The organism is Levilactobacillus senmaizukei DSM 21775 = NBRC 103853 (genome assembly GCF_001592085.1).
Classification (GTDB): Bacteria; Bacillota; Bacilli; order Lactobacillales; family Lactobacillaceae; genus Levilactobacillus; species Levilactobacillus senmaizukei.
In genome coordinates, this window is record NZ_BCWD01000002.1 from 1 (window position 1) to 57671 (window position 57671).

Genomic DNA, 57671 nt, shown 5'->3' on the forward strand with positions numbered 1-57671 from the left:
GATTGGCCACCTTTTTAATTTGGCCTAACTCGATTTCAAAGGAGCAAAATCCGTTTTGACAAAGAAATTTTCGTTTTTTTCTAGAAACATTATTTGTGTCATGGTAGCCACTTTCTGCTATCAATTTAGCATTCAAGCCGTTAACCCCTTAATGAATGGCTACGCCCGTAATTTAGGGATCAATAGTACCTTTGCCGGTATTATTGTGGGTGTGATGAGTATCACCTCAATGGTATTGAGACCCTTTGCCGGAAATCTAACCGATCGGATTTCTAAATATCGCTTAGCCCTAATCGGTGGGAGCCTCTGCGCAATTAGTGATTTTGGTTACCTGGTCGCTTACAATCCCACTTGGCTGTTCGTCTTTAGAGTCGTCAACGGGTTAGGATTTGTTCTATGTACCGTGTGCCTGGCGACTTGGATGGCCTATTTAGCTCCCCGACAACACCTGGGCGCGGCGATGGGGTATTACGGCTTATTAAATGCGCTGGCCATGGCCATTGCTCCCGCCCTAGCCGTCAGCCTCTATCAGCACCTAGGTTATCAGTTCATTATTGTTCTGGCGGGCTTGAGTGCTGTAGCCATGGTTATCGTCATCCAGTTCATCAATAATCGGGCCCAGCCTGCCGTGAGGCCAGCTGACCAGCACTTTAAGATTATCCAGCGCGATGCACTACCCGTAGCCATCATCTTTTCGTTGCTGTCGATTCCCTACTTTGTTACCCAGGCGGACATTGTCATGTACGTTGCGGAGCGCCATCTGCCGATTACCGTCAGCTGGTTCTTCTTGTGTTACTCGCTCACTTTGATTGTGATTCGGATCCTATTGAAAAACTATTTTGATACGATTTCATTTGGCGTTTGGTTCTTCATCTGCATCATTGCCACCATTGGTTATATTCTCCTACTAACAATCATGCAAAATAACTTTGAGATGATCCTGGCCGCTGGATTAATGGCCGTCGGGTTTGGCGTGATGGTTTCCGTTTCCCAGTCAACGGCTCTCTTATTAGCACCCATGGAAGAGCAGGGACTCGCTAACGCCACCTATTATCTGGGCAGCGATATTGGGATGTCACTTGGCCCCATCATTGGGGGTATTCTACCCACGATATTCCCACTCAAATTCTTTTACCCCATGATGTTACTGATCGTTCCACTGACCGCAATTCTATATTTAAGCAATCGGCGTAAGTTGAACGCGGCCGTGCAGAACAATTAAAGTCGCATTATTTAAAATTGAATATATTCAAAATCTTTTGAAATAATCGGTGTTGCCGGATATTCGTCAACATCATTTTTTATAATAAAAAAGAGGTAGCGTCAACTACCCCCAACCTATTCCCCAAAAATAATGGCAAGCAGGATCATCCCAGCTCCTCCCAGTACAAACATAAACAAACCATACGCAACCAGGAGACACCCGATAATGCCGACTCGATGTTGGGCCAACTTGGACGAGATATAGTCTCCCCAAGCCAGTAACGACGCGCCGTACAAGCCAAAGCCCAAATCATGTAATTTAGTCAAGCTCAAAAAAATAATCCCAGCTGTAAATAGCACGAGACCTGTGATCGGCATCACCCGATTAACCGCGGTCGGCGTGTACGTCCGGCTATATCGTTCCGAAAGTTTTCGATACCATGACATATGACCACCTTGTTTTATAGATAATTCCAGCTTTACAAGCGCGGAATATTGATGACCCGTGCTCTTTGACCCCATTGTATCCACTCGGCTGGGAATGCAATAATTGTCGAGGAAAAATTCAGGACTATCCTTGCTGAACTAATTATTTTAGACATCTGTTTCCCCCAACAATCAATCCTTATCATCTCAAGCCTGCTGATAAATAGCTTGATCCTCTAGCTAATAACCTTAGCCAAATGGAAATCCACGCTGCTCCATCCGATAGGTGCCAACGACGATCACTTTAAACTTCTTAGATATGTAAAGCACCCTGCGAGACTATTTACTGGTTAGTAACCATTAGATAATCTCGCAGGGTGCCTTTTGTTAAGGGCTTTCAGCCCCGATGTCCATTTAAATAATTGACCACATCGCGTCCCAGCCGGTTCATCCCCCGGTACTGTTGGGCTTGCTTCCCCTGCTGAGCCATCACCACGACGATGTAGACGCCGTGCTTCGTCCGAAACAGACTGGCATCGTTCTGGACTCCCTTGGCCGGATACTCTCCGGTCTTGTTGAAGACCGTGGCGTGCTTAACCAACTTCGGTAGCTTGGAATGATTGCGACAGTGCCGCAACAACGTCAACATGCGATTATCGTACGTCTTCCCCAGTAATTGGTGACGATAGGTCTTACTGAGAAATTTGGTCAGATCGGCCACGGACGTATAGTTGTCGTGCCCCTTCGCCAGGGCCCGCGTGTCCATCATGTAGCGCCGAAGATGCGAGTGCTTAAATCCATAATGTTTCATCGTCTGATTAACCCGTTTGAACCCACCTAGCTTGTGAATGAGACGGTTAGTCGCCGCGTTATCCGAATTGTGAATCATCCGTTTCAAATCGGTCTTGGTGGCCGTGGTCAGCTTCAGCTTATGCTGCTGCGCCCGTTTAAAAATCGTGAGCATCACGAACACCTTGATGGTGCTGGCCGACCGTTGACCACGAACTCGTTGGTTGCCCGCGGTAACCGCCAGTGGTTGCCGGCCTAACCGGGTAACCTTGACCGACCACCGACCGTGCGCGGCCTTCATATCCCGTTTAGCAATTCTCTGAATAGCCGCCGGTTGAGCGGCCTTCGCCTTGGCTTGAACCCCGATTGCCGGCCACAACAGACCAGCTAGTAACATCACTATTAAACCTAACCTTAACCGTCTCATTTGTTTACTCCTAACGTAGATACTGGCGCACGAAGCCCTTGGTCACCAACCATTCGGTTCTCATGCCATCACCTAAATCCTTGGTATCCTCAGCCAACTTTCTGCAGTATTTGTTGCCAATAAGCTATGCATAATGGCTTAAGTATAGGTGAAAAATTAATGAACCGCAATGTCATTTCGATAGCGATCTATTCACAGGAAGACAGACCTGATCGTCCCTCTGTTTAAGCTAGTCCGACTCCACGAAAAAGGCCGCCCCGATGTGCGAGGCGGCCGTGAATTCATTGAAATAATCTGTGTACCTACAATAGGTTCTGCGGAACACCTAAGCACCGGTGATTTTTGCGCGGCTAGCTTCGCCCAGCTAAATGGAATTTTTCAAAATGGGCCTTTAGGTAATCCAACGTTAGACTCTTAGTGGTCTTGATCAGTTGTTGCGGCTCGCCGCTAGCCATCAACCGGCCACCAGCTTGCCCACCCTTAGGGCCGAGATCAATCAGATAATCGGCGTTAGCCATCAGATCGAGGTCATGCGTGATGATAATAATCGTGGCCCCCTTGGCCTTCAGACTGTTAATCACACCCAGTAACGTTTGCACATCTTGGGGATGTAAGCCGACGGAGGGTTCGTCAAAGATAAACAGGGTCTTACCTTGGCGCTTGTTCAAGTGGCTCATGAGCTTTAACCGCTGGGCTTCCCCACCGGACAGGCTCGGCGTACTTTCGCCTAAATGCAGGTAACCCAGCCCCATTTCATCCAGCAATTGGAGCTGCTTCTCAATCTTCGGTACCGTTTCAAAGACGGGTAACGCCTCACGGACCGATAAGTTCAACAGGTCGACAATATTGTAGCCGTGCCAGCGAATCTGTGGAATCTCGTCCTTATACCGCGCGCCATGGCAGTAAGGGCAGACCTCTTCCATGTCCGGCAAATATTGAATATCCAGGGTAATGGTGCCCAGTCCGCCACACTGCTCACACGCACCCTGCTTATTATTATACGAGAAGTGAGCGATTCCAAATTTCTTGGCCTTAGCTTCTGGTAAATCTGCAAACAGTCGGCGCAAATTATCCATAATGGTCGTGTAGGTGGCAATCGTCGAGCGGGCATTCTTCCCAATTGGCTTGGCATCCACCGACACCACGTCTTTCAAATGGGTCTTCAGAGTCGTCACCTGCTTGGGTAGGGCGGCCTTAGCATTCGCCGCCTGAATCGCCGGCACCAGGCTGTCCAAGATCAAACTCGTCTTACCAGCACCAGAGAACCCGGTAACCGCAGTGATTTCATTGCCCGGAATGGTCACAGCCACGTCATGTAGATTAAAGTAGTCCTGAACCTCAAAATGCGTGGTGAGGTCGCTAGCTTTCTGACTAGCGGGTACCTTGTCATGCATGATCTTAGCCTGACCCGAAATGTAGGGCCCAATCAGTGACTGGGGATTGCCCACGAGATCGTTGGGCGTTCCTTCGGCAATGATTTGACCACCGGCATCCCCCGACCCAGGGCCAATCTCAATCACCCAGTCGGCCGCTGAAATGATGTCGACTTCATGGTCGACCACCACCAAGGAATTTCCTTGGGCAATCAACTCCCGAAAAATTCGGATGAGTCCTTCAACGTTATCGGGATGCAACCCAATGGAGGGTTCGTCCAGCACGTACAGAACGCCCGTGGTCTCCGTCCGAATGGTCTTGGCTAGTTGAAGCCGTTGGAGTTCACCGGTCGACAGCGTGTTGCCGTTCCGCGATAGGGTCAAATAGTCCAGCCCCAATTCCAGCAAGGGCCGCAACGTATCCGTCAGATTCTTGAAGAGCACGTCAGCCATGGCTTTCATCTCGGCTGGCAACTCAGCTTGAGCCGCCGCTTGCCACTCGGACAATGACCCCAAGGTCAGGTCAGATACCTCCGCAATATTTTTACCCCCAACTAGTTGGGTCAAGAGTTCCGGATTCAGCCGCGTCCCGTGACAGGTCGGGCACACCGCGAAGTGGAAAAATTCGTTAACCTTCTTGATGGCCCGATCGCTCTTCACCGTCTTCAGGGAATCGTAGACGGCCTCGTGGGCATTCTCATACAGCGTCTTGTCGGTATGAAACACCCGTCCGGTCGAGGTTCGAAAGTCCACGGGATACTGCTTCTTGTCACCGTTGAGGACGATGTCCTTCTCCCGGTCGGTGAGATCCTTGTAGGGCACGTCGATACGGACCCCCAGCGTTTCTGCCACCGTCGGCATAAAGTTGCGGCCGGGCAGATGCCAGGAGGCCACGACCCCTTCCGATAGACTGAGGCTCGGATCGCCGATCAGTTTATCCTCGTCTAAGGTCTGAACCGTCCCCGTCCCATGACATTCGGGGCAGGCACCGCCGGAATTAAAGGCAAAGTCTTCGGCCGATCTCGCCATAAACTCGACGCCACACTCCGGACAGGTCACGTAACCCATCTTACTGTCCGCGCCACCCGGTAGATCCATGGCCTGGGCCACTTTCAGGCTGGGGGCAATCCGGTGACCATTGGGACAAACCATCGACCCAAGGCGTGAGAAGATGAGGCGGACGACGTTAAACAATTCACTCATCGACCCCACCGTCGAGCGCTCGGAGGGGACTCCCGGCCGCTGCCGCAGGGCGATAGCGGATGGAATGTGCCGAACCTCTTGGACCTGCGACCGCTTGCTTTGGCCGATCCGCCGCCTGGTATAGGTGGATAGCGCCTCTAAGTACCGCCGCGACCCCTCCGCATACAAGATGCCCATGGCCAAGGAACTCTTCCCGGAGCCCGAGGGACCCGAGATAGCCACAAACTGATTCAACGGAATGTCCACGTCAATATTCTTTAAGTTATGGACGTTCCCACCACGTACACTAATATGTTCACGTTGTTTATCACTCGTTGTCATACTTGCCCACCTTTACCTTTAGTTCCGTTCATGATACTTATCATTTTAAACCATCCGGTAACGTTACAGTCAAGCTTAGGAGTAAAAACTGGCCATTCTTCTTGTTGGTGTCTCAGCTCCCGCTATAGTTACCCCGATTATCAAGGGCCTCACGCGAGAATTGATCACCAATCACAGGTACCTCCAGTATCTCTTAAGGCAACAATCAAAATAACTTCAAAAACTTATTGATTGTCACCTCGCTTAAAAAATATGTAAAACTGGTTACGGAAAATCGTCAAGTTTCCATAACCAGTTTCTAATTTGGTAAATATCTAATTGCGAGCAAAGACCTTTCAGGCCTGTTCGTTTTGCTATAGCGGATATGCTCTTTAATTTACTGCAGGCACACTGGTTTAACTAGCGTCTGCATCTTCCTGTACAAACGTATGCTTGTCATCCAACACATACTGGAACTCAACGGTGTTCAACATCAAGCTAGCCTTGAACAACGCCTTGATACCCTGTTCGTTACTCATGACCACAAAGAATTCCCGATCGGTGCCACTAACTCGTTGGAAAGTCTCGTACTCGCCAGTGAAACCTTCTTTGCGAAATAGACCAATAATCTTCATCATTTCAACCTGGGTAACTGCTTTTTCTGCCAAATTCAATCTCTTTTCTCTCTTAAAGTAAGTTGCTAATTATCTATACTGCTAGCCAGTTTCAGGCCACGAAAAAGCCGCCCCACAACTGAGGCGGCTCTGAGTCCGTTGGAATTACTTACCCAACTTCGTCTTGTTAGTCATGTTTAACTTGTCATCAAAGTCGTAGACAACTGGTTCACCGGTTGCCATTTCGAGGTTCATGATGTCATCGTCGGAGATCCGTTCGATGTACTTGCTCAAAGCACGGAGTGAGTTACCGTGGGCAGCGATGATGACGTTCTTGCCATCGAGTAACTTAGGTGCGATTTGGTCTTCCCAGAATGGCATAACCCGTTCCAAGGTAACCTTCAAGTTTTCACCACCGGGTACGATGTTAGGGTCCAAGTTAGCGTAACGGGGGTCCTTAACCGCAGAACCTTCGGCGTCAGCATCCAAAAGTGGAGGTAAAACATCGTATGAACGACGCCAGATGTGGACTTGGTCGTCACCGTACTTTTCAGCGGTTTCAGCCTTGTTCAAGCCTTGTAAGGCCCCATAATGACGTTCGTTCAAGCGCCAAGTCTTCGTTTCCGGAATCCAAAGTTGGTCGGATTCTTCCAAAACGTAGTGTAACGTCTTGATTGCTCGCTTAAGAACTGACGTGTAGGCGTAGTCAAACTTCAGGCCAGATTCCTTGATCTTGTTACCTGCAGCCTTGGCTTCTTCAACACCCTTTTCACTTAAATCAACGTCAACCCAGCCAGTAAACTTGTTGGATAAGTTCCATTCACTTTGACCGTGGCGAATCAGTACTAATTTTGCCATCCCTTAAAACCTCTTTCTTCTTTAGAATACTTTGCCATTTTACACTATCTAGCCCAAAATTTCAGCCTTATTCGTCTTTTCCATCATCCCGATTTCTCGATGGTAAACGATAGTCCTTTAATTTCTGGACATCCACGTGCGGCGGCTGGTGTAACCCATGAACCGGCTTAACCCCCAAAATATCCAGGAAGAACGTGAAGATTGGCACCCCAACGATCAGGCCCCAGACGCCAAAGAGCTGTTCCCCCGCCAATAGGACGACGAAAGTGTAGAAAATTGGCAGTTCGGTTCGACTGGACATAAACTTGGGATTCAAAACGTAGGCTTCTAACGCGTGGACCACAACTACCATGACTAAGATATAAATCACGTAACGGAAGCCACCAACGGAATACCCTAAGATGGTCAATGGAATAATCGATACGATAACTCCGGCCACCGGAATCAGGCTCAGAATAAAAATCATAATAGCCAACGTTGGTAGCTGCGGCATCTTCATAAAAGCCAGCACGATGGTGGTAATCACCGTATTGCAAAGCGCGATGAAGAATTGGGCTTCCAGGACTACCCCGAAAGTATTAACAAACTTTGAGGCGAAAAAGTTAATATCCTGGAAAACCCAGCCATAGGTACTGGTTAAGAAGCGCTTGGAGAAGGCCGCCATCTGCTTATTCTCAATGGTAAAGAAGTAACTCAAAATCATCGACATAAACAGGGTGACCCCAAACGACCCAATCGTCGAGATGTAAGTTAAGACCACCTTGGCCCCACTTTGAACTTGACTCATGATATTCGAGTTATTGATATATTCCGTGGCATAACGAATAATCTCGTTTTGGTCGTTCCCGGGTTGCTGGTAGAACTTATACAGGTTCTCCACCCCGTGGACCGACGACGTTAAGAGTTGCGGAAGATACGTGGTGATTGCCCCATACAGGCCCCCCAGAATCAACAAGTACGCGACCGTAACGATGATCCCCGCCGGAATCTTCACGAACCGGTGAACAAACTTCACCAGTTGTAGAACTAAGAAGGTGAAAATGAAGGTTAATAGAATCATATTCATTTCCGACCGGATTAGCCACAGAATAAAGATTAAGACGACCAACACCGTAAACCGGCGCAATCTGACATTATCAACAAACCGTTGCCATAAACTCACTTCTGAACCGCCCCTATCTACTTTTTTCGGTAGTTTCATTCTACGCTATTTGCCGTTAATTCCCTAGACATTTAACCAAGGACAACAAAAAAGTCTGAACCCAATTGGATTCAGACTTTCAGTCACTCGGCCATCGTTCGGCACCGCTCACTGGCGGCATGCCCAACCGACTCGACAACCAAATTTGCTTACGATTCAACTCCCTCTAACACAGCCGACCGTTGATTCCCAAAGGTTAGTTGCAGGTCATCCAATCCCAATGCCTTATGAATAATGGCGGATGCGCCACCCAGTAATGAGGCCTCTTTAGCATTTTTAGTTAAGAGTAATGGGGCTTTCCGTAAGATGGCCATTTGGCCCACGTAGTCCCGCACTTTGTCCATCAATTCTGGTAGTAATTCCAGGATTGGGGCGTTAACGATAATCGCATCCGGCGCGAAGGTGTTGGAAATATTTCCCAGGACCTTCGCCAGGTAGTAGGCAAATTCATCGAGGATCGACAGTAGTTCTGGCCGATGACCCAGGTAATCTCGCCGAATGCGGTTAACATCTACCCGGTCAATCTTTTGATAAGCCATGATCCGTTGTAGAACTGGTCCTTCGGCAACGTAATGGTTGACCGTTTCCATATTTTCTTCATGGTAGCGGTCGGCCAACGGACAGGTTCCGATGTTCCCAGCTTCTCCATTGTGTCCTCGGTAGAGCCGGTCGTCGGTCACAATCCCTGCGGCTACTTGGTCACGGATGGTCACTGAAATCAGGTTGTGATAGAGGCCTTCCCCGGCGAAGTCCCGTTCATAAATTGCGGATTCACTAGCCAGGTTTTCCAGCACAACGGGAACTTGGAACTTGTCGCTGAAGTACTTCGCGAGGTCAAAGTTCTTGAACCCCTTCAACGAAGCCGCCAGGATTTGGTTATCGTAAATAACTCCATCCAGGCCAAACGCAATCCCTAACAAGCGGTTTTCGTTGGCACTCATCGTGGCCGAGATCCGGTCATCAATCATGTCCAGCACCGTTGTTAAATCAACGTCACGCGTGGATACACTTTCATAATTCTCAGATTTCCCGTCCAACCGGCAGGTAATCATTGAGAAGCGTGACCGCAAAATATTAATACTGATGACATAACCATACCCCACGTTTAGTAATGCCATAACTGGTTTACGCCCACCATTCCGGGTACTTACTCCGTGACCAACCTCACGGATTAACCCTTCATGTAGCAGTTGACTATAAATATCAGAAACCGTCACTTTGTTTAAACTCAGATTCCGTGAAATCTGACTACGAGAAATTGGTCCAGAGTTTACAATTTGTTGTAGAACTTGCTTTTCATTAGTCGTACGCATGATGTGTTTGTTGATAATCATAATTTTCTTGGCAACGTAGCTCCCCCAAATAGCAACGGTGATTCGGGAATCAAATCAGTTTAGGTTGCCCCATCCCCCAAGGTTGGTGCTCACCTGCTATTCTGGGGGCCACATTGCCTAACCCCCCTTGTAGATTCTGATTCTATTATTATAGTAAATCACCCTTACCAATTAAGAAAAGAAAGTGACTTGTGAAATTTAAGCGGTTTCAAAAGCCGAATGTACGGGAAATCGTTGTCCCCATAGGCTTATAACGCCAAAATTCCATGATCGACCAATTAATTTGCTTATTCGGTTTATAAATGCATTTGTTTAGTGACTTACCTTTCATGTCAAGTTTTATAACCAAAAGTTTAAGAATGGTTAGTTCAGCGACCAAATTGATCGGTTTTGACTTTTGCGGCCACGTTCTGTGTTATTTTTTCTGACATTTTTAGATTGTTCGCGTTATATTTATTTTGGCTTTCACTGCCCGCCTACCGGTTGGCCCCGCAGGGGGCTGGAACATGGTGGACACGCTTGGAAGCCAGCAAGCCCAGCTGTCTTCAAACTCGGTCTTTACCTAACCCGGAAGCCCACCGACTAAGGCAAACGACACCACTGAGTCCACGCTTATGGTTACTTTAGCTTAGATTGCCCGCCTACCGGTTGGTCCTGCAGGGGGGCTGGAACATGGTGGACACGCTTGGAAGCCAGCAAGCCCAGCTGTCTTCAAACTCGGTCTTTACCTAACCCGGAAGCCCACCGACTAAGGCAAACGACACCACTGAGCCCCCTGCGAGACCGCCCTCACGGCTAAGATTGACTAGTTATTAGCAACTATCTTAGAGCAAGGTGCTAGGTCAACCAGAAATAGCTACTCGTCTAAAATCGTAGTATTATCGTCATACCCACTCTCAATCAGATAGATTCAAAACACCCTATTCATATCGAGTAAAACACCCTTCACTTCATCTGGACACCATCGCCGACCTCAACGACCAATAGGCAGCCAATGGCCGGCCCGGGGCTCAGCCGTGGGACTGCCTTAGCGGAGTGAACTGCTCCGGTTAGGCAGAACTGACTTTTGAGACCGCCCTTTGGCTCAAAATCATGTTCACCGCGTTCCAGCCCGTTAAGGGCCGGCCATTGGCGAGCCAGCATCAGCAATTTCATAATCAGTATTGTCTGAGGCCAAAATAAAAACCGGCATGGACAAATGTCCCTACCGGTTCGAAACAGTATTTATTTGAGATATTGTTGCGTGTACTTGGTCAACGACAACTTCTTCTTGCTGGCAGTTTGCATTGCCACCCGCACGTCTTGATCGCTCATGGCATCGGATTGGCCACCCGCAGCGTTAATCGTTTGCCGGGCACTGGCAATCTGCGCATCCGTAATCGTCTTACCATTTAACTCCTTTTGGCTTTGCGTCACGGTGTACTCGTTACTCCCCTTGTAGTTCTTAGCAGCCGATTGTTCGGCCGGCGTCAATGAAGCGCTTGAACTACTGGTATCGGAACTGGAAGAAGTAGAGCTAGCCGCCGCAGTCACAGAACTCGTTTGTCCCGCATTGTTCGCTTTCCGTAAGGCCAAGGCTTGGTCATACAAGTCCTTGTAATACGTCTGACGGAACTTGTCGTTGTTGAACAGTTCATCCAAAGTGGTATTGGATTGACCATAGTTCAGCGCCTTGTTTTCCCCTTGCGCCTTACTCAAGATCGTCTTGAATTGCTTAACGTTCGCAACCACACCCTTAACCAACTTGTATTGGCTAGTGGCCCGCGATACCAAAACCTTGGACCCCTTCTTGGTGTCCTTGACCGTCTGGTAGTGTTCCTCCGCACTGGTGAACTTCCGTGCTTCCATAGAATTCTCAGCCGAGACGAACCGTTGTGTTTGCGTTAAATAAGTCTGTGCTGTCGGATCATTTAATTTACGCTTTAAGGCATTCTGAAAGTAGCTTTCAGCCTGCGTGTAGTGCTTACCTTTGATGGCAGTACGCCCGTTAGCCATTGCCGCTTGGTACTCCTTAGCTGTTGCGTGATGATTCGAATACGCGTAACCGCCAATCAGCAGTGCCACCACGATTGTTGCCACGACCCATACCCATTTTTTCAAAATGAAGACCTCCGCCGGTTAATTATAGTTATATTATACCATGCATCAGTATAGAAACGACCCTTTTTACTTGAGCTAATTTTTGTGAATAAAAGTTAATGCGCTTACATTAAGACCCCCTCTTACGCTTTACCGGATGAAAGGCGTATACTAAGAAAGTATATTTTTGTTTTACTGCACGCCATGCAGCGAAACCAGAAAGGACTCCTGACATGCTTGAAAAAACTTTCTACAAAACATTTTTAAGTCACACTTTCAACATTCCCGTTCGAGTCAACTACTGGGACGGCAGCAGCGATGTCTATGGGACCGGCACTCCTGATATCACTATCACCATTCATGAGGCCATTCCGATTAAGGAAATTTCTCGAAACGCTTCGATTGCGCTCGGGGAAGCGATCATGGACGGTAAAATTGAAATTGACGGGAGTATCGAAGACCTCTTAACGGCGGCCTACGAAAACACCGACAGTTTCTTCCACAATAAGAAATTTATTCATTTCTTACCCAAGCAAAAACATACGGAAAAGGAAAGCAAGACTGATGTCCAAAACCATTATGATATTGGAAATAACTTCTACAATCTTTGGTTAGACGACACCATGACTTACTCTTGTGCTTACTTTGAAACACCTGACGATGATTTATACACCGCCCAGATGAATAAAGTTCACCACATCATCCGTAAACTCAACCCACAACCTGGCAAAACCTTGCTGGACATTGGTTGTGGCTGGGGCACGTTGATGCTGACCGCCGCCAAGGAATACGGGTTGCACGTGACTGGGATTACTTTGAGCCAGGAACAATACAACTATGTTAATCAACAAATCGAAGCGGCCGGTCTGCAAGACGTCGCCGAGGTTCGCTTGGAAGACTACCGTGAACTTGGCAACGAGAAGTGGGACTACATCACCTCAGTCGGCATGTTTGAACACGTTGGTCAAGAAAACTTGGGCGAATACTTCAAGTGTGTTCAAGAATACTTGATGAACGATGGGGTTGCCTTGATTCACGGAATTACCCGTCAACAAGGTGGCGCCAACAATGGTTGGTTAAACAAGTGGATCTTCCCCGGTGGTTACGTGCCTGGCTTAATTGAAAACACCACGCACATCATTGAAAACGGCCTCCAGATTGACGACATGGAACCTCTTCGTCGCCATTACCAAAAGACGGTAGAAATCTGGGACCAAAACTTCAATGAACACCGTGACGAGGTCGCCAAGATGTTTGATGACCGTTTCGTACGCATGTGGGACCTGTACCTGCAGGCCTGTGCCGCATCCTTCAAGTCTGGAAACATTGACGTTATCCAGTACCTGATTTCCAAGGGACCATCCGCCCGGATGTTACCAATGACGCGGGACTACATGTACGACGAAACACATAAGAAAGTCGCAGCTAAATAAAAACCAGTTAAGCGACCGCGGATCGCCTGACGATAAAGGCCCTCTAACTACCGGATTGATCACCGATAGTTGGCGGGCCTTTTTGATTCTGTATCCGATTAACGGCCGCCATTACACTATTTATAAGGGGCCTTGCTTGTTCACGGTTGGCTAGCGTGTTATAGTTTTGAGCACTGGTAATGGTGTTAATAATTTAGGACATAAAAAGGGATTAAATAAATTATGCAGACTAAGCAAATGCTATTGTTAGCCACCGCGTTCGCTGCCATGCCGACCAAAGGCAAACCGACAGCCAAGCAGTTGAAGCCACTGATGAAGTTTCGCCACCTCCATGTGTCGAAGCACAAGGTCACTGGCAAGACGGTCAAACACGCCCAGGTCCACATCTATGACTTAAAACACCACGCCCTGTTAAGTGCCCAGGCTGACCGTCACGGCCACTTTAGTATCCGCTCCAAGCAAAGTAACCTGGATAAGCTAAAGTTCCACTTAATCGCCACCAAGCCCGGCTATCAAGCTCGCGTCCTGACACACCAACTAAGGAAAAACAAGACTGCTGGTTCGGCCAAATCAACAGATTTAATCGAGGGCAAACCCGCCCTGCCGGTCAAAGTCACCGCACGGCCGGCCCGTCAACAACCTAAGCAACAGGTCCAAGACTTATTAACCCAGCTACGGTCCGTGGCCAACGCCGAAAAACGGGAAATTCTGGCCCAACGCCCCTCAAGAAAAACCATTCAAGACCATCAGGAAATTCTGCGACGGTTACAGAATACCCTGGCCCAGACACAGCTGGATCTCACGGCCGCCGAAAAATCCGGTAACCAGTCGCTCCAACGGTCGCTGAAGGACGACGTTCTGGCCGCCCGGACCGAACTGTCTAATCAAATCGATGTATTCAAGGTGGATACCGATACGCTCCACAACCTCAACGTGGCCTTGAACTATTTTAAAACCCAACGCACGGTCCTCAAGGAACGATTGGCCTCACTGGATACCAATGAGACTGGCAAGGTGACCGTTGCCCAGGCCTAATCATTCCCCATTGGTTATCACAACTCTAGCAAGTTTAAGGCCACTAAAAAAGGCGGAGCCCAGCTCCACCTTTGATTAACCTATTTAGATTAAGCGATGACCATCGATAACAGGAAAACGCTGATTAAACCAACAACCACCGAGATTACCATTGACCGAGTCCGGTACGCGACCACAATCACAATAACGGCCGCTAGCATTTCAGAATATTTGGAAATGATAAACTGGTAGCTTTCGCTATCAATGAAAATATCCTTCACGACTAACGCCGTAAATAATGACACGGGAATAAACTTCATCCATTCATTGAACCATTCCGGGATCTGCCGCTTGGTGAATAACATCAGGGGAAAGAACCGTGGGATAAATGCGACGAAAAAGCCGAGGATGATTAGCCAAAAGTGTTGCGTACTATTCCAATTCATATAGCGTCTCCTGTATCCTAATTATCTTCTGTGTTCTCAACAACCGATTTCTTAGCCCCGGGACTGCGGAGTTTCCACAACCAGTGACTGTCTGGCAAATGCTTCTTTAAAGTGGTCTCTAGTAAGAAACCCAGCAATGAAGCAATAAGGGTCGAGATGACTAACCCCAGGGTACTCTTGGTTAGCATCATGCACAGGGCCGCAAACACCCCGGAAAACAAGCAAATCAGAATGGTCAGCCGGTTTTTAATCTGCATGACAATCATATACAAGAATAGTGCCGTCAGTGCGAAGTTAACGACCCCGAGGTCAATCTTCAACGCACTCCCGACCAAACTGCCGATAACGTTGCTGACCGCCCAAAAGAGTAAAGAATAGTGCTCCACCATCAAAGCCTCTTTACCCGTCCACTTCTTATCAGTGGCGAATTTTAAATAGTTAATGGCGTAATTTTCATCGTTTAACGAGACCGCAAAGATAAACAAAAAGCGGTTTGATTGGCCTTTTAAGTATGGCGATAAGCTCGAACTCAATAAGGCATAACGTAATTCCAAGAAGAACAGCATCAAAACAATTGAAAGTAATGGGGAATTAATCGTCAACATCGTGGCAATCAGAAATTGTGCCCCACCGGAAAAAATTAGTAATGAAACTAATCCGGTCAGTAAGGTATTGAATCCTGCCGCGTGTAGCAAAATCCCACAAGCCAGCCCAATGGGAACGTAACTTAAGTTCAGGGGCATGGCTACCCGCAAGGTCGACCGCCATAAGGGTTCATCGGGGTCTGGCACTTGCTTGGGGTTTGGCCGTCGTTTATTCAATAATGTTTGCCTCCGTCGAAATACCTGAGATATGAAGCAAGTTAATGGATTTACCCGTTATCCACAAAACACAATGATATTTTAACATGTTTCATCCTATTTTCATATAACAACCGTGATATTTAGCAAAGGTAATCGGGCATTCCGGCGGGTTTCATTAAAACTTTGTGAAATTGCAAAGCTCATTTTCATCATTTTCACGCCAATTAAAGGACCCGTAATCTTTCAATCTTCGGATAGACGGCCTCGCCTATCCCACCCCACAAAAAAATGTCGCAAGGCTCGTAGCCCTGCGACATTTTTATAATTTTATGAATGTGAATTAGTGTTTGGATCCTCAACGGCGCCCAACTTTTGGTTGTCGTCCAGTTGAGAAACGCCCATCAGATGCTTCTTCTTTAACCAAATCATCGTTGGCCACAACAGGGCTAACGCGATAATCATGAAGAGCAGTAGCATCCAGAAGGCCTTACCAACCATCCCTGGCATCCCTGACGTAATCGCATCCCGGAAGCCGAGAATCGAGTAAGTCATTGGCAAGAATGGGTGAACCACGTTGTAAAACGAGTTCGTAACTTCCATTGGGAACGTCCCACCAGAACCACCAAGTTGCAGCATCAGGAGAACCATGGCCAAGAACCGACCAGGGTTGTCCAACAGCATCGACAGGAACATGACGATGAACATCGACGCCTCCGAGAACATGATGGAAACCAGAATCATTTGCATTGGGTGAGTAACACTCAGTCCACCCAGCATCATCAGTGATGGTTCGATAACGGCCATAGCCAGCGCTACGACAGCGCCAATGGAAACCTTACTGAAGAACCAGCCGGTCGCACTACCATCTGCCTTGGAAACCTTACGGATTGGGAAGGCAAAGTTGAAGACCAAGGCCCCAACGTAGAGCGCCACGGACAGCACGTACGGTGCTAAGGCATGACCGTAGTTTGGTACGTAGCTGTAGCTCTCATGCTTCAGGTGAGTTGGCGTCGCGAACATGTCCGCCGTCTTGTCAGACAGTGGTTGGTCGTTGATCTGCTTAGCCCCACTCTTCAAGGACGTGGCTAATTTGCCTTGACCCTTGTTAAGCTTGTCGGCTCCGCTGATAATCTGACCGTTCTTGTCAACTAATTGTTGTGACCCATCGGCAGCTTGGTTAACTCCACTGACCAGAGCCGGTACTTTGCCGTTCAAGGTGGTCAAGCCACCATTAAGGGTACTTGCACCTTGGTTAAGCCGATTGCCCGCAGACGTCAATTTAGGCGTGTTAGCTTGCAGCTTATTAACACCGGCAGCCGCCTGGTTAATCCCACTTGCTAACGTGCCCATACCACCATCAAGCGTTTGGGCACCTGTCTTTAAGGATGGACCGTTCTTGGCAAGTTTAGCTGAACCAGCGGCAATCTTAGCCATACCATTAGACAGAGCTGGAACCTTTTTATTCAGAGTAGCAGCACCCGTACTAAGTTGTTGAGAACCACCAAATGCGGTCGAAACCCCATCGGTGTACTGTTTAGTACCATTTTGTAGTGCCGTAATACCGGCAGTTAAACCAGCAGTTGGCGAGTTAACCTGTCCATCCAATTGTGACAGGCCAGCTGCAAGATCTGACAAGCTGGCAATTTGGTCATTAAAGTCTTTAGAATTTACAACCCCGTCCAAGCCCGTCAGGCCAGTCGAAATCGTGCCCAAAGCACCCACTAACTGAGTCGTAAGAGTAGCTAGTTGAACATCATCCGAAGCCGCCTTTGTTTGAATCGTGTTGCTCGAGGCCTTAATTTCTTGAGTGGCAGCATTGGCAGCCGTTGTCTCACTAGCCAACTTTTTGGCCAACGAGCTAACCTCATCTTGGTTATCGGACTTTGCTGCAGCTGCCTGAACATCGGCCGCTGTAGCAGCAGCCGCTTTGCTCAGTGACTGAGCCTTTTCAACGCTTGCCGCATTCGAGTCCGAGCTCGTTGTAGAAGCAGTACTACCTGATTGGCCCTTCACAATGTTATCGATTTCCTTCGACAGTGCTTCGGCTTGGGTGGCACCCGTAGACAATTGCGTCACGCTGGACTGCAGTTTAGAAACTTGTCCCGACATTGCCCCAATTTGTCCGGTGCCATCACTCATCGTCTTAATCGCAGCAGACATTTTTGATGCGCTAGCTGCCAATTGGGCAAGTCCATTGTTCAGGTCACTGGACTTACCATTCAGAGTAGACAACCCTGTGTTCAGGTCCTTACTCCCGGAAGCCAATTGTGATACACCCTTAGACAGTGGTCCAACCCCAGCGTTCAGTTGCTTGGCCCCATCGTTCAGCGTGTAAACCCCGTTGACGTACTTGTAGACACCGGTATTCAATTGGCTAGCACCAGTCGCAAGTTTATTTGCACCCGCCTGCATCGTTGGCATCTTAGCACTCAGTTGGCTAACCCCACCGGTAAACTGGTTAACCCCAGACGTGTATTGGCCGAGTCCGGAAGCCAGGGTGGCGGAACCATCCGTCAACTTTTGAATCCCACTCGAAAGTGGTTGAACCTTGGTCTGCATGGTTAACAGGCCATTATTCAGCTTGGATACACCAGTGGTGTAGGCGTTCAGGCCATCCGTCAGGGTAACGGTCCCGTCCTTTAACTTAGCGGAACCCTTGGCGGCCTTGTCCATCCCCTGACCCACAGCGTAGATTTGCTTAAACGTTGCTTGGGCGTACGCTTTGGTAACCTTGGCCTTGATTTGGCTATCCAACTTGTCGGATCCAACTTCACTCATGACCTGAGCGATATAGTTGGCCGACCCGTTCGTCTTGTAGCTAAAGGTCATCTTCTTTGGCGTCTTGTTCAACGCCGTTGCGGCGTTAGCCGAGAAATTCTTGGGAATCGTGATGACGGTGTAATACTTGTGATGCTTCAAGCCATCCGCTGCCTGGCTTGCGGAAACGAACCGCCAGCCCAGCTGATGGTTCTTCTTCAGGTTTGACACCGTCTGATCCCCAACGTTTAACTTCTGCCCCTTGAAACTTACCGCTTGGTCATTGTTGACCACGGCCACGGGCAGTTTACCGGTTTCCCCATAGGGGTCCCAAACCGATTTTAGAAAGAAAATACTATAGAGGAATGGAATAAACATAATGGCAACAACCGAGATTAAAATCAATCGGTTGTGCCGGATGTAGTTCCATTCGCCTTTAATCATGTCCACTTGTTTCAGCTCCCTTTATCCTCAAAATAACCTTAAATAATTGCAGTCTCTTTTATAATAGAAGTATCTTCGCACATTATTACTTGACTTGTCAAAACAATAACATGCCATCGACTATTAATAGAAATCGTCACCAACCGCACCCCATCAACGTTTCGGCGTGTTCTACATTCATTTTTAAAATTTTTCGGTTGCTTAAATAAATCCCTCAGGTTACGGAATAGCTTATCAAACCGGCCTGTAATCCACCTTGATCCGAATCAATCGTGCCCATGTCCGATCCGTTCAAGCCAAATCGCAAAAAAAATCCGCCACCTTTTTATTTTGGTAGCGGATTACTACTATATTTATCTAACCGACTAGAACAAGGCGACGATCGATCGCCATGCCCGCACCAAAAAGTTGGCTTTCTCAACGGGTTCGGTCACCTTGAGTGGGACCTTAGTCGTCTTGGTATCACCCAAGAACCCTAACTGGTCGCCCTTCAGGGAAATGTTGGCCGTCCCGATCTGATCGTTCTTAGCAACTGGGGCTTGTAGCTCCCGATCCTTGGCTAACTTGGCGGTTAACTGTGGCGTGGCCTGAACGTTGCTAGCCACTTGGTCGTCACGAATCCACAATTGAACATCACTAGCTAAGACCGTCTTAGCCGTTGGTTGCTTGGCATCATGCGTCTTAACTGACTTGGCGCCAGCAATTTGGGAGCCAGCCTTGAAGGAAACCGTCTTGAAGTTATTGTAAACGTACGACATCATCTTCTGGGTCTGTTGGAACCGCGCAGGGTCAGTCTCGGACTCGTGGGCGGCGTGCAAGACGACCGTCACAATCCGCTTACCACCATTGTTGGCGGTCCCGGTAAAGTTTGCACCGGCAGCATCGGACGTCCCCGTCTTTAACCCGTCAATATGCAGCTTGGTGTAAGCAGCCGTCAGCCCCTTCAACATCCAGTTCCAGTTTTCCATCTTAGTCGCATCCTTCGTGCCCTTCTCAAACCACATCTTGGAAATCTTGGTGGTGTCGAGTACTTCCGGATACTTGTTTAACAAGGCCACGGCCAATGTTGCTTGGTCGGCGGCCGACCATTCGTTTTCAGCCTTGGCAGAGACACGACGGTCCCCCAGCTTACCGACTTGCTGGTTGGTCAACCCACAGGCGTTGTAAATCTTGACATCGGTCATGCCTAAATCCTTGGCCTTGGTCTTCATCTTGGCCACGAAGGCTTGGGGTGAACCAGCAACCGCCGTTCCCAAGGCTTCGATGGCCCCGTTAGCGGAGTAGATCAGGGAAGCCTGATACAAGGACTTCACCGTGTAGCTGTAGCCCGCCCGCAATGGGACGTTCGACAACTTGGTGTTTTGGGCAACCTTAGCCGTTGCGGCATCAATCTTAACCTTCTGGTCCCACTTCAGCTTGCCACTGTGAACCGCCTCTAACACCAGGTAAATCGACAACAATTTACTCATCGAAGCCACCGGCAAGGTCTTGTCGGCATCCTTACTGTACAAAATCTGGCCGGTCTTGGCGTCAACCGCGATGCCCGCCTTGGCCTTCAAATTAACCGTAGAACTGGCGGTATGCTTGGTCGCCGCCTGCGCCGTTACCGTTACGGGGGCCACGCTCAGCCCACTGGCAGCACCAGTGAACAAGGTCATCGCCGTGACGAGACCCATCACAACTTGCTTTAATCGTTTCATTTAACTTAAAACTCCTCTATATGTAGGTCGCCGAGTCGGCCGACACTTTATTTCGTTGATCCCGCAGTTTTCAATTCATTGGGGATCTCTAAGGGGTGATCTTGTTTGACTGGTAAATGAATGACGAAGCTGGTTAAATCATCATCCGATTCAACAAAAATATAGCCACCATGTAAGGCCACAATACTTTGGGCAATCGCTAAGCCCAGCCCCGTTCCGCCGGTTTCCTTGGACCGTGATTCTTCAACCCGGTAAAACCGTTCGAAGATTAACGCCAGGGACTCCTTGGGAATCTTAGGCCCATCGTTGGTCACGCGGACCTCTAGTTCCTGATCGTTGACCCGTTTGGCAATCAAATTGATCTCGGTCCCGCCATCCCCGTATTTCAAGGCATTGGCGACCAAATTGTTAAAGACCCGGACCAATTTCTCCGGATCGGCCTCCATCATCAGACTAGCCGGCGTACTCGAAGCCCCGATCGTCATGCCTTTCTTCTGGGCTTCCAACTCAAAGCTGGCCCCCAGTTGGGCTAACATCGCCGCCAAATCAATCTTTGTCAGGCTGAGTGGCGTATCCGTTTGCCGAACCTTGGTGTATTCAAACAAATCATCCACCAGGGACTTCATCTGTTTGGACTTCAGAAAGGCGGTATGAGTGTACTTCAACAGATCGTCTTCGGAGTGATACTGCTGGTCTTCGATTAAGCCCAGGTAGCCAATGATCGAGGTCAATGGCGTCCGAATATCATGACTGACATTCGTAATCAGTTCATCCTTTGACTTCTCAATTGCCCGCTCTTCATCCATTGAATGAATGACCGAGTCCACCAAGGCATTGACGGAATCCACCACGCGTTGTACGTCGCCACTGACCCGAAACGGAATCCGGTGGTCGAAGTGACCATTGGCAATGTAGTGAAGTTCTTCAATAATATGGTGAAGCTGCATCTGCCGGTAACGCCGAATCAGGCGCCACCAAACGACGACGGCATCGGCGATTAGCATCAAGCCAATGAACAGATTCTCCCAGCTCCATAGCTGAAACTTATTGGGTCCCAACATGATGGAGCGCTTGATAATAAAGATCCCGTCCCGCAGACCGGGATTACTTTCGATGGCCTGAATGATCAGAACCAGTAACGCCAGATTCAACATGAACAACAGGATCACCGTGACAACGCCCTCTAACCAGAGGGTACTCTTCTCTCGCGTGGTCAGCTTCATACTCTGACCTCCCAAGTGCCAATCAACCGGGAGTCGCTAAATTTTTCCATTGAACATCCCATCTTTCTTGACTGCCACCTTAAACCTTTAATGTGATTCAATCTTGTAGCCCACACCCCAAACGGTTTGAATAACTTTTTCACCGTTCGTGGCTTCTTCAATCTTATCGCGCAAGTGACTCACGTGGACCATGACGGTCTTGGCCGACACGATACTTTCCTGACGCCAGACCCGCTCGAAGATTTCGTCCGCGGAGAACACCCGGTTGGGGTGACTGGCCAACAGATAGAGAATCCCGAATTCCAAGGCGGTCAGCGAGATCGTCTTGCCGGCAATCGTCTTCACTTCGTGGGAATCCTTGTTGATCGTCAACGTGCCGATGTCCAAGATATCGGGAGCATCGTCGGTCACTTGGTCCTGGCTCCGCCGCAACAGTGATTTGACCCGCGCCATGACTTCTAATGGGTTAAATGGCTTAGTAACATAATCATCCGCACCAGTAATCAACCCCTGAATTTTGTCCATATCGCCGGTCTTGGCCGACAAAATTAAGATTGGAATTTGAGAGTCTTTCCGCACTTCCTTCACGACTTCAATCCCACTCATCTCAGGCATCATGATGTCCAAGATCATTAAGGAAATATCGGGCGTGGTGTGTAATTTAGTAAGGGCTTCCTTCCCGTCATAGGCGGTTAAGGGTTCGTACCCTTCGTTTTTAATGTAAATTTCGAGTAACTGAGCAATTTCTTTATCATCATCGACAACTAAAATTTTCATAAGAGCTAGTCTCCTTTACCAACTAGGTCACATCACTAGTGGTTTCCCCTTTGGATTTATCTTCATTCTAGCAAATAAACCCGCCGGAACGTCCTGTCGCCACCAACCTTTAATCGGGCGTAAGGCACTTTACCATTCCTTAATTTTACACTAATTACCGATGACTAGCCAACTGGATGTTTAAACCTGGTTAAGGTTCTGAAATTTTCGGTCGCTGACCTTCTTTGGTGCTCCGATGGTGGGACCTGGTCGCTCTGCCCCGATGGTGGGATCTGGCCGTCTCCGCGGCGCTGACACTTACCACTAACTGCAACGACAATCGCCCCAATCATCGACGACCCAATTCGACGGTTCCATCGTCGTCCTCACTTTCCAGTACGCTACGATTGGCAATTAGCTTTGCCGCTTCTACACTGGGGGCAAAACGTGTAAGTGAGGAGGCCTTTATATGAAATCACCACGCACAACGGTCATCATCCTCAGTTGCCTAGTCGTCCTGGCCGCAATTGCTTCTTTCCCAATTGAACACACCGCGTTCGGTAAATTTATCGAGGTCGCCATGGTTCTAATTATCGTCATCGTGGCTAACTTCCACAAATTCCAACACTGGCGGCATCAACATTAATGGTTAACGCCAAGTAGTCAGGCTCCTGATACTTGGCGCTTTTTGTTGTCGTAACTAATTGGCTATTACCATATACCACTGATTGACGGGAATAAAAACCACCAACCGTCTACACCGCCCCCACTAGCAACCCACTTATGCAGGACTAGTCGAGACCGAACATTGACTGCCGGATCTCAACCAGAGGGCGCCGGGAGGGGGGCTCAGCCGTGGAACTGCCTTAGTGGAGTGCCTTTCTCCGCTTAGGCCGAACTGACCTTTGAGACCGCTCTTTGGCTCAAAGTCATGTTCACCGCGTTCCAGCCCCCCTCCCGGCAACCGGCGGTTGCCAGCTTAACCCAAAACAAACAAAAAGGGTCGATCCCCAGTGGAATCGACCCGCAAAAACATTATTTGTAGTTAGGTGCCGCCTTCGTGATTTGCACATCATGTGGATGTGATTCAATCAAACCGGCATTGGAAATCCGGACGAATTGCGCATCGTTGATTAAGTCTTGAATCGTGGCGCTACCGGTGTAACCCATCCCGGAACGCAAGCCACCAACCATTTGGAAGATGATATCGTTAACGCTACCCTTGTATTCAACTCGGGCTTCGATACCTTCGGGAACCAGCTTGTTGGCTTCGTTCACGCCGCCTTGGAAGTAACGGTCGGCGGAACCGTGTGACATGGAAGCCAGGCTCCCCATCCCACGGTAAGTCTTGTACTTCTTGCCACCATCTTCGATAACATCGCCAGGAGCTTCATCCGTCCCGGAGAACATCGACCCAAACATGACGGCGTTACCACCAGCGGCGATCGCCTTCACGATATCACCGGAGTATTTCATCCCACCATCGGCGATGATTGGCTTACCAAAGTCACGAGCTACCGCGGCGGCATCATAGATGGCCGTCAATTGTGGCACCCCGACACCGGCAACGACCCGCGTCGTGCAGATTGAGCCGGGGCCAATCCCAACTTTAACCACATCAACGCCGGCTTCGAACAGCGCCCGGGTACCTTCACCCGTGGCCACGTTGCCAGCAATTAACGTCGCTGCTGGGAAGTGGTCACGAATTTCAGCCACCTTCCGCAACACCCCAGCGGAGTGACCATGCGCCGTATCGATGATAATCGCATCGGCACCGGCGTCCAGCAACGCTTGGGCCCGGTCGAACGTGTCGGAGGTGACCCCCACGGCAGCGGCAACTAACAAATGGTTGTTAGCGTCAACGGCCGCAACCGGGAACTTTTCGGCATCGTTTTCGATAGCCTTAACTTCGGCAACCATTTTGGCTTGATCGGTGGCACTCATATTCTTGTGGATGACGCCCAGCCCACCATTGTGAGCCATCGCAGTCGCCATCTTAGTCTCGGTGACCGTATCCATCGAGGCACTTAGAAATGGAACGTTCAACTTGAGGTTCGGGGCTAATTGGACACTTAAATCGACTTCATTCGGTAAAACGTGACTCTCGGCAGGAATTAACAAAACATCATCAAACGTGAATCCTTCTTTAGCAAACTTGGTGTCCCAATTATACATAGTTGATAGCGCTCCTCTTTTTTAGTCTCAGGCTCGGTTAGGAATCCTGGGAGATATTGTTTCTTAATTTACCAGTCTAGGCCTTTGAGGTCAAGGACTCTCATTGAACTATCATCATTGAATTATTTAGCAACCGTTACTGATTGAGTCGGTGAATCGGTCACCCCACGCCGGTATTTTCGAATCAACCAACCGATGAGGCTCACCCAACTCAGCCCGGAAATCCAGGCCGATAGTCGCTGGATCCCCGTAGGTACATATTTTAACACGATGGTACTCTGCCCCTTAGGAATCGCTACGTGGATCACATCCGTCTGGTCGGCGGTCCAATGGCGCCGCTGACCGTTCACCCAAACCTGATAACCTTGGTATCCCAGGTGAGGCAACTTGGTCTGACGGGCTCGTTGACTGCTAACGCGATAGGTAAAGCTGTCGGGACCCACCGTACGACTCAACTGGCGAATCGTCCGGTCCCGTTGGCCATTGGCCCGGGTATCCATCACCTCAATCGAATGCGTTTCGATGGCATCCAGGGAAACCAATGACCGGGGCGGCACGTAATCGGGATTCCGCATAGTCGTTGCCGCCCAGTGATACTGATCATTTCGAATCGACCGATTGGTCTTCGCCGAGCTATTAATGAAGCCCTGGCAACTAAAGAAGCCAAACAGAACGATAATCCCCGTCCCCGCAGTCAGCCAGGCCGTGCGATTGAATCGCCATCCCTGACCAAATAGGGTCACGATCGCCCGTGTTCCCACTAAGGCCACGAATAGATTGGCAATTCCCAGGAAACGCCAAGGAAATTGAATCATCCCCAGTAGCCCCTGAAAGGGTGGCCACGGGAACAGCCGCGTCGCCATGAGGGTAAACAGCCAACCGAGCACCAACAGATACCGATCCCTGGGGCTAAACCGACGAAACGCCACGATCCCAAGTAGCAGCAGGATTAAGGCAACCAAGCCGATGTTGATATGACCGGAAGCCATGCGATTCATCATCGAATCGGTCAGGAAGGCCCACGGCTGTTGCACACTATCCTCTAGCGAGAACTGAGCCACATTGAGTTTACCCACCCGATGCAGCTGTTGTAGCAGTGGCGCTAAACAGGTCACCGTCAGGAACACCGTGGTGATCACCGCCCAGCACAGCATTTTGAAACGCCACCATAAATTTTGCCGTTTGATCAGGGCCATCCCTAAGGTAACCAGGACCAATACCGCACACAACAAGAGTGAGACCAAATGGGTCAGGGCAATGAGCGCCATCCCAATCGCCAGCCAATACCAGCGGTGCCAGTCACCAGCAGCGATGCTGTAAGCGCCATAAAAGACTAACGGGATGATGGCAAAGGTCATTCCTTCCGCCAGCGCCCCGCGAACAAAGAAATCCAACAAGCGGTAGTGAGCAAAAGCGTAAAATACGGCCACCATGATCCCCTGAAACCGGCTATGTAACAGGCGTTGCCCCACAAATGAGGCCGAATACAGGGTAGCCATATTGATGATAAATAGATACAAGGTATAGGCTAAGGGCCCACCAAACAGCACTTGAAGTGCCGCCATGGGCCACAACAGATAGGCCGGATAAAACAAATTAATCGGATAACCCCAGGCGTTGAATGACCCGGTCGCAACGTGCCCCAGTCCCAACTTACCAAACTTTAAGTACTGCGTGATGCTCTGAACCCGATTCAGATGGAATGCCAAGTCATCCCCTAGATAGATCCGCCCGTTAGCGATCCAGGGCAGAAGCCAGACTAACGTGAGAACAATGAAAAACAACAGTTGGGCAAGCGCCCAGTGCTGCCGCACCCAGTGCCCAAGGGCCGTATGTGATTTCGTTTGCAAGTTACTTCGCCTCCCTCTTCTAATTAACGTGCCCGCCGTTGATAGAGCCGGTAGGTGACGTTAACACTCTCGAATGATTGCGTATGCCGGGCCACCAACCGGTAGTTCTTGGTCAGCGACTGTGCAATCACGCGCGTCCCTGGATTCAAATTGCCCCCGGTAATCTGTCCCTTATGGTAAGGATCCCCCGTCCAGGTTCGCAAGGTTTTCTTTGCCGGCGTATTCAGCACCACCCATTCGACCTTCCGGTGGCGAATCGTGGCTCGCTGCCCCCGCAAAATCTGGGGCGCATCCTGTTCCGGAATATTATAATTTTGAAAATAGTAGGTGTTCGGCACGGCGCCCGCGGCCGTATAAAAACCCATGTCGATCGACCCATAATTCAATAGTGTCAACGGTTGCGGCGACCGTCGCATGATCCGTCCAAACACGACCTGGGCGGGTTGTTGTGGTGCCGCCGTGTCCTGCTTGGTCACCGAAGCATTGTTCGGAAACAAGCGAGAACTCACCACGTTATTATTCACACCGAGCACCAAAAAGCCGCTCAGTACCACCGTGGCAACGATGATAAACGGATCGTCCGTTGCCGGTAATTTAGCAAAGGCTAAGCCCCAACGGGCCATTAGAATTAATGGTAGCACGAAAAACGCGAAGTACACCAATTGATAATAGGCGTAGACCGACCCGGAGTCATACCCATACAGGGCCAACAGGTCGCTGGCCAAGAAAATGACGAGATATAGCGCCCGGGCGAAGGTGGTGTGAAACAACTTGGGCTGGAAAATAACCACCCAACAACAGGTAAAAGGCGATCCAGGCCCCGAGCAGCGTGTACTTCGACAGGAAAACCACGCCCACAATCAGGCCTTGCGCGAAGTACCACCAGTGACTCACGGCGAAACGGCGCCGGTCCATCAAGACAATCAGGTAGATCAGGGACAGCAGTAATGGTAGTGTGAAGAATTCGACGGTGTCACCGTAATCATAGTATGGGTGAAAAACGAATAACAGCGGCGACAACAGCGCGAGTAACAAACTACCCAGTTCCGGTGTCTCCAGGAGCAACGCCAGCTTATAAACCAGAAACATCGCCGCCACCAGGGTGATAATTTCAAAAACAAAAATTAGTGCAAAGCTCCGATGACTGACTAAATAGGCCAGGCCGTGAATGAAGTACACGTATGGCCCCTTCTGCTCGAAGATGTCCTTATAGGGGACGATACCGTGCATCATGGCCTTGCCTACGGTGAAGAACGCGTTGTTGTCAGGTGATGTGTCGAAATAAAACGCGGGAGAGGTGTAGGAACAAAATGCCATGATAAACGCCCCAACCACGGTCAATAAGCCTAACACCTGAGTTGAGCGGTGATGGAACAGTAATTGCATTCGTTTCATAATCGTTACCCCTCTCCATTAATTCGGTGAACAATCAATCCGACGAGATAAGAAAAGGCGTGGTTACCCACGCCTCTCCTTATAGCAAGCCAGCTACTTCTTGATATCGTAACGGATCGTGTAAGGCTTGTAGCCGTGATCCCGAACGGTAAAGGTAAAGTACTTACCGCCGTGGTCCAACTTCAAGGCTTCCTTACGAGACAACCGTACATCGAAGCGGCCGTTCTTCTTGACCGTGAACCGGTCAACAACAGCACCTCGGCGATTACGTAGGGTAACCCGTGCGCCCTTCATGCCCTTTTGGAACAAGATGGTCCGGCCATCACGATCGTAGTGTAAGCGGCCCCGCATTTCGCGGTCTGCCCGCAGCCGATAAACGACTGGGTGACGGCGAACGACTCTTCTGCGAGAGGTCCACTTGGTTGAACTAGAAATACTACTGCTCGTCGCACTTGAAGGTGCAGTTGATCCGCCACCGTTGTCGGCACCGGAAGTCATCGTGGCACTGTCACTACCACTACCGCTTGCTGCATCAGCACTGTTTCCATCGGCGTTTGCTGTCGTGGCGACCACACCAGCAAATGATAAGGCTGCAACTAACCCTGCAACATACCCAAAGACTTTTTTCATAAAAAAATCCTCCCCGAAATGCTGAATTTTTCGTCAGGCCGAAGACCGGTTCGGCTTGATTACTTGAACGCATAATAAGGCTATGGAGTAATGGGGTCAAGCACCGATACCACTGGGTTTAGCGGTGGTCACAATTAGTTTGCCCCTGAATAAATAGCTGCCATTAATACGCCGAATCCTTGTTCTTCTTGGACTTCTTTCCTAGTAGCCACCAATTCAGTTAGGTTTAGCTTAATCAGTCTATTAGTCTTTTAACTGAAATTCTTTTTTGCTTACTTCCGTGAGTTTACTAAGCGAAGCCACTTGGTAAGAGTTTAAGGCCGCTTTTATCCTTTGATGGACCGCCGTCGGCGGTTAGGGGTGGGGGCCTATGGGACCCGTCCGGAGCCACAGCCCGGTCTCCGAACTCGCCTTCAAGCCAACCACAACCCGGTCAGCTCGAAGGTCGGTCCGTGCTGTAAGGCCTAAGCCCTTGGCCTAACACCACTTTCACAGGCCCCCACCCCTAACCGCCTTTGGCTAACACTGAATACTAGGACCAACACCTCAACGCCTGAAAATCCATAGTGACTAACCCCTCATATCCAGTCCCACTAAACAACACAGCGTGATCAACCTTCACTGTAATCATCGATATTTTCAGGCCTACTTCGCAGTAAATACCAGCACCCTGATCGGGCCCAGCCTTTGGTCCCAACAGGATCGCTGTCCTACGTCCACAACCATTAAGATAGCCAAATTGACCGCGTTGCCAACAACAAATACAGCCTCCCGATCTACTGTTTATCCCAATGACTGTGGCCACTCCGCCGTGAAATCATTCTTAATCGAGGGAACTTCCTGACTCAAAAGAATGGCCGTACTTGGAAACTGATGTCCTCCCAGACTTTAAGACATGTCCACAGCGGGCCAACATTCTCTAACAAGAAGTAGCAACCCAGTTCAGCCAGCCGAACATCTTCAAGTCTTTTGCGGTGTAAAAATCAAATTGAATCAATTGATTACTAACAACAGCGCTGCATGTCGACTTACCTCATTGTCGTATTTGCGGCCGAGCACAAACCGTAGGGCGCCGGGAGGGGGGCTCAGCCGTGGAACTGCCTTAGTGGAGTGGTTTTCTCCGCTTAGGCAGAACTGACCTTTGAGACCGCTCTTGGGCTCAAAGTCATGTTCACCGCGTTCCAGCCCCCAGCCCGGTAACCGAAGGTTGCCAATCCCGACCAAAGCAACAAAAAAGCGCCAACCATCATGACGATAGTTGGCACCCGAAATCAATTTAAATTTAGCTTTGACCGAAGAAGCCGCCCTCGATCTTGAAGAACCGCCGTACCAGGAACATGCCACCGATTGATAGCACGCCGAGCACGATGCTCCACATTGCTGGAAGCACTGGGTTGAAGACAGTCAGGTTTTCTGAGACGTAGAACAATCCCATCCAAACCCCGAAACCTAAGACAACCGCAATTGTCCGGAAGAACAGGTTAAACCGGTGCTTGATGTGTGTGTCCAATAATTTAGGCATCATTGGTAACAAGAACCCAGCGACAATGGCACTAACGGCGATGGCCGTTACCCCAACGGGCTTGCTGGTCTTCATCAGGTTAGGACTAAAGGTGTACATCAGCCCAAACATCAGGTTGAAGATCATGAAGAAAGTCAGGGCATTGTACAAGACGTTAGGCCAGTAACCAATACCACCGATTAACTTTTGTTCAACCTTAGGGCCTTCAACGACACGTTTGATGTGTTCATCAACGTCGCCGTACATCGCCTTCGCGGTCTTACCTTCTTTTTGCCCCGCCGTCAGCTCGGTGACCATCCGCTTGATGACCCCGGCCTTGTGGTCCGGCGACAAACGTTGCTTCTGTAACTCACGGTTAAACCGGAACATGTAGTCGGCGTTTCGCTTGGACAAACCAATGTTGTCAAAGGCAGCCCGTTCTTCGATGTCGACATGCCGGTGAGTCTGGCGGACACCCGCATTCCGTGCGGACTGCTGGGCGCCTGCGTTGCGTGGAGTTTCCTTGTTATCGCTCATGTATTCTTGATCCCTTCTAAACGTTGAACCGGAATTCGACAATATCGCCGTCTTCCATCACGTAGTCTTTCCCTTCAACCCGCAGCTTTCCTGCTTCCTTGACGGCAGCTTCTGATTCGAATTGGTCCAAGGCATCAAATGCCATGACTTCTGCTCGAATGAAGCCTCGTTCAAAGTCGGAGTGAATAATCCCTGCGGCTTGAGGAGCCTTAGTTCCCTTCTTAAACGTCCAGGCACGGGTTTCCTTACCACCAGCCGTAAAGAACGTTTGCAGGCCTAAGAGGTGATATGAGGCCCGAATCAAACGGTTCAAGCCAGGTTCTTCAACCCCTTCAGCTTCCAGGAAGTCTTGCTTTTCGTCATCGTCCAATTGGGCGATTTCTTCTTCGGCCTCGGCTGCCACCGCAATGGCTTCGGCACCTTCCTTGGCCGCGTAGTCTTCGATAACCTTGAAGTACTTGGAGTCTTCAGGGTCCGCCATGTCATCTTCCGCAATGTTGGCCACGTACAGAACTGGCTTAGAGGTTAATAGGAACAGCCCCTTCACAATCTTGGTTTCTTCTTCATCGAAATCAATCGTGCGAACCGCCCCGCCCTTTTCCAGAACGGGTTGAATCTTCTGTAAGACGGCCAATTCGGCCTTGGCTTCCTTGTCGCTCCCCTTGGCCGCCCGCTCAACCTTCGCTAAGCGTTTGTTGACGGCTTCCAAGTCGGACAGACCGAGTTCCAAGTTGATGGTTTCAATATCATCAATTGGGTCGATCTTACCGGAAACGTGGGTGATGTTATCGTCGTCAAAGGCCCGCACCACGTGGACAATGGCGTCGACTTGGCGAATGTTTTCCAAGAACTTGTTCCCTAGTCCTTCACCCTTGCTGGCACCCTTAACGATCCCGGCAATATCGGTAAATTCAAAGGTCGTTGGGACCACCTTTTTGGCTGGAATCAATTCCTGAATCCGGTCCAACCGGTTATCGGGTACCTCCACCATGCCGACGTTCGGGTCGATCGTGGCAAATGGGTAGTTGGCCATTTCGGCCCCCGCCTTCGTAATCGCGTTAAATAACGTGGACTTACCGACGTTTGGCAGTCCAACGATCCCTGCAGTTAATGACATAGCAATTATTCACTCTTTCCATTATCAGCATCGGCCTGGTGGACCAATACCTTCTTTAATTTCTTTTCAAATTCACGCCGTGACAACATGACAATGTGGCCACAGTTCGTACACTTAATCTTAATGTCGGCTCCCATCCGGGTAATCTCCCACCGGTTAGTCCCACATGGATGAGGCTTCTTCATTTCTACCAAATCTCCGAGATCATACATGACAAGGCCTCCAAATCTGATTAATCCAAGTGAATGTCTAACAAATCTAAGATCCGGTTCAAATCATCGTTGGACAGGTATTCAATTTCAATCCGCCCTTGATGGTCATCTTTGCTGCTTTCGTTAATCGAAACCTGGGTTCCGAAGCGTTCTTGAAGTTGGTTCTCCGTGGACCGCAAGAATGGTGATTTCTTCTTGCCGGGCTTCTTAGCCAACTTCTTAGCGGCACCGTTCAACTTGTTAACCTCGGCCTCAAGTGTCCGCACGGTCATTCCGTCCGTCACGGCTTTTTTGGCCAATGCAACTAGCTTACTCTTGTCCTTCAAGGATAACAACGTTCGCGCTTGCCCCATGGACAACTCGTTGTGTTGCAGCATGTCCTTCACGGCCTTAGGCAGCCCCAACAACCGCAGGTAATTAGCGATATAGGGCCGACTCTTGCCTAAACGTTCGGACACCTGGGCCTGCGTCAAGGTGAGCTTGGTCATCAATGTATCGTAAGCTTCGGCCTCTTCCAAAGGTGTCAAATCTTCCCGTTGTAGGTTTTCCAAGACGGCAATTTCCATCATCTGTTCTTCGGAAATCGTCCGGACGATGGCGGGAATGGTGTCCTTACCGGCTAGCTTAGATGCCCGGTAGCGCCGTTCACCCGCAAGGATTTCGTAGCGTTGCAAGCTCTTGTCTGGCTGACGGACGATGATGGGTTGAAAGACCCCGGTCTTCTCGATCGAAGTTGCCAAGTCCTTTAAGCCCTTTTGGTCAAACTTTTGTCGTGGTTGGTAGGGGTTGGGCCGAATGTCAGCCAACGCCAGGTCAACCACATTTTCTTCGGCGGTATCCACACCATTTTCGGCAAACAGTGCGTCAATCCCGCGTCCTAAACTTTTCTCTTTCTTACTTGCCATGGGCTGCTAGCACTTCCTTTGCGAGTTCTGCGTACACCTGAGCACCTTTCGACTTTGGCGCGTAGTCCACGATCGGCATCCCATGACTAGGCGCCTCCGCTAACTGCACGTTGCGAGGAATGATGGTTGAATAGACCTTGTTTTGGAAATACTTCTTCACTTCTTCGTTGACCTGCTTACCCAAATTAGTCCGGGCATCGTACAGCGTCAACAGCACGCCTTCAATCTTCAAATCACGGTTGAAGTGCTTCTGCACCAATTTAACCGTGTTTAAGAGTTGGGTCAACCCTTCCAACGCGTAGTATTCACTCTGCACCGGAATCAAGATGGAATCCGCTGCGGTGAAAGCGTTGATGGTCAGGAGCCCCAGCGAGGGTGGACAATCAATTAAAATGTAATCATATTCGTCACGCACCTCATCCAAGGCCGCCTTTAACCGGGTTTCCCGGGCCATCATGGGGGTCAGTTCGATCTCCGCACCAGAAAGCTGGATAGTGGCCGGCACGATGTCTAGGTCCGGATGGTCCGTATGAATGATAGCTTCTTTAATCGGCGTTTCGTTGACTAGGACATCATAGATTTCCCGTTCAATCGTGGCCTTTTGAATCCCAACGCCACTCGTCGCGTTCCCTTGGGCATCAGTGTCGACCAACAACACGTGTTGACCCGCACTTGCCAAGGCTGCGCCCAAGTTGACACCGGTCGTGGTTTTACCCACACCACCTTTTTGGTTGGCTAATGCAATGATAGTGCCCATATGTTTTCCACCTCTAGCTTTCTTTTGGAATATCGATAATGATGCGGTAACCGTCTGGCGTTTCTTCTTCATGGGTTTCCAGCTTCATCCCCGCGTCGGTGACCATCTTCACGGATTTCCGGATCGTGTTCACCGCAACTCGGGTATCGCCAGTCACGCCATGACGCGTGACCTTGCGCCGTCGTTTCGCCGGCTTAGCGGGTGCTTTGGCCTCAGCAATCAATGCTTCGGTCTCCTTGACCGTCAGCTGATCTGCCAAGACTTGCTCGAGGATTTCCGGTTGTTCGTCCGCTGGCACGGCCAACATGGCCCGCCCATGACGTTCGGAAATCTTACGATTCAAAATAGCTGCCCGCACGGGTTCGGCCAGCTTCAAAAGCCGTAGCTTATTGGCAATGAACCCCTGGCTCTTGCCAATGCCTTCCGCCAATTGGGCCTGCGTCATGTGATTTAAAGCCATCAGTTGCTGATAGGCATGGGCCTCTTCCACAGCGGATAGTTCCTCACGTTGGAGGTTTTCAATCAACGCCATGGAGGCCGTCTCATCGTCATCCATGGTTTCGACGATGGCGGGCACCGTGTCCCAGTTGAGGCTCGATACCGCTCTGAATCGCCGTTCACCGGCAATAATTTCGTAATGATCGGGCTCGTATTGCCGGAGCACAATGGGTTGAAGTAACCCGTGTTCCGCAATGGTCTGTGCTAACTCACCGATCGCCGTTTCATCAAAGCGTTGCCGTGGTTGGAATCGGTTGGGAATGATTTGACCAACCGGAATCATCACGACAGATTGTTTCACGGGATGCGTTGGTTCATTCGTCTTATCCCGGTTATTTCCAAATAATGAAAATGGCAATGATCTTACCCCCATCCCATTAATCTTCTAGCGGCTCCCGGTTGGGTGTGCCGGCCTTACGCGGATATTTCTTCGGCGTATGCTTAACCTTATCGATCACCACGATGTGGCGTGGATCATTGGATACAGGCAAGTTAAAGGCCTCGTCAGCGCTCAACTGGCCACCTAGTGTGACAATCCCCGTTTGGCTAACCGCGAGCTCGTTGGCCGTCTGAGCCGCCTTTAAAGCGACAAATTGCCCCCCCACCTTAACCAGTGGCAAGCACAGTTCACTCAAAACCGACATCCGGGCCACGGCTCTGGCCAAGACCAGGTCGTAGGCTTCCCGGTGTTCGGACCGCTTACCACCAAACTCTTCGGCACGCGCATGGTGAAAGGCCACGCCCGTCAAGTCGAGCTTGGCTGCCAGGTCATTTAAGAAGGTAATCCGCTTGTTCAAGGAGTCCACGATGGCAACCTTGAGTTGGGGGAAGACGATCTTAAGCGGCAATGACGGGAAGCCAGCACCGGCACCCACATCACAAATGGTAAGGGGTTCCGTCCGGATTCCCGGCACATAAAAGGCAGGGGTCAACGAGTCATAGAAATGCTTCAGATAGACCTCGGGCTCCGCGGTAATCGTTGTCAGATTAACGTGTTCATTGGTCGCGACTAAGTAGTGAAAATAGTCCGCAAATTGTTGTTCTTGTGTAGCGGTTAATTCAATGCCCTGCTTAGCTAGCGCGGCACGAAACTCTTCTGGATTCATGCAATATCTCCCAGTTCATTTTGTGAAACAAAATGTTTCACGTTTGAGTATACTTTACCTTAATTACTGGTGAAACGCAACCGAACCACCGGGCTCAATTGACCGTTTCACACTCACGTCGTTCTCTATTATACCGAAAATCAGGGTCACATGGAACGCTTTCCCCAGGAAATAAATAGGAGGCATGATTCCAGTCATATAACCGGGAATCACGCCTCGCAACAGGTCGATTTAAAATGGGGGCTGGTTCACCAAGCGCCGGGGATTCATCAACCGGGGGCGATGCTTGGCAAAACCAGTATTGCTAATCCGAATGGTATCGATCACGGGTTCACCTAGCAATAGCGGATGATTCGTCACGCTAGCTAAGCCCCGTTGAATCGTAATGACATTGTAGCTAATTCCGTCATGAACCTCATGTTCATGGGGGTTCTGGCAATCAATATAAGTGGCCGTCGACCCCACCGAGGTCACGGGAATGCCGTTATCGACCAAATAGCTCGCACCAAAATGTAAGTGCCCGGTAAAGATGCCGCCAATATTGTGGCCGTGCAGAATCGCCAACAATTCTCGGTTATTCTGCAGGAGGGCATAGCGCATTGACTGTAATGCCGGCGTATCCAGCGGGTGATGGACGAAGATAAACGCCCGCCGACGTGGCGCTAGATGGAGGCTCTTATTCAACCAGTTCAGCTGTTCCCGGTCGAGCCAGCCCGCCTCCTTATTGGGTTCCCACTTCGAATCCAGAAAATAAAAATCCATGTTCTGATGAACCTGCTTATAAGCATAGTACGGTTGATGCGGTTCTTCTAAGTAACCTTCGTTAAAGGCTTCCCGGTCGTCTTGATCGCCCAGGATCACCTGAATTGGTGCCCCAATTTGTTTAGCTTGCTGATCTAAGTAGGTGCGGAATTGGGCATAATCTTTGCTGGTTCCACCGGTTAATAAGTCCCCGCCAATGACAATTAGATTTGGCTCAATCTGCTGACGTCGCACGTCGTCAAACAGTCGCTGGAGTTTATGTTTCGGTTCGATCTGTTGATGATACTGTGGCGCGGTCGTTCCCGCCGCCAACTGCGGATCGGATAAATGGACGATTTTGAATTTATTCATACCCCCGTGGCCCCATCGAATAAAGTTACTACCACCGGGAACCCCACCCGGCGACAGCTAAGCTGACTATCACTAAGTTAGGTCTAGCATACCGAACCGATGTAAATTCTCTGTATGAAATTCGTCAACATCCTGTAAAGTTTCCGCAGATCGTGCACAAAGTCCCGGCTCAGGGTGCGGTTCGATAAGGCTGGCAACCTCCAGTTGCCGGAAATGGGCTGGAACGCGGTGAACAGGATTTTGAGCCACAGCGCGGTCTCAAAAACCCGTTCTGTCTAACCGGAGCAACCCCCTCCGCTAAGGCAGTCCCACGGCTGAGCCCATTTCCGGCCGCCCTGCGGTCTTAGATAGATCGTCGAGGTCTAGACTGGTTTAGGACCAAGTCAAAATCCGCGAATTTGAAACAGAGAAGCCCCTGGACTCTTTCAATCAGGTCCAAGATTTCAATGGGACAGAAAAGCACCAGTACCCACACGGTGGCGAGTATTGGTGCTGCAGTTACTTCTTCGGATGTTTAACGGGCTTGGCAAACCAAATCATGGGCAACCACGTGACAATCAATAAGATCAACGTATCAAAGTGTACAGCTGACATACGATCATCCTCTTCCCCTATGCTTGCCCTCATCATAGCAGGTCTATGTTTCGTTTCTGTATTGAAATGCACCCATTCTTGTAAAGGTTACTAGGGAGAATTCGGATTGCCCACAAATGCCTATTTAACGGGGCCTTGTGCCCCTAATTTAGCGATAGCAATTATCGGTGACCGAACAAATATGGCCACTCAAAAACGGCCCCCAGCATGTGCTGGGAGCCGTTCATTAATCATTATCTGTAATTGTTGAAATTAGTCCTTGATAGCCCGAACTTCTTCGATGAACCACTTGTTGAAGGCATCGGCGTCGATATCAACGGAAACCTTGGCGTTCGTCTTACCATCATGGTAAGCGCCACGGATATCGCCGACCGTTTCACCAATGGCAGCACCATCGGTAACAACATCGATCCACATGTCCTTCGTGGTAATTGCTTCTGGGTGAAGGAGGTAGAAGATGGTGTTCACATCGTGCATGGCAATCCCGGCGTCACTATTGTCACCGTCGTGGATGATAATGTCATGCAGCATCTTGCCGGCTTCGTTCAAAGTAGGCAGGGTTTCGATGCTCTTGTGAGTTAACAGGGCCTTCATGGTGATGTCCAAACCAACCATGACGATTGGAACACCGGACTTGTACATGATAGCGGCGGCATCTGGGTCGGTGAAGACGTTGAATTCAGCGGCACTCGTCATGTTCCCCATGCTCAACGAACCACCCATGGCCACGATTTCCTTGATGTGGCTCTTAACTTCTGGGTATTCGGAGAAGAGCAACGCAATGTTAGTGTATGAACCGGTTGGAACCAAGGTAATGGGTTCGTCACTAGCCATGATTTCGTCATGCAAGGCTTCTACGGCCGTCTTCTTCAATGGCGTTGGTAGGTCAGTTGGGAAGTCATAACCAGGCATCCCGGATTCACCGTGAATCCGTGCAGCATCTTCAAAGTCCTTGAATAATGGTTGTTCAGCACCACCTGCAACGGGGATGCTTTGGTTAAAGAACCGCACAATCTTTAAAGCGTTGATCGTGGTCTTATCAACCGTTACGTTACCGGCAACCGTCGTCACCAGCTTCAAGTCAATCTTTGGGTCATTAATGGCCATGGTTAAGGCCGCTGCATCGTCAATCCCAGGATCTGTATCCATAATAATCTTAGTTGTCATCATTATTTCCTCCCAATGAATTAATTCGGTTTTTATAATTTAAGCGGCGTAACCGCTTACGTTAAACCCTTAAGTAAAGTTCCCCACTATAGCAGGGAACTGAAAATCAAGTCGAGTAGGAACAAAAATCCTAACAGGTACACTGGCCAGGCAACGTGTTTCCCCTGTCCCAGTGCGAGTTTCATCACCGGATAGCAAACGAAACCGAATGCTAGTCCCGTGGAGATACTGTTGGTGAGTGGAATCAGCACAATGATTAGAAAGGCTGGGAACCACTCGGCGAAGTCGCTCATCTTAATATTGCCAATGGCTTGCATCATGATCGCCCCGGTAATAATAATCACGGGAGCAATCGCACCGGATGGCACGTAGGCCAACAGTGGTACGAAGACCAACGACAAGGCAAACATGATGGCGGCGGTCAGCGACATCAGGCCGGTCCGACCACCCGTCTCGATCCCAGAAGCACTTTCGGCGGCCGCCACGGTTGGGCTGGTCCCCAAGAAGCTAGAAAGGAACGTGGTTACGGAACTGCCTTCAAAGGTCTTCTTGAACTTTCGTTGGTCGGGCAGTAACCCTTGCAACAAGCCCATTGACTCAAATACCAGAATCATGGTCATCGAGAAAGCGGCCAAGATGAATGGGGTTGAGAGCCAACTGGAGAAGTCATTTTGAAAGACAATCTTGTGATATTGACCTAGCCGAGCCAGATCAACCGTTGGGGTGTCGGCATCCTTGATCCCAAAGAGGAAGGCCACCAGACTAGTCGCAATGATCCCAATGAAGAAGTTTCCTTTGACCTTGCGAATATACAAGATGAAGCTCAAGACCAGACCGAACAACGCCAGGAGCGTTGCGGGTTTGGTTAAATCACCCAACACAATCAGCGACGACTTCCCGGCAACGATTAACCCGGCTTTCTCCAGACCAATCTCCACCAGGAACAGGCCAATACCGGCCGTAATCCCACTCTTTAGCGATTCTGGAATCGCCTCCGAGAGCACCGTCGACGCCTTGGTAAAGGCAATCAACATATAAACAAAGCTGGCCACCGCAGCGATCCCTAGCGCCTCACGCCAACTCAGGCCCATGTTCACGACAACGGTGTACGTGAAGAAGGCGTTCACACCCATCCCCGGCGTCAAGATGATTGGGGCATTGGCCCAAAAGGCCATGACCAAACAACCAATGATTGACGAGAAGATGGTCGCGAAGACACTCAAATCAGTGGGAATCCCAGCATCCTTTAAGATTAATGGGTTCACAATGATGATGTATGAGATGGCGAAGAAGCCAGTGACCCCTGCGATCAGTTCGTTGCGGACGACATCCTTATGTCGCAGTGCTTCTCCGAGCGTCATTTTCTCCGCCCGTTCCACCTGCGCTTGTTGCTTATCCATAAAAATCCCTATCTTTCAGTACGCCAGCTATGACGCACATAGTTCACGGGCATTGCAATCGGAAGGTCTCATACTTCCGGCTGGGTTTCACTCTCATAGAAAGGTCGACACCCGTACGAACAGCTTACCACAAGCCACTAGAATCTGTCTTGCCTGACTTTGCTAATTTGTTGACTGCAGGTTGCTAGCCTTTGACTCACAGATCCAGGAGCCTTCGGCTCCGGTTGGCCAGTATGCGGCAATAGTGAAACTAGTCCGCACTCCGGCTTCCGGGGCTGGAACGCTGTGGACACGACTTCAAGCTTCGTAAAAACCACGAATCTTGAAGGTCGGTCTTATTCTAAGGTGAGAAATTCCCTCCCCTAAGAATAATTTCACAGCTGAGCCCCGGGTCCTCCGTACTCTAAATTCCATTCTCTAATTACGGTCGGTTAACTGGCAACACCAACCTCCTGCCATTTTGAATCACTCGGCAAACACGTTCACCAGAGCGACAAATACAGCATTGTATAGTTGATTCACCTGTCAATGAAGAGCATATGGTGCCCATAACCAGCGTCTAGAGAACCAGTACTACTGGGCTACCGCTATTTCACCAATAGCGATCCCTGTAAGGCGGAGGGCGGGCCAGATGGCGCTCAGTCGTGAAATTTTCCTTATTCGAGTACTTTTCTCGGATTAGGAAAAGACTGGTCTCAGAGACCGCTCTTTGGCTCTGAGCCACGTCCACGACGTTCCAGCGCCAATCTGGCCAACCGGAGCCGATGGCTCCGCACACAAGAAAATCAAAGGCTAAACCCAGTAAAAACTGGTTTTATTGACACAGATGGCCCAGAAGCAAATGCCTCTGGGCCATCAATTGTATAGAATCACTCACAATGAGCGACGATTAGATTACCAAACGAAGAGCCCAACGATCCCGGCAGAAAGCAGGGAAACAAGGATCCCGGAAAGTAACATGTAACCAACGTTCTTAGAGATTAATTCGTTGTTTTCACGGTCAACGATCCCCTTGAAACAACCAATGATCATCCCAGTAGTTGAGAAGTTAGCAAAGGAAGTTAAGAAGACAGTTAAGATGGCACGGTAGTGAGGTGAGAACGCGTTCGTGTTGATGGTTGAAGCAATCTTACCCATAACAACGAATTCGTTCGTGACTAACTTAGTCCCCATGTATTGAGCAAAGCCGAATGCATCGTGGACGCTCAGACCCATTAACCATGCAAATGGGAACATAATGATACCCAAGATGTGTTCCAATGATAACCAAGGGTGAACCAAGCCAAGCAACTTATCGATCAGGGCTGCCAAGGCAACGAAGGCGATAACGTTTGCGGCGATGATCAAGATTAAACGACCGGCACCAAGGATGGAGTCACCCAAGAATGAGAAGAATGGTTCGCGCTTGCCGTCGTCTTCGCCATCTTCAGCAGCAGCGGCGTTTGAGCCACCAACTTTAGCGATGGTATCTTCTTCAGCAGACACTTCAACCGGGTTCAACATGTTGGTAACGATGATGGCGTTCAAGATGTTAATTGGAACGGCCGTCAGAACAAATTGACCTGGAACCATTTGGGTATATGCACCCAAGATAGAAGCGGTGATACATGACATTGACATCATAGCCAGCGTCAAGTTACGTTCCTTACGCATGCTCTTCAATTGTAATTGAGAAACGGCTAAGGCTTCAGTGTTACCTAAGAACATCATTTCAACAGAGAAGAATGATTCGAACTTAGGTTGACCAGTGATGAATGAAAGGCCACGACCAACCCACTTGATGATCCATGGCAATACCCCGATGTAAGTCAAGATATCGAACATTGGAACAACTAATAAGATTGGCAGCAATGAACTCGTAATGAAGTTCATGGTCTTAGCAGTACCACCGTAGTTAGGCGTTACCCAGTTAGGTAAGGCGAAGACGATCCCTTGGTAAGCCACTTGGACCAACCAGTTGAATCCGTCGGCAGCGCCTTGAACGATTTCACGACCGATACCGAAACTGGTGAAGAACCAGGCTAAGATTAAGTTAAGAACCAGAACGATAGCCGTAGACTTCCAGTTGATTTTCTTCTTGTTCTTTGAGAACAAGAAAGCGATTGCGAGGTAAACAATTACCCCTAAAATATTGACTGCGATTAGCATTGGTCAAAATACCTCTTTCCGATATTGTTTTGATGAATGACGCCAGTGTCATCCAAAAGTTGACTCGATGTTTCCTGCAGAAATTATGTACAGCATAACTTCTATATGTGAACGAACAGCACCAGTTCTCGACAGGTCGTCAATCCAGCGGCAAGAAAAATGGCGAAAATCTATCAATAATGATTTGTCGCTGATTGCCTGACAACTCTACGTTGCGGTCCCTGGCTTGGTGCCCCTCACCTCCTTTCAAATGGTTGTTCATTCACGGTTACTGCGTGAGTTCATTTAAAAAACTATGTCCTGCGGCGCGGGCAGCCAAACCGTAATTTTCCAAAACGGTGGCGCCCACGTCAGCTAACGTGCGGCGAATGCCTAAGGCGTGTCCCCGTGGTCGTGACGATGATGCCACGATCAAGGGAAGATACTCTCGCGTCGGTTGCATGGTCCCCACCGGGTCACTGGCCTGCGTCGCGGTGACGATTAACAAGTCGTTGGCTGCCATATCCTGAAGCACCTGCCCCAGGTATTGGTCGGCCTGAATTAACGAATCGCCAAACGCCTGCACGTCGTGTTGCCGAGCCGCGAAGCGGAAATCTGGCAACATCACGTAGGTTAACCCGGTGTCGGGATGGTTCAATCGGTTAAAGAGTACGCGAAATGCCCCGCGATTGTCCCCCAACTGGAACCGTCGGGTGCGTCGCTGGGTTTGTAAGTAACTGAGAAACGGCCCAGCTACCGTGACTGGATAACCAGCCGCTGGCAGCGTATCCAGCACGCTCTCCGTGCGATAGGCCCCGGTATAGTCCCACATTTCTCGCAAGCCGGTCGCCGGATGATTCCCGGTCGCCTGCATGTGGAGTCGGCCAAAGAACCCCGTCGGTTGGTCAACCGGGGCAATGCCCGGCAATTCATGACCAATCCGAATATTTCCTAAGCCTAACTCCTGAAATGTTGGAAGATTTAGCTGACCGGTCCAACCAGCGGCGACATGCCCGATGGTATCCGCCCCCACAGATTGAAAGCGATTTGCTTCCGGCGCTTCCCCCAAACCTAACCCGGCAAAATCGATAACGAAAATGCGATGAAAGGCCACTATTTCTCACTCCTTAGGTGAAATTCCTGTAAATTCTCCCCCGACGTTTTTTTGTCTAGTAATAATATACCTTTTCCCGCCAAGCCTGTAAATGGCCGATTTGCGAAAAGCGGAAATTCGTAATTTCCGAACATTGGCACCCTTAATTATTTCGATTGGCCCGTCCCAATCCCGGTTGCCGAACGTCCTCAAAAAGTTGATAAAAGGATTTACTAACAACAATTTGTCCTGTTTTCAAAGATCAAAAGAAAGGCTGACCCCGTGGTACTTAGGGGATCTTGGTGTGTTTCAAAATCTAATCGTTACATAGCTAAAACTGGAAAAATCTAGTTGAACCGAACGACCAACTTCCTAAAACTAAAAAACGGGCTTCAAGTTTTTTGGAGAATACTTGAAGTCCGCTAACTCTCGGAAAGGAGGTTGTGACGACTACTTAATTTCCGTTTCGAAATCATTTTAATACTTAATCGCCTCATTACTTTAATTTCCCAGCTGAGCTGTCACAGTCCAACTACAATCATATGGTTTAATTTCTGACTGTCGTTTCAGCTTGTCACGTCGAATCTAAAACTTTAATCCCTTCATCATACCAACAAGACACGCTCCAACGATTCTTATTGAAATCTTCGCATGACCCTTGTTACCACAACATCCGAGCTCTAGCTAACGCCTGGAACTGTTCTCAAGTCTGTCAACATCGCGCTTTGACAAGCGCTAAACTGAATTCCCTTATTCAATTGTCGATGGTGCTTGATTCAAATACTTTTAACACTGCCTGGAACTGCTAGAGTTCGTTAGAAGGTTTACCTTAGTTGCATTGAATCTTTCAGTATCTCGGAGTTACTCAGAAACTCTGACTCACGTTACCAAAACGGAAATCATAAATGTTCCTGTTGCTTAAGTTACCTTACCGATGTTACTGTCACAACCTTTGATACCTTTCCATGGCTTTACTATAGCACTCGTTGTAAGCGTTTGCAATCAAAATGCGTAAATTTTCTTCCCTAATTAAATAAAAAAATACTGCCAGTGATCAGCGACCACTAACAGCATTTCCGCAAAGTATGAATCAATTCCAGGCAAATCCATGGGTTCTTGTTTGGAGGAAAGGTTCACAGAATGAGCTCAGTAAATTGATTCCATATTAAGTAATTGGAGCAATGATTCATGCGGAGCTTTTACTCAACGCACACCCTAGTTATACCGCGAATCACGGCCCATTGCACCCTTTTTGACCGCCTAAATTAGCCGGTCTGGTAACGAATGCCGGGCGCTAGGCGTTCCGCTCCGGAAAAAACTTTTAGCCTATTTCCAGACTGGCTTATCACCATCGGTGTTGGGCTTGTTAACGCCCAAGGATTCATGAATGGCTTGCGTTGGATTGGCCACCAGCTTCGTGACCAAGGCCGCAATCGACTTCCGTGAGACTTCGGTTCCCTTGAAGGCCTCACCCTTCTTAGTCGTTTCGTAGTCAATCTCATCATGATTGGATAACCAGGCCGGCCGGATGATCGTGTAGTCCAGGTCGGACCCTTCAATGGTCTTCGCTGCGGCGGCGTAAGTTTCAAGGTAGCCCCCGTCCAGCATCTGGTGATTCCACTTGCCGTAAGCCCCAGGGACCTCATCGTAAATGCCTAACGTGGAAATCCAGATCAGGCGCTTCACACCGGTGGCATCCATGGCACTGACAACTGCCTTGGCTTCATCCTCAATCTTACCGGCCAGGTTGGCATAGACGACATCGATTCCGGCTAAGGCGGCCTTCAAGTCGTCGGCGTTGCCGGCATCACCATCGATCACCTTGACCCGGTCACTTGCCTTATCGGCTAACCGGTCGGCGTTGCGCAGGAATAACGTCAAATGGTTGTCGGGATTGGCCAACAGTTGGTCGGTTGCTAAACGAGCAATTTGCCCATGAGCACCTAATACTAATACGTTTGTCATTGTACAGAACCCCTTTTCTTTTTATCTACGGTTATACTGTAACTCTGGCAATTACATTTAGCAAGCAAAGAGGTTTAAACTTTTTCGGCTACCGCAGGTAGCTGATTCTTTATCTATTGTCCCCCAATACTCCTCGGTCGCCTTGCGGCGCTTTCGGCGCTGGAACGCTGTGGACACGACTTCAAGCCTTGAAACCCGCAAGTCTTGAAGGTCGGCCTTATTCTAAGCCGCCCAGCCCGCGACTAAGAATAACCTCACAGCTGAGTGCCCGCGCCTCCAGGCTCCCCGTTTAATTCAAAAGCCAGTCCGACCTTGCCCAGTACCCGTGTCCCTTCATTCCGACAAAAAGGCATCGACCAATTGGTCGATGCCTATAAAACAAATATGCTATTATTTCTTCTTCGGTCTTAGTTTCAGCCAAGCATAGCCGGCAATGCCCAGGAAGATTGCGCCAAATCGTAGAACAACGTCAATCCCCCAGTCGCTGAGTTTGTCCTTACCGTTCGACCGGCCACCGGCATCGGTCCCAAAGCTACCAGTGTTTTCACTGCTGATGTTGACCCGACGCGCCTCTTGGACTGGATTCTTGTTCGTCATGTCAATGTCCTTATAGTCGCTTTGACTCCAGTGGCTGTAGACCGTTGGGAAAAACCAAGCGTAACTAATGACCAGATAGACTGTCCACCAGGACCACTTGAAGCCCATGGACTGTGGATCGAGATTCATGACGATTAAGATCAAGATGAGTGGGATTAGCCCCTTTAAGTAAATCCGTTTCATGTCGCTGTCTCCTTATTACAAGTTCAGTAAATAAAAAGCATCAGCTTGTCAGCTGGTGCTAGCTCTAACTAGATTAACATAAGCGTGACGCCCTTGATGGGAGTCAGGCTATCGCCGAGGTCACCGAAAATCAATGGCTTCTTGAAGACCGCTTGGTCCAGTTCGACGAGGTTCGTTTTTTCAATCGTTAGATGATAACGGCCATGCCGGTCCCGACGAAGTTCGTAGTTCACGAAACGTTGTTCGGGGGCGTAATTCGCGAAGTGCGCGGCATAATGGCCGAGCTGATGGGATACAACTAGACGAATCCCGTTTTCATCTTCAAAGATATGCAAAATTGTTCACTCCTATATTAATTAGAACTGCCGCTACCGGGCTAGTCACTTTCAGCCGCGGTAGCTGCGCTAAGTTCTTAAACCACTCAGCGTCGCTAACGCGTTCCTCTTTGTGTTCTGATTGTACCATACTTACTTAAAAAAATTTAGTAGGCGCCAAAACTCCCTTAAAATTCATAATGTTTTGACCAATAACTCTTGTTGTCAGCGAATAACAATGATTCAATATTAAGTAGACGGTTTTCAATAGCCTACGAGATTGTATGGAAGTTGGTAGAGGTTGGCTCGCCTGCGGCGGCTAGGTTTCGCGCTGTGGGCACGCTTTAGAGCCAAAGGACGGTCTCTAAAGTCGGCCATGCTCTAAGTGGGAAAAATCCCCACTAAGACCATTGTCACTGCGCTTCACCTAGCCGCCTCCGGCTTTTGATCGACCACTATGGTCACCAAAAGCCTTTAGCCATCTACGTTAGCGGTCAATTTTACTAATATTATTTCACAAATCTCCACCTATTATAGAAATAATATTTACAGGCGAGTTAATCGTACCCCACCGATAAGGCACAACCGCTATGATGAGAGCGACTCAACAGCGCGGAATAACCACTTAACTTTCCTGAGTAAGTAGGCACCCTGCCTGAGAACAAGTATTTACGCCCATTGGCGCAAACTGACAACTGATTGATTTGATTAATCAGTTGTCACTATAATTGAGACAACGACACAGGCAGCTCGCCCCCAGCCCGGGCTCAGCCGTGGCACTGCCTTAGGGGAGCGAACTTCTCCGCTTAGGCAGAACGGACCTTCAAGACCGCCCTTTGGCTTGAAGTCCTGTTCACAGCGTTCCAGCCCATCCGGGCTGGGGGCGAGCGAGACAGAACCATCTACCTTAAATAAAACACTTATCAAACTAAAACGGAGGTTCACAATGGCAAATACCAAAAATAGTCAGGCGGCCAAGATCCGCCAACAAATTATGACGTGGCTTCAGGATGACCAAATCACCGAAGTCGCCTCTGATGAAAAATTCCCCGGCATTCGTGGACTACGGGCCGTCACCTTACGTCAGATGTTAGGTGACCAGGGCTATACGAGGTCCGTCGTCATGGGTGCGGTGTCCGCCGCCCCTTCAATCGATGGCCGGATCAAGAAGGCCGCGGTAACGCCCCGGCAGGTCTACTACTATTTCGACAGCAAGGGGCCAGCCCCCAAGCGGCAACACCACCCGGCTGCCGCGCCTAAGCCCGCGGCCAAGAAGTCCATTACTAAGCCTAAGCAGACGACCAGCGCCCCAACCAAGGTGGCGGCCAGCTCCACGGCCACGCCCGTTTCCAGTGCGACGACCGCTCCGATCGCTTCGGCGGCCCCAGCCAGTCAAGCCACAGTTACACCAACGGCCACTGCCGGCGGTATCGTGGCCACCAATGCTTTCGAACAATTGATGACCACCAACACCGATCTGGCCAACCAGGTGGATGCCCTGTTAACCGCCGCGCAGGTGCAACGACCACTGAGTGATCTGGACCTTGATTTTCTCAGCAACTTTGCCACGGCCGTGACCCGGCAGAGTGAACTGTTACGGAACTACGCCACCCAGTCTAAGATCGAACAGTTACGGAGTTAGTTAGTTATAATATTCGATAATCCCCTAAATCTTTCAGCCAGAGGGACTATTTTTCCAAATTCCCTTGACTTTTTGCCGACTGACCATTACTCTGTTATAAATTACCTTAATGGGGGACGAGTTACATGGCACTGCACGAAGATAATCGAGTATTCTGTAAAAAAACTGAACTATTTTCCGATTCATTCTATGGCACCGTTACTAAACTCTACGAACACTCAGTTATCGTTAAAGTCGAACCCGACCAATTATCCAAGAAAGAAACGGATAAGATCGATTCATTCGGCGACTTAGTCGTTATCCGGATGAGTGAACTTCAACTGGTCGACGCAGATGGTAATGCCATCGATGAACCCGAAGAAGACGAAGAAGAAGTCGAAGCAGCTGAATAAGCAAATGAAAACGGAGAAGCCTGGTGAGTAACCGGCTTCTCCGTTTTTTATTACTTAATCATTAGTGGGGCCATCGATGATATCCGCCAGTTGGCGCATCAGGTCGGGAACGACCCCGCTCAAGATGTCGCTGACGTGCTCTTCAACCCGCCGGCCCCGCGCCGTGATTTGAAAGACGTGGTAACGCCGGTCCGTTGGTAAGGTTTCGTCTTGGATAAACCCACCGTTGAGCAACCGACTGATTTGAATGGATACCATGGATTGGCCGACGTTTAGACGCCGAGACAATTCACTGGTACTGATTTTTTCTGATGCCAGTTCATGGAGAATTCGATATTGTTCAAACGTAATCGCATCCCCAGTGCTCGGGCGTTTGATAAATGGCCGGAGTAACGAATTCAATTGGTGAATCCGTTCTACATCTACGGCTAACTTGTTGGCTTCCATCATGACGCTCTTCCTCCTCGTGACCACCAGCAATTCTGAATTAATTGCCGATGTGTCTTTAACATAGTCATCGTGCATATTAGCAAGTAAGGCGGCAAACAGATTGTTGTCTAACTTGCCCTACCTAAATATCCTATCATAGATAACCGACTATATTATGAACAAATCACATCTCAGCCAAACTTTTTATTATTTCGCTTATATAGCGGGCTTATGAGCCATTATTTCGACTGTTACACGCAGTTTATAAACGACTATCGTTCGTCATTTAGATGTAAGGAATCGTTATTTCCCCGGTCAATCTCACGGACGATCCGCTTGATGTCAGCCCCCTTAATTTCTTTATCAAAGCCAGCCTTATGCAAGACCTCTTTGGCAAAGATCTCCTTGGATAATTGATACAGCTCGGATACCGCATCCAGCCAATCATTGGAAGCATTCACTGAATTAGTCCGCGCTCGAACGGCCTGTTCGGCCTGCTCCAACCGCAACACAGCTTGAGCATCCGTTAAGCTCTTCCGTAGTCTGGGCTCCGAGTCCCAAATGACCATTTCCATATGATTGGCCAGGTCAATTCGAACTTTGGGCTTCCCATTTGTCTTGGCGACCTCGTTGATGTGACGAACGAATTGGCCACCAATCCAACTGGTATGATTCCGACTCTTGGGTACCTCTGTCGGGATAAACATCAACGGGCCAATCACAAAGGGCACCCGTCCCGTCAAATGGAGATACCGATAAAACATCGTCATATCAAACCACGAAATTCCATTATCTTCGGCTAACCGATTCAACAACATTCGTGGCCGCACCTTGGTGCGATAGAACCCCTCGGTCCGCGACCAAACAATGGTATCAAATGAACTACGCTTAGGTCCCCGAATATTCTTGATAAAGATCACTTCGGTCCAGTCAATGTCTAATGATTTACCGGGAACGACGCGCTTAACGTCCTCTTGTCGAATCTTGGTAAAATCCACACACCCCGCCGATTCGACCTGTTCTCGATACTTAGCGGATAATCCCCTAGTACTCAGCCATGCCTTCATAAGTTTTGCAAGATTCGGGACTATCTAGACACTTCTTAACGTTGCATGCCTTCCAGTTGCCCGGCTATAGATTCTCACAAAACACGAATAATAGCAAGAAATATACACTTATTTTTTAAAATATGCATTGCTGTTCGCACTCTACAATTTGCCTAGTAACAGGTTTCTAGGCAACATTATCGGCTAAACAGATAACGAACAATAATATATTTTATACTGGTTTAATTCGATTTTTCTCATAAAATCGGCTCGATTCTCACGAGATTTCCATGCAACGCTGACCAATTCTTGCTATACTCGGCAGTACTAGAGAGAAGGGGTAAAATGCAACCGTTGCGGCACACTTTGGGTGATTTACTAACCAACGCTCGCTTGGTCTTGGCCAACGAGGCACCAATCGAAACCGTCCTCAAGAATACGGGCATTCCATCTTGGTACCTGGCTGAACTGGAAAAAGATCACATTGCTAAGCCCAATCCAGACTTTCTGACCCTCATTTTGCAGTGCTACGAGCTCACCTACGCCCAAGCGGTTAAGCTGCGGCGAACCGACCACATCACGTCAGCCCTCTCCGAAATGGCCTACTACAAGCATCAACGCCTGGTGACCTATCAGCAACAGCAAGAAATGCAATGGCCCGACAGCGCCGATTTTGCCCAGCACCACTCACGAGTGGAAATGCCCAATCCCAACGCCGTCAACAGCTATGCCGACATCATGCGGTGCGTCCGGGTTCAGATTGAATGGCATCCCGTGGCGATCGCCTGCATCTTCTACCGGGTCTCACCCATGGAATACTGGCAGATGGAGGCCGAACAACTCTACGTGACGCCGAGTGTAATTAACATGCTGTGTCACCGGCTAGAGGTGCCCGACCTGGATGAGTTGCTGGCCGCACCCGACCTCTTTGCCACGATCTGTGATCACTTGGGTCTGGAAAAGGAAAAGCTCCCGACCACGTTGCGGATGCCGGGAGAATAAGTGATAGCCAACTACCCTGCTCATTGATTTGAGCAGGGTTTTTTCTCGTGAGAAACAAGACAAGTTATGATAAGAATCAGAACACATCGACCAAGTCTGGATGTGCAAAGTGCCCAATATTGATAAAATAAAATCAATTGTAACGACTACTAAGAACCGTCGTGAAGTCTTCACCGACGTCACCCAAACAGAAAAAGTCAGCGTAAAGCATCTAAATGACTTGATCGTCCAACACCATTACCTGCGTGACTCGACTGGTGAGCTCTGGGTCGACTTCGATCATCCGTTAGAGAACGTCCAGGCAGACTTTGCTGCCTACCGTCAGCGGCTAGGACTGATGAGCCCACAAGAGATCTACGAACTACGAAGCAGTCTTGGCCCAACTGTTCGCGAATTTTCCGAAAAGTTGGGCCTAGGTTCGTCCACCGTTTCTCAAATCGAGAACAATCAACGCGTCCAAACTGGCTATCAAGATAATCTATTCAAATGGGCGAAAGGGATCCACTTTAATGCCACCGTAAAACCCGACAACCCAAAAACATAACACCTCAACCTTCATCATCACCTGTTGTCCGTTCTTAAACACGGTCGCGAACGAATCTGTTCGGAACTTTTTATATTATCGAAACTGATGCCAGTGCACACCCGAACAGTGTTACACTGATCAGTAAATAAGTAAAAAAATGAGGCGATCAAATGACTATCAAGATTCGCCGGCTCATTCTTACCGGTCTTTCACTCGTACTAATTGGCGGGGTATTGTCCCCGACTGTCGTCCAAGCGGCAACCACCGATCCGTCGGCGACTACTTCTGATCCCAGTGACACTGGCACCACCGTTACTTTCGGCGCCATGCAATTGCCCTACGTCTTAATCACGGATAGCCATGGAAAAACAACTAAGGTTCCCTGGTATCCTGATGTCAAATCCCAGATTATTCCTCGTGACACAATTCTCGGAGATGACAACGGGCTCACCTTTGCAAATGATCTAAAAGCTTCGGAGCCAAATCATCCCGACACCCCAGGGACTGCTGGAAAGATGGCCCAGCTGGCAGACTCCGGCAGCACACTGAAGCCTGGTGACAAATTTGCTGACTACCTAATTTCACGACGCGTGTATTCCGCAGCTAAGACTTCTGCCGACATAACCTCCATCTATGAAACCATCGCCTATTCCTATGCTTGGTTATTCGAATCGCTTGCCAAAGCCCAACTGCATCAGACCAACTTTACAGCTATCCACGCAGATTACATCCAGAATGTCTTATCAAAACTTAAGCCAGAAAAAGATATGATCGGTAGTGAAAACTGGCAACTGTTTGAAAATACTATGTCGGATGAGAGCAAATTTAATGATATGGCATCAGCCTTATTAAATGACACCGCCGAATTCCACTTAGATAGTCTCACAGTCGATCAACTGGCCCGGTTGGATCCCACAGCCTCAAAAACTGCCGAGGCTAAGTTACTGCAAACACCGATGACTGATCTCGTCACGAAACAAACCGACGGGACCATGTTAGCCGATGGACTCCTAAGTAGCTCTTCCTTACCATCCGCCTATGTCCTTAAATCCGTAGCATCGTCTACGGCTACCAGCCACCCTGTCACCGTCCACTACGTCGATGAACAAGGCAACACCTTGAAGCCAGACAAGACCTTAACGGGTTCACTCGGCGAAGACTACAAGACGGAACCACTCAGTATCGATGGCTACCAACTTGTTAAGACGACTGGTGATGGATCTGGCAAGTTTACCAGTTCCGATCAATCCGTCACTTACACCTATCGCAAAGCAGCGGCCAACATTGTGGTTAAGGACAGCGTAGTCTACGCCACCAAGAAAATTGGCCTCTACGCATCCCCAAAGTTCAGTAAGCAGGCTCTCTTGACCACCTACGCTAAGAAGTCTCGGATGAACCGGCCAATGTTCAAGGTCATCGGCACCGCTACCTCGAAGAACGGCGTCAAGCACTACAAGGTGAAGGACCTCAACGGTAAAGGAACGACTGGTTACATCACGACCAAGTCCAGCTACGTTACGCCACTCTACTATGCTAAGAAGCAAAAGCGCGTGACCGTGATTAACGCTAATGGCCTTAACTCTTATACCAAGAGTAATTTGACTGGTAAGGCGGCTCACTACAAGCAAGGTCAAGTCCTCAAAATAAAGCAGATTATTCACCACAACCTGACCACCCGCTTCGTCCTTAACAATGGCAAATACATCTCTGCCAACAAAAAAACTGGTCATCGCGGGTAAGTACAAGATGCCTAAGCGCGTCCAAGCCAAGACGGCGATCAACCGTTACGGGACGGCTAACCTGACGAAGAAGAACAAGCACTTCGCCAAGAAGTCTACCTTCACCATTAAAGGCTGGGCCTACTCCAATACCAACAACTTCCGCAAGGGCGACACTCTGCGGTATAAGGTTGCCGGTGGTTACATCACCGGAAATTCTCGTTTTATCAAAACCTTCAGATAGAAAATTAATAACAACTTCTTCAAGTCCCGAACGAACTGGTCCGGGACTTTTTGTTTGTCTTGCCTATATTCTTTTTATCATCGAACAATGTTAAACTATAGATGTATAAATATGAAAAAAGTGAGGCGTTCGCATGGATAAATGGACTATCAAATTACTCATTGCCAGTTTTTCGTTGTTCCTAATTGGCAGCGTTTCCACACCAATAACTGTTCAAGCTGCCAGTAATGCCCCCGGTTCCGAGACAACTGACCCTGGGACCTCTACAGCGACAACTATACATTTCGATACTTATGAATCCCCTTATATTATGATCTATGATGGTACCAATGCGCCCACCAAAAATTATTGGTATCCACAAGCCGACTCACAGACTTATACTCTGGCCGAAATTTCAGCTCCAGACTTTGCGGCAACTTACCCCAAAGGCGTCACGGACCCACTAATGGTAGAAGAAACCACTGATATGATGAAAAAGCATGCCTTCGCAAAATTTTCAGTTTTCCTTGATGATAGTTTAGCACAACACGTTTATGATCATTTTTATCCTCAGGGAGCAGATGACGGCGAGTCATATATCCAGCTACATACCATGTACATGCACTACTGTCTCTGGGCCATCAAAATGGGTGCGGAACAAAAATTAGGAACCTTCAACTTCACGGCTGCTAAGCATGAATATTATGCCACAATCCGACCATTGCTTGCCCGTCTTGATGTACTTCAACCAGGTGGCACTTCTTACGTTTCGCACCTCGATCCCATCTTTGCAGCCGACAACGATACAGATAGTCTTATACCTTCCCTGGGCGCGGTTCCATCATTTCATCTCACTCAACTCAATACTAAACAACTTGCTAGATTGGATCCCGCGGCCTCCGAAGAAAAAGATACCCAAATACTTAAAAAGCCGGTAAGTACCTATATTCAGAATGTTAATGGCAAAGTTCAAGCCGATGGTGCCATATTTACGGGACTGTTTCAGCCGCTTACGGTGGTCTTATCACCCGAACCAAGTGTCGCTCACGCCACCAGCCACCCCGTCACCGTCCACTACGTCGATGAACAAGGCAATACCTTGAAGCCAGACAAAACCTTAACGGGCTCACTCGACGATAACTACAAGACGGAACCACTCAGTATCACTGGTTACAAGCTGGTTAAGACGACAGGCGACGAATCTGGTAAGTTTACCAGCTCCGATCAATCCGTCACCTACACCTATCGCAAGGCTCCGGCCGACGTGGTGGTTAAGAACAGCGTGGTCTACGCTACCAAGAAGATTAGTCTCTATAGTTCCCCAACTTTTACCAAAAAAGCCATCAAACAAACTTACGCCAAGAAATCGCGGATGAACCGGCCTATGTTTAAAGTCATCGGCACCGCTACCTCAAAGAACGGCGTTAAACGTTACAAGGTTAAGGACCTCAATGGTAAAGGAACGACCGGCTACATCACCGCAAACAGTGATTACGTTGCGCCACTCTACTATGCCAAGAACCAAAGCAAGATTACCGTGATTAATCCTAAGGGTCTCAACGCCTACAGCCGGAAGAATCTGACTGGCAAGGTAGCCCACTACAAGCAAGGCAAAGTGCTCAAGGTGACTCAGATTGTTCACCACAACCTGACGACTCGCTTCGTTCTCAGCAATGGGAAATACGTCTCCGCCAACAAGAAACTGGTGATTACCGGCAAGTACAAGATGCCTAAGCGCGTCCAAGCCAAGACGGCCATTAACCGTTACGGTACCGCCAACCTGACGAAACGCAATCGCCACTATGCCAAGAAGACGCATGCCACCTTTAACGTGACCGGCTGGGCTTACTCCAACGCGAATAACTTCCGCAAGGGAGACACCTTGCGATACAAGGTTGCCGGTGGCTACATCACCGCAAATAACCATCTCGTTAAAGCGCTCAAGTAATCCCCGCTTTCTCAACTCCCCCAAGGTCAAGACGTCAAGGTCTTGACCTTTTATTTATCTGCACACCCAGTTTTTTAATATCGATTTGTGCTAGACTGAGCATATAAATAACTGAAAACTATGAGGTGATGAGATGTCAAAATTAGTTCGCCGGCTCGTTCTAGCTGGCCTCACATTAAGTTTACTTGGTGGTATCGTCACACCAACACTGGCTCAAGCAGCAACAACTACGCCGGCCACTACTGATACAACGGAGCCTCAAGACTCTGTCAATTATCAATTTGCATCGATTCAGGCGCCTTACAATCGGATCACCGATGAACAAGGTCAGACGACCAAGGTTCCTTGGTATCCAGGGACATCTACGAATCCTTTTCCCCAGAGCTATGCTTCCTCGGATGTAAAAGTCGAACTTTCTTTACCGTTCGTCAAATATGATGATCCTGAAACTTCGACACCTCGCTTTATCGCGCGTGGAATGCTGAGCCTCGCCAAGGATGGGGTAAGCGTCGATCCGGATGAATCCTTAGCGGAATACCTAGCACCGCGTAATGGTTATAGTAGCTCCTTCAGTCCGGATGACTTAACAACCTACTTTACCAATTATTCTTACGTCTATTCATGGCTTTATAAGGTCGCGGCACAAACAAAACTTGGTACACGCAGCTATAGTGATATCAAAAAGGACCTCAATGGCAACGTCATGGAAAAGTTAGCGGAAATGGAGGATATCTATTCAGCAATTCCAATGACTGAGGGCATGAGCAACTATCTTGGCAAAACCGCAGCCGACTTTAAGGTAACTGCCTCCCAAATTCTTAAAAGTGAATCCATGATATTCCTAACCGATTCAACCGAACGACTGGCTCGATTAGACCCTCAAGCCTCAGCAGACAAGGAGCGTGATCTACTCAAGCAACCCGTCAAGAGTTTTATTATCCCACAAAAAGATAGTAGCGATCCCGAGAGAACGACTTACATCGCTGACGGCCAATTAAGCACCATCGCATCGCCAAACTGTTTCGTCTTTAAGGCCGCCACACCAGCAACAATGCCCAGCGCTACCAGCCACCCTGTCACCGTCCACTATGTCGACGACCAAGGCAAGACCTTGAAGCCGGACAAAACATTAACGGGTTCCCTGGGTGATAGCTATAATGCGGAGCCACTTAACATCGCTGGCTACAAGCTGGTCAAGACGACCGGTGACGAATCCGGTAAATTTACCAGCGCCAAGCAAGCCGTTACCTACACCTATCGTAAGGTTGCGGCCGATGTTGCCGTTAAAAACAGCGTCGTTTATGCTACCAAGAAGATTGGCCTCTACAGGTCCCCAACTTTCAGTAAAAAAGCCCTTAAGACCATGTACGCCAAGAAGTCCCGGATGAACCGGCCCACGTTCAAGGTCATTGGCACCGCTACCTCGAAAAACGGCGTCAAGCGCTACAAGGTTAAGGATCTCAATGGTAAAGGGACCACCGGATACATCACGGCTAATGCCGGGTATGTGGCACCGCTCTACTATGCCAACCAGCCAACCAAAGTTACCGTGATCAATCCTAAGGGGCTCAATGCCTACTCAAAGAAGAATCTGACGCACAAGCGGTCGCATTACCAGCAAGGTCAAGTCCTCAGGGTTAAAAAGATTGTCAACCATAACCTGACGACGCGCTTACAACTCAGTAACGGTAAATACGTCTCTGCCAACAAGAAGTTGGTCATCGCTGGCAAATATACGATGCCGAAGCACGTTCGGGCCAAGACGGGTATCAACCGTTATGGCACGGCTAACCTGACCAAGAGGAATAAGCATTTTGCTAAGGGCAAGACGCTTAAGGTTACCGGCTGGGCCTACTCCAATGCCCACAATTTCCGTAAAGGCGACACGCTACGTTACCGAGTCTCTGGTGGCTATATCACGGGGAATAAGCGATTCGTGAGTCCTTTCAAGTAAAAATTAATTAAAACAAATAAAAACGACGGTCAAAACCAAATTGGTTTTGACCGCCGTTTCGTTTAATTCAAATTAGTTCTTGGCAGCTGCAGCAGCTGGCGTAACGTATGCATTTGAATCAGGAATCGTGGTTGCGTTGGCTGGGGAAGTCCCAGTCTTAGTTTCGGCCGTGTAGAAGGCCTTAGTTGGCGTACCGTAAGTCCCGGCAATCGTGCTGGATAACGTGTAAACCGTGTAAACATCAACGGCAGATTGACTATTGCTGGACTTGTAGTTAGGCGTGTACAACTTCGTCAAAGCAGAATTCGTCAAGAATGCCTTGGAAGTTGCGGCGGTGAAGTCTAAGCCTTCAGCACCAGTAAAGGCACTGGCGGCTGGGAAGACAACCGTGTCAGGTGCGGCAGTAGCGCCGGCAGTGTAAGCCTTCAGTGGTGAAGCGGCAACAGACAAGTCACCGTTACCATTAGTTTGGTAGAAGCTGAAGGTTGAGGCCTTGTTGTCGCGAGTCGTGACGAACAGGTCGATCGTGTCACCGGTCTTAGCGTTGGCTAAGGCACTTTGGTTCATGGTGTCACCAGCAGTGTACTTGTAACCAGTACCCTTCAGTAAAGCATTACCCCAGTTATCGTCAGCAGCCTTGACAGCAGCAGTCGCAACGGACGTCCCCGTCTTAGTTGCAGGTGCAGTCGTGCCATCAGCGTTCAACTTATTCAGAACCGTTGAGCTAACCGTTGTACCAGTCGTAGTCTTGAAGTTAACCTTAACGTCGGTTGCATCGTTGAATGATGATGCAGGAAGCTTGTCGGTAACGGCCTTGTAGTAAATCCAACCTTTAACGGAAGGATGAGCGGCGTCGGTTACGTAGTAGTACATTGAACCTTCACGCGTCTTAGTAGCGGCTGCGGTGATCTTCAACGTATCGTTAGCGTATGGCTTCGTGTCCTTAACCGACTTCGTTGCCTTGTATTGGGTGTACTTTGGTGCACTCCAGGTCACATTGCTGGTACCAGGCTTCGTGAAGTAAACGGTCGTGTTCGTAGGTAAGTTACGGTCACGCGTCGTGGAAGACTTCTTGATCCCACCGGCGAAAGTCCCAGCCTTCTTACCACCGTAGATGTAACCACGGTATTTACCATTCATGGAAACAACCTTGTAGTAAACGGCACCCTTGT

At 49.2% G+C, this 57671-nt stretch carries 49 protein-coding genes (1 of these 49 running past the window's edge); 12 read left to right on the forward strand and 37 right to left on the reverse strand.

Annotated elements, in window-relative coordinates; translation table 11 throughout:
- The first annotated feature begins 55 nt into the window (after positions 1–55).
- Positions 56–1222: an MFS transporter gene (locus LSE01S_RS00815; protein WP_061775733.1), complete on the forward strand. Its 1167-nt coding sequence runs from the start codon at positions 56–58 to the stop codon at positions 1220–1222.
- 116 nt (positions 1223–1338) lie between these two features.
- Here the strand turns inward: LSE01S_RS00815 and LSE01S_RS00820 are convergent, their stop codons facing one another.
- The 8 genes from LSE01S_RS00820 to LSE01S_RS00860 form a co-directional block, all read right to left on the reverse strand.
- Positions 1339–1650: a hypothetical protein gene (locus LSE01S_RS00820; RefSeq protein ID WP_061775734.1), complete on the reverse strand. Its 312-nt coding sequence runs from the start codon at positions 1648–1650 to the stop codon at positions 1339–1341.
- A gap of 376 nt (positions 1651–2026) precedes the next feature.
- The gene (locus LSE01S_RS00825) at positions 2027–2845 is read right to left on the reverse strand and encodes a serine hydrolase (protein WP_061775735.1); all 819 of its coding nucleotides are present in this window, start codon (positions 2843–2845) and stop codon (positions 2027–2029) included.
- Positions 2846–3195: 350 nt separating this feature from the next.
- On the reverse strand, positions 3196–5742 hold the full coding sequence (locus LSE01S_RS00830; RefSeq protein ID WP_061775736.1) for an AAA family ATPase: 2547 nt from the start codon (positions 5740–5742) through the stop codon (positions 3196–3198).
- A gap of 395 nt (positions 5743–6137) precedes the next feature.
- Complete coding sequence (locus LSE01S_RS00835) at positions 6138–6389, reverse strand: hypothetical protein (RefSeq protein WP_061775850.1); 252 nt, start codon at positions 6387–6389, stop codon at positions 6138–6140.
- 111 nt (positions 6390–6500) lie between these two features.
- Positions 6501–7193: a 2,3-diphosphoglycerate-dependent phosphoglycerate mutase gene (locus LSE01S_RS00840; protein ID WP_061775737.1), complete on the reverse strand. Its 693-nt coding sequence runs from the start codon at positions 7191–7193 to the stop codon at positions 6501–6503.
- 67 nt (positions 7194–7260) lie between these two features.
- Complete coding sequence (locus LSE01S_RS00845; protein ID WP_061775738.1) at positions 7261–8355, reverse strand: AI-2E family transporter; 1095 nt, start codon at positions 8353–8355, stop codon at positions 7261–7263.
- Positions 8356–8543: 188 nt separating this feature from the next.
- Complete coding sequence (locus LSE01S_RS00850; protein ID WP_061775739.1) at positions 8544–9728, reverse strand: ROK family protein; 1185 nt, start codon at positions 9726–9728, stop codon at positions 8544–8546.
- A 1224-nt stretch (positions 9729–10952) separates the two neighbouring features.
- Complete coding sequence (locus LSE01S_RS00860) at positions 10953–11828, reverse strand: hypothetical protein (protein WP_061775741.1); 876 nt, start codon at positions 11826–11828, stop codon at positions 10953–10955.
- Positions 11829–12040: 212 nt separating this feature from the next.
- Here LSE01S_RS00860 and LSE01S_RS00865 point away from each other — a divergent pair, with 212 nt between their 5' ends.
- Together LSE01S_RS00865 and LSE01S_RS00870 are read left to right on the forward strand one after the other, a co-directional pair.
- Complete coding sequence (locus tag LSE01S_RS00865) at positions 12041–13240, forward strand: class I SAM-dependent methyltransferase (protein ID WP_061775742.1); 1200 nt, start codon at positions 12041–12043, stop codon at positions 13238–13240.
- Between the two features lie 222 nt (positions 13241–13462).
- Positions 13463–14275: a hypothetical protein gene (locus LSE01S_RS00870; protein WP_061775743.1), complete on the forward strand. Its 813-nt coding sequence runs from the start codon at positions 13463–13465 to the stop codon at positions 14273–14275.
- An 89-nt stretch (positions 14276–14364) separates the two neighbouring features.
- On the opposite strand, the gene LSE01S_RS00875 is transcribed toward LSE01S_RS00870, so the two are convergent.
- From LSE01S_RS00875 to croR, 6 genes are all read right to left on the reverse strand, one after another.
- Entirely contained in the window at positions 14365–14700 is a 336-nt protein-coding gene (locus tag LSE01S_RS00875; RefSeq protein ID WP_061775744.1) for an AzlD domain-containing protein, read from the reverse strand.
- 17 nt (positions 14701–14717) lie between these two features.
- Entirely contained in the window at positions 14718–15443 is a 726-nt protein-coding gene (locus LSE01S_RS00880) for an AzlC family ABC transporter permease (protein ID WP_061775851.1), read from the reverse strand.
- A gap of 387 nt (positions 15444–15830) precedes the next feature.
- Positions 15831–18704: a YhgE/Pip domain-containing protein gene (locus LSE01S_RS00885; protein ID WP_082622309.1), complete on the reverse strand. Its 2874-nt coding sequence runs from the start codon at positions 18702–18704 to the stop codon at positions 15831–15833.
- 365 nt (positions 18705–19069) lie between these two features.
- The gene (locus LSE01S_RS00890; protein ID WP_061775746.1) at positions 19070–20404 is read right to left on the reverse strand and encodes a D-alanyl-D-alanine carboxypeptidase family protein; all 1335 of its coding nucleotides are present in this window, start codon (positions 20402–20404) and stop codon (positions 19070–19072) included.
- Positions 20405–20451: 47 nt separating this feature from the next.
- Positions 20452–21627 carry a sensor histidine kinase gene (locus LSE01S_RS00895; protein WP_061775747.1) on the reverse strand — a complete coding sequence of 392 codons (1176 nt, stop codon included), beginning with the start codon at positions 21625–21627 and terminating at the stop codon, positions 20452–20454.
- Positions 21628–21714: 87 nt separating this feature from the next.
- Positions 21715–22404, reverse strand: a complete 690-nt coding sequence (gene croR / locus LSE01S_RS00900; RefSeq protein ID WP_061775748.1) for a response regulator transcription factor CroR — start codon at positions 22402–22404, stop codon at positions 21715–21717.
- 448 nt (positions 22405–22852) lie between these two features.
- Here croR and LSE01S_RS10890 point away from each other — a divergent pair, with 448 nt between their 5' ends.
- Positions 22853–23029, forward strand: coding sequence for a hypothetical protein (locus LSE01S_RS10890; protein ID WP_156470440.1), 177 nt, complete (start codon positions 22853–22855; stop codon positions 23027–23029).
- Between the two features lie 389 nt (positions 23030–23418).
- Here the strand turns inward: LSE01S_RS10890 and guaB are convergent, their stop codons facing one another.
- From guaB to LSE01S_RS01000, 20 genes are all read right to left on the reverse strand, one after another.
- The gene (guaB, locus tag LSE01S_RS00905; RefSeq protein WP_061775749.1) at positions 23419–24558 is read right to left on the reverse strand and encodes an IMP dehydrogenase; all 1140 of its coding nucleotides are present in this window, start codon (positions 24556–24558) and stop codon (positions 23419–23421) included.
- Between the two features lie 122 nt (positions 24559–24680).
- Positions 24681–26408 (reverse strand): putative glycosyltransferase family protein, encoded by a 1728-nt coding sequence (locus tag LSE01S_RS00910; protein ID WP_061775750.1) that lies wholly within the window; start codon positions 26406–26408, stop codon positions 24681–24683.
- 23 nt (positions 26409–26431) lie between these two features.
- Entirely contained in the window at positions 26432–27178 is a 747-nt protein-coding gene (locus LSE01S_RS11105; protein WP_235808282.1) for a hypothetical protein, read from the reverse strand.
- Positions 27099–27803, reverse strand: a complete 705-nt coding sequence (locus LSE01S_RS11110; protein WP_061775752.1) for a hypothetical protein — start codon at positions 27801–27803, stop codon at positions 27099–27101. The genes LSE01S_RS11105 and LSE01S_RS11110 overlap by 80 nt, the downstream gene beginning before the upstream one ends.
- A 93-nt stretch (positions 27804–27896) precedes the next feature.
- Entirely contained in the window at positions 27897–28433 is a 537-nt protein-coding gene (locus LSE01S_RS00925) for a hypothetical protein (protein WP_061775753.1), read from the reverse strand.
- Between the two features lie 1282 nt (positions 28434–29715).
- The gene (locus LSE01S_RS00930) at positions 29716–30471 is read right to left on the reverse strand and encodes a DUF1129 family protein (RefSeq protein ID WP_061775754.1); all 756 of its coding nucleotides are present in this window, start codon (positions 30469–30471) and stop codon (positions 29716–29718) included.
- Between the two features lie 16 nt (positions 30472–30487).
- Positions 30488–31588 carry a redox-regulated ATPase YchF gene (gene ychF, locus LSE01S_RS00935; protein ID WP_061775755.1) on the reverse strand — a complete coding sequence of 367 codons (1101 nt, stop codon included), beginning with the start codon at positions 31586–31588 and terminating at the stop codon, positions 30488–30490.
- 5 nt (positions 31589–31593) lie between these two features.
- Entirely contained in the window at positions 31594–31800 is a 207-nt protein-coding gene (locus tag LSE01S_RS00940; RefSeq protein WP_061775756.1) for a DUF951 domain-containing protein, read from the reverse strand.
- A 20-nt stretch (positions 31801–31820) separates the two neighbouring features.
- On the reverse strand, positions 31821–32705 hold the full coding sequence (locus tag LSE01S_RS00945) for a ParB/RepB/Spo0J family partition protein (protein WP_061775757.1): 885 nt from the start codon (positions 32703–32705) through the stop codon (positions 31821–31823).
- Entirely contained in the window at positions 32695–33462 is a 768-nt protein-coding gene (locus LSE01S_RS00950; protein ID WP_061775758.1) for a ParA family protein, read from the reverse strand. Before LSE01S_RS00950 ends, LSE01S_RS00945 begins: the two co-directional genes overlap by 11 nt.
- Positions 33463–33475: 13 nt before the next feature.
- Positions 33476–34318: a nucleoid occlusion protein gene (noc, locus tag LSE01S_RS00955; protein WP_061775759.1), complete on the reverse strand. Its 843-nt coding sequence runs from the start codon at positions 34316–34318 to the stop codon at positions 33476–33478.
- Between the two features lie 19 nt (positions 34319–34337).
- Positions 34338–35066, reverse strand: coding sequence for a 16S rRNA (guanine(527)-N(7))-methyltransferase RsmG (gene rsmG, locus LSE01S_RS00960; RefSeq protein ID WP_061775760.1), 729 nt, complete (start codon positions 35064–35066; stop codon positions 34338–34340).
- Between the two features lie 231 nt (positions 35067–35297).
- A complete protein-coding gene (locus LSE01S_RS00965; protein ID WP_061775761.1) occupies positions 35298–36179 on the reverse strand; it encodes a metallophosphoesterase family protein in 882 nt (293 codons plus the stop codon).
- An 846-nt stretch (positions 36180–37025) separates the two neighbouring features.
- A complete protein-coding gene (gene rihC / locus LSE01S_RS00970) occupies positions 37026–37940 on the reverse strand; it encodes a ribonucleoside hydrolase RihC (protein WP_061775762.1) in 915 nt (304 codons plus the stop codon).
- 86 nt (positions 37941–38026) lie between these two features.
- Positions 38027–39340 (reverse strand): NCS2 family permease, encoded by a 1314-nt coding sequence (locus LSE01S_RS00975; protein ID WP_061775763.1) that lies wholly within the window; start codon positions 39338–39340, stop codon positions 38027–38029.
- A gap of 894 nt (positions 39341–40234) precedes the next feature.
- Positions 40235–41488: a NupC/NupG family nucleoside CNT transporter gene (locus LSE01S_RS00980; protein WP_061775764.1), complete on the reverse strand. Its 1254-nt coding sequence runs from the start codon at positions 41486–41488 to the stop codon at positions 40235–40237.
- Between the two features lie 268 nt (positions 41489–41756).
- The gene (locus tag LSE01S_RS00985; RefSeq protein WP_061775765.1) at positions 41757–42581 is read right to left on the reverse strand and encodes an alkaline phosphatase family protein; all 825 of its coding nucleotides are present in this window, start codon (positions 42579–42581) and stop codon (positions 41757–41759) included.
- Between the two features lie 1305 nt (positions 42582–43886).
- A complete protein-coding gene (locus LSE01S_RS00990) occupies positions 43887–44525 on the reverse strand; it encodes an SDR family oxidoreductase (protein WP_061775766.1) in 639 nt (212 codons plus the stop codon).
- A gap of 390 nt (positions 44526–44915) precedes the next feature.
- Positions 44916–45305, reverse strand: a complete 390-nt coding sequence (locus tag LSE01S_RS00995) for a hypothetical protein (RefSeq protein ID WP_061775767.1) — start codon at positions 45303–45305, stop codon at positions 44916–44918.
- Positions 45306–45373: 68 nt separating this feature from the next.
- A complete protein-coding gene (locus tag LSE01S_RS01000) occupies positions 45374–45640 on the reverse strand; it encodes a hypothetical protein (protein WP_061775768.1) in 267 nt (88 codons plus the stop codon).
- 925 nt (positions 45641–46565) lie between these two features.
- On the opposite strand from LSE01S_RS01000, the gene LSE01S_RS01005 reads away from it, so the two are divergent.
- Positions 46566–47261 carry a hypothetical protein gene (locus LSE01S_RS01005; protein ID WP_061775769.1) on the forward strand — a complete coding sequence of 232 codons (696 nt, stop codon included), beginning with the start codon at positions 46566–46568 and terminating at the stop codon, positions 47259–47261.
- Between the two features lie 125 nt (positions 47262–47386).
- Positions 47387–47653, forward strand: coding sequence for a hypothetical protein (locus LSE01S_RS01010; protein WP_061775770.1), 267 nt, complete (start codon positions 47387–47389; stop codon positions 47651–47653).
- A 54-nt stretch (positions 47654–47707) separates the two neighbouring features.
- Here LSE01S_RS01010 and LSE01S_RS01015 read toward each other — a convergent pair whose 3' ends face one another.
- Positions 47708–48103 (reverse strand): MarR family winged helix-turn-helix transcriptional regulator, encoded by a 396-nt coding sequence (locus LSE01S_RS01015; RefSeq protein ID WP_061775771.1) that lies wholly within the window; start codon positions 48101–48103, stop codon positions 47708–47710.
- Between the two features lie 251 nt (positions 48104–48354).
- A complete protein-coding gene (locus LSE01S_RS01020; protein ID WP_061775772.1) occupies positions 48355–49149 on the reverse strand; it encodes a hypothetical protein in 795 nt (264 codons plus the stop codon).
- Between the two features lie 324 nt (positions 49150–49473).
- Between LSE01S_RS01020 and LSE01S_RS01025 the strand changes: the two genes are divergently transcribed.
- The 6 genes from LSE01S_RS01025 (at position 49474) to LSE01S_RS01045 (ending at position 56499) form a co-directional block, all read left to right on the forward strand.
- Positions 49474–50130, forward strand: a complete 657-nt coding sequence (locus LSE01S_RS01025) for a hypothetical protein (RefSeq protein ID WP_061775773.1) — start codon at positions 49474–49476, stop codon at positions 50128–50130.
- 109 nt (positions 50131–50239) lie between these two features.
- Entirely contained in the window at positions 50240–50674 is a 435-nt protein-coding gene (locus LSE01S_RS01030; RefSeq protein WP_061775774.1) for a helix-turn-helix domain-containing protein, read from the forward strand.
- 152 nt (positions 50675–50826) lie between these two features.
- Positions 50827–52395: a MucBP domain-containing protein gene (locus LSE01S_RS10750; protein ID WP_082622304.1), complete on the forward strand. Its 1569-nt coding sequence runs from the start codon at positions 50827–50829 to the stop codon at positions 52393–52395.
- A 7-nt stretch (positions 52396–52402) separates the two neighbouring features.
- Positions 52403–52618: a DUF5776 domain-containing protein gene (locus tag LSE01S_RS10755; protein ID WP_082622305.1), complete on the forward strand. Its 216-nt coding sequence runs from the start codon at positions 52403–52405 to the stop codon at positions 52616–52618.
- A gap of 133 nt (positions 52619–52751) precedes the next feature.
- Entirely contained in the window at positions 52752–54545 is a 1794-nt protein-coding gene (locus LSE01S_RS01040) for a DUF5776 domain-containing protein (protein WP_061775775.1), read from the forward strand.
- A gap of 133 nt (positions 54546–54678) precedes the next feature.
- Positions 54679–56499, forward strand: a complete 1821-nt coding sequence (locus LSE01S_RS01045; RefSeq protein WP_061775776.1) for a DUF5776 domain-containing protein — start codon at positions 54679–54681, stop codon at positions 56497–56499.
- A gap of 72 nt (positions 56500–56571) precedes the next feature.
- Here LSE01S_RS01045 and LSE01S_RS01050 read toward each other — a convergent pair whose 3' ends face one another.
- A protein-coding gene (locus tag LSE01S_RS01050; protein ID WP_061775777.1) for a hypothetical protein crosses the window boundary here: on the reverse strand, positions 56572–57671 show its 3' portion. Its footprint extends 295 nt past the window's final position; the window shows 1100 of its 1395 coding nt (coding positions 296–1395); the start codon falls outside the window, past its right edge — the gene reads right to left on this strand; its stop codon occupies positions 56572–56574.

Bases quoted from the DNA above. Each gene is read 5' to 3' on its own strand.
- LSE01S_RS00820 (WP_061775734.1), bottom strand. From the start codon at position 1,650: ATGTCATGGTATCGAAAACTTTCGGAACGATATAGCCGGACGTACACG.
- LSE01S_RS00825 (WP_061775735.1), bottom strand. From the start codon at position 2,845: ATGAGACGGTTAAGGTTAGGTTTAATAGTGATGTTACTAGCTGGTCTG.
- LSE01S_RS00830 (WP_061775736.1), bottom strand. From the start codon at position 5,742: ATGACAACGAGTGATAAACAACGTGAACATATTAGTGTACGTGGTGGG.
- LSE01S_RS00840 (WP_061775737.1), bottom strand. From the start codon at position 7,193: ATGGCAAAATTAGTACTGATTCGCCACGGTCAAAGTGAATGGAACTTA.
- LSE01S_RS00850 (WP_061775739.1), bottom strand. From the start codon at position 9,728: ATGATTATCAACAAACACATCATGCGTACGACTAATGAAAAGCAAGTT.
- LSE01S_RS00865 (WP_061775742.1), top strand. From the start codon at position 12,041: ATGCTTGAAAAAACTTTCTACAAAACATTTTTAAGTCACACTTTCAAC.
- LSE01S_RS00870 (WP_061775743.1), top strand. From the start codon at position 13,463: ATGCAGACTAAGCAAATGCTATTGTTAGCCACCGCGTTCGCTGCCATG.
- LSE01S_RS00875 (WP_061775744.1), bottom strand. From the start codon at position 14,700: ATGAATTGGAATAGTACGCAACACTTTTGGCTAATCATCCTCGGCTTT.
- LSE01S_RS00880 (WP_061775851.1), bottom strand. From the start codon at position 15,443: ATGCCCCTGAACTTAAGTTACGTTCCCATTGGGCTGGCTTGTGGGATT.
- LSE01S_RS00885 (WP_082622309.1), bottom strand. From the start codon at position 18,704: ATGATTAAAGGCGAATGGAACTACATCCGGCACAACCGATTGATTTTA.
- LSE01S_RS00890 (WP_061775746.1), bottom strand. From the start codon at position 20,404: ATGAAACGATTAAAGCAAGTTGTGATGGGTCTCGTCACGGCGATGACC.
- LSE01S_RS00895 (WP_061775747.1), bottom strand. From the start codon at position 21,627: ATGAAGCTGACCACGCGAGAGAAGAGTACCCTCTGGTTAGAGGGCGTT.
- croR (WP_061775748.1), bottom strand. From the start codon at position 22,404: ATGAAAATTTTAGTTGTCGATGATGATAAAGAAATTGCTCAGTTACTC.
- LSE01S_RS10890 (WP_156470440.1), top strand. From the start codon at position 22,853: ATGAAATCACCACGCACAACGGTCATCATCCTCAGTTGCCTAGTCGTC.
- guaB (WP_061775749.1), bottom strand. From the start codon at position 24,558: ATGTATAATTGGGACACCAAGTTTGCTAAAGAAGGATTCACGTTTGAT.
- LSE01S_RS11110 (WP_061775752.1), bottom strand. From the start codon at position 27,803: ATGAAACGAATGCAATTACTGTTCCATCACCGCTCAACTCAGGTGTTA.
- LSE01S_RS00925 (WP_061775753.1), bottom strand. From the start codon at position 28,433: ATGAAAAAAGTCTTTGGGTATGTTGCAGGGTTAGTTGCAGCCTTATCA.
- LSE01S_RS00930 (WP_061775754.1), bottom strand. From the start codon at position 30,471: ATGAGCGATAACAAGGAAACTCCACGCAACGCAGGCGCCCAGCAGTCC.
- ychF (WP_061775755.1), bottom strand. From the start codon at position 31,588: ATGTCATTAACTGCAGGGATCGTTGGACTGCCAAACGTCGGTAAGTCC.
- LSE01S_RS00940 (WP_061775756.1), bottom strand. From the start codon at position 31,800: ATGTATGATCTCGGAGATTTGGTAGAAATGAAGAAGCCTCATCCATGT.
- LSE01S_RS00945 (WP_061775757.1), bottom strand. From the start codon at position 32,705: ATGGCAAGTAAGAAAGAGAAAAGTTTAGGACGCGGGATTGACGCACTG.
- LSE01S_RS00950 (WP_061775758.1), bottom strand. From the start codon at position 33,462: ATGGGCACTATCATTGCATTAGCCAACCAAAAAGGTGGTGTGGGTAAA.
- rsmG (WP_061775760.1), bottom strand. From the start codon at position 35,066: ATGAATCCAGAAGAGTTTCGTGCCGCGCTAGCTAAGCAGGGCATTGAA.
- LSE01S_RS00965 (WP_061775761.1), bottom strand. From the start codon at position 36,179: ATGAATAAATTCAAAATCGTCCATTTATCCGATCCGCAGTTGGCGGCG.
- rihC (WP_061775762.1), bottom strand. From the start codon at position 37,940: ATGACAACTAAGATTATTATGGATACAGATCCTGGGATTGACGATGCA.
- LSE01S_RS00975 (WP_061775763.1), bottom strand. From the start codon at position 39,340: ATGGATAAGCAACAAGCGCAGGTGGAACGGGCGGAGAAAATGACGCTC.
- LSE01S_RS00980 (WP_061775764.1), bottom strand. From the start codon at position 41,488: ATGCTAATCGCAGTCAATATTTTAGGGGTAATTGTTTACCTCGCAATC.
- LSE01S_RS00990 (WP_061775766.1), bottom strand. From the start codon at position 44,525: ATGACAAACGTATTAGTATTAGGTGCTCATGGGCAAATTGCTCGTTTA.
- LSE01S_RS00995 (WP_061775767.1), bottom strand. From the start codon at position 45,305: ATGAAACGGATTTACTTAAAGGGGCTAATCCCACTCATCTTGATCTTA.
- LSE01S_RS01005 (WP_061775769.1), top strand. From the start codon at position 46,566: ATGGCAAATACCAAAAATAGTCAGGCGGCCAAGATCCGCCAACAAATT.
- LSE01S_RS01010 (WP_061775770.1), top strand. From the start codon at position 47,387: ATGGCACTGCACGAAGATAATCGAGTATTCTGTAAAAAAACTGAACTA.
- LSE01S_RS01015 (WP_061775771.1), bottom strand. From the start codon at position 48,103: ATGATGGAAGCCAACAAGTTAGCCGTAGATGTAGAACGGATTCACCAA.
- LSE01S_RS01020 (WP_061775772.1), bottom strand. From the start codon at position 49,149: ATGAAGGCATGGCTGAGTACTAGGGGATTATCCGCTAAGTATCGAGAA.
- LSE01S_RS01025 (WP_061775773.1), top strand. From the start codon at position 49,474: ATGCAACCGTTGCGGCACACTTTGGGTGATTTACTAACCAACGCTCGC.
- LSE01S_RS10750 (WP_082622304.1), top strand. From the start codon at position 50,827: ATGACTATCAAGATTCGCCGGCTCATTCTTACCGGTCTTTCACTCGTA.
- LSE01S_RS10755 (WP_082622305.1), top strand. From the start codon at position 52,403: ATGCCTAAGCGCGTCCAAGCCAAGACGGCGATCAACCGTTACGGGACG.
- LSE01S_RS01040 (WP_061775775.1), top strand. From the start codon at position 52,752: ATGGATAAATGGACTATCAAATTACTCATTGCCAGTTTTTCGTTGTTC.
- LSE01S_RS01045 (WP_061775776.1), top strand. From the start codon at position 54,679: ATGTCAAAATTAGTTCGCCGGCTCGTTCTAGCTGGCCTCACATTAAGT.